The sequence below is a fragment of the Thiocapsa sp. UBA6158 genome (assembly GCF_002423035.1).
Taxonomy (GTDB): Bacteria; Pseudomonadota; Gammaproteobacteria; order Chromatiales; family Chromatiaceae; genus Thiocapsa.
On the sequence record NZ_DIUM01000135.1, the window covers coordinates 170939 to 216308 of the forward strand.

Here is a 45370-nt window from a genome sequence, read left to right on the forward strand (position 1 = left end):
GCGGTGACGCGCCGATAGCGGTTTTCGCTGGCCGCCAGGCCGACCTCGGACGCGGTTCTGATCAAGGTCCCGGCGATGACCTCGCCGATCACCTGCAACATCCGAATCTCATCGGCGTTCCAGTTGTGCTGCTGCCTGAGCGTTTCGATCCCGAGCGCACCCCAGACCCGGCCATGGCTGTACATGGGCACGCTCATGGCCGACCGTACGGATTCACGCTCGAGCTCCGCGCGTTCGGCTGCGGCCTCGTGCGGGAGCGCCGAGACATCCGGGATCGAGATCGGTGTGCGATTACGCAGCCGCTCGGCCCACCAAGGAAACCGTTCGAGCGAGATCCCCTGGAAATCCTGGATGAGTGGCGCGACACCCGCGGCGCACCATTCATGGCTCATGTCCATGCTGGCGTTGTCGATGGTGAGCCGGAACAGGTAGCAGCGATCGCCTTCGAGTACGGTGCCGATCCGCTCGAGTGCCCAGCCGACGATCGGCTCGAGCGTATCGGCGGCAGCGTCGACGAAGCGTGACGAGAGCTGGGCGACCAGCGCCTGCAGATCCAGCTGGCGTTTAAGGCCTTGCTCCGCCTGTTCACGCTCGGTGACATCGGTCACGATCCCGTGAAAATAGAGAAGTCGGCCGTCCGGGCCAAACACGCCGTGCGTCTCCTCGTCCACCCAGTGTTCTGCGCCGTCCGCCCAACAGACCCGATAGGTCTGCCGGAAGACGTCGCGCTTCTCCTGAATAAAGGTTGCGAAGGCCGCGACTAGGCGGCCGCAGTCTTGCGGATGAACGAGATCCAGGTAGGTCAAGCGTCGCGCGAGGAACTGCTCGAGGGCATAGCCCCAACGGCGAACGTTCGGCGAGGCATAGATGACCGGCCAACCTGGCTCCCGCACCCAATGAAACGCGATCGAGGAACTCGCATCGATGACCTCGGAGGCCATGCCGAGTGCCGTTTCGAGCGCGACCTTGTCGGTCACGTCCAGATTCGAGCCACGGTGTCCGAGCGGGCGTCCGCCATCGCCCGTGACCGGAACGCACAGATGCTCGATCCAGCGCAATTCACCCGTGCGGGTGTAGATGCGAAACCGCATCGGCTTGAATCGATGGGTTGCGTGCGAGCCGTGGAGATGCGTGAGGTATCCGTCACGGTCATCCGGATGGATAATCCGCGATAAGAGTTCCGGATCCTTCAAGAATGCAGCCGCCGGATAGCCGGTGATCCGCGCACAGGCCGGGGAGACATAGCGGAAGCGTCCGTCCTCGCCCATCCAGTAGGCCCAGTCCGGCGCGAAGTCGGCGACGACGTGATAGCGCTCCTCCTGGATGCGCAGGCGGCGGTTGGCGGCGATCAGGTCCTCGCGCTGCGCGACCTGCTCGGTTTGGTCCACGAGATTGCAGAGGATCTCCGCCTCGTCTCCGTCGATTTCCGGGAGACGGATCAGGCGCAAATCGGCGGTGACGATGCTGTTGCCCTGACCCCGTAGAGGAACCTCCCTGCAATCCGCGCGGCCGGCTCGACATGAATCGAGCAACGCATTTTCGAGCAGTCTTGTTTGTCCCTCGACGGCGAGATGGATGAAGAGTCGACAATCGAACGGCAGCAGCCGCTGCGCCGCCGCATTGCCCTCCTTGATATGGCCTTGTGCGTTGATGAGCAAGACCGGGAAGGGCAGCTCGCGATAGAGTCGGGTGAAGCGCGCGAGTGCACGCTCGATAATCTGCCGGCTGTCGTGCAGGGCCTGTTGCTGGATGTAGAGCTCGGCATGGTAGATATGCAGCTCTTCCAGGAGCCTCTCGAGATCGAGGTTACCCTGCTCGAAGGCATCCATGGTCTCGTCGAAGGTACGATCACGCAGGATCCGGCGCGCGCGCTCGCGCAGATCCGTCATCTCGGCGAAGCCCAATTTAGGTGTTGTCGTCACGTCGTCACGCCTAGCCGAGGCCCCGTGGCCCTCGTAACAGGATGGTGCGGCTCACCGCCCGCCCGTGGACGGTCGACCTCCGCGATCGGCCCGCCGGCCCGAGCCGGCGTGGTTTTCGCAATGATAGGCCCATCGCGACCGATTCATGAACTGCCCGGGATGTTCTGGATAGGCCGAGCCAAGACAAGAGCCGAACGACCGCCTCTGGCGGCACGGGTGGACTGAACAGATGGCCTCGAGCACGGCGGCAGTCGACCCCGAGTAGAAACCGGCGCTGTGCCTCCGTCTCGACACCCTCGGCCAGGGCATCGAACCCCGGGCTGTTGCCGAGCGTGGTGATGGCGGTGACGACGGCGGCGCTGACGGGGTCGTCCGGAAGCCCGCTGATGAAGCTCCGATCTTGAGTGTATCGAACGGCAGCCCCTCGAGATAGGCCAGCGATGAATCGCCGCTCCCGAAGTCATCCATCGCCAACGCAATCCACAGGTGTTTGAGATCGTCGAGGAGTCGCTGCGCGTCTGCGCACGGATAGGGGCGCGCGAGCCCGAGTAGGTCGGCCAATGCGGGTGCCTGCGTGTCCGGGGTCTCGGCGAGATCCACGACGCTTCGGATGAGCTCGGAGACAACGGCGAACGTGCGGGCGCGCTCGAGTGCGGCCTCGTCGACATCGCCAGCGGTGATGCGGACAAGAGGCTCGGCGAGATCGCCGTAACGCTCGCGCAAGGCGATGGCGATCGAATAGGGTTCCTTGCCGGTGGAACACCCCAAGGAGAGAACCCGGATTGGATGGCCCTTCTCGGCTTGCGCCAGGCGCGCGGGAACGAGTTGCTCCACGAGCAGATTCAGATGCCGGCCATTGTGAGAACTCGCAAGCAATCCCGCGCGGCTTTTCGAGCGCGCTTTGGGTAGACTCATGTGTTTTATTCCTCGCCCAGATCTTGGAGTCACGGCATGCACCGCACCAGCGGCATTTTGCTCCACCCGACATCGCTGCCCGGCCCTTACGGGATCGGCGATCTCGGGCACTCGGCCCGACGTTTCGTGGATTTTCTCGCGGCGGCGGGGCAGGGGCTGTGGCAGATGTTGCCGTTGGGGCCGACCGGATACGGCGAGTCGCCTTATCAGTGCACCTCCGCCTTTGCCGGTAATCCGTTATTGATCAGCCCGGAGCTCCTGCTGGAAGGGGGGTGGCTCGACCCGGAGGATCTCGATCCCCCGGATTTTTCGAGTGATCAGGTCGACTTCCATGCTGTCATCCCGTGGAAGCGAGCGCTGATCGCCCGCGCCGTGCATGCGTTTCAGGAGCACGCGAGCGAGACCGATCGCGGGGACTACCTCCTTTTCCGTCAGGCCCATGCCGACTGGTTGGACGACTTCGCCCTCTATCACGCGTTGAAGGTCCACCACGGACACCGCCCCTGGACCGAGTGGCGCGGCGATCTCGCCCGACGCGAGCCGAAAGCCCTGGCGCGATGGGGTAAGGCCCATGCGCGCGAGCTCGATGCCCAACGTCTGATCCAGTACTTCTTCTACACGCAGTGGTCCGGCCTGCGCGCCTATGCCAACAGCCGCGGTGTGCATCTCATCGGCGACATGCCGATCTTCGTCGCCCATGATTCGAGCGAGGTCTGGACGCATCGGGAGTGGTTTCAGCTCGACGAGGACGGTCATCCGACGGTCGTCGCCGGTGTGCCGCCGGATTATTTCAGTGCGACCGGCCAACGTTGGGGCAACCCGCTTTACGATTGGCCGAAGGTGGCGGCGGACGGTTACAGCTTCTGGGTACAGCGTCTGCGACGGGTCTTGGAGCTGGTCGACCTGGTGCGGATCGATCACTTTCGGGGGTTCGCCGGCTATTGGGAGATCCCGGCGACGGAGGAGACTGCCATCAACGGCCGTTGGATGCGGGGTCCCGGGATGGCGCTCTTCGACGCACTGCGGGTAACCCTCGGCGAGGGCCTACCGCTGATCGCCGAGGATCTCGGCGTCATCACCGAGGACGTGGAGACACTGCGCGACGGGCTCGATCTGCCCGGCATGGCGATCCTGCAATTCGGATTCGAGGACACCGAGGGCGGATTCGGACGCTCGTCCTTCCTGCCCCACAATCATCGTCCCGGGCTCGCGGTCTATACCGGCACCCACGACAACAACACACTGCTCGGATGGTGGGCGCTGCGCGATCCGGCAACCCGACACAACGCGATGCTCTATCTCAACAGCGACGGTAGCGAGATCCACTGGGATTTCATTCGCAGCGCGCTCGGGTCGGTCGCCGCGCTTGCGCTCTTTCCGATGCAGGATGTTCTGGGTCTGGGTGCAGAGGCGTGCATGAACCGCCCCGGGACGTCCGAAGGCAACTGGCTCTGGCGCTATCGCGACGACATGTTGACGGACGACGCAGCCGAGCGGCTGCGTGTCCTGAGCCGGATTTACGGCCGATTGCCCTACGCCGCCTAAGCTGCGCGAGGTTTAAACTGCGTCCGGAGCGAGATGCTCATTCTCGCGTGATCTCGACGTTTGGTGCACCCACAGCCCTTAGCGGGGGGCGCGGTTTAGCAGGAATGGCAGTAATAACGCGGCAACCCCGCGAGACGACAGGCCTGCTTGCATCCCCCGTTCGGAAAGAGCCCTTCCAGGTGCTTGCGCGAGCAAGGTGTCTGCGGCGAGACATGGGCGCCGACGGTCTTGATGATGACCTTCGGGGAGGGTGGCATCTCATGGGTTGCGTAATAGTCGCGAAGGAAATTGATGACCGCCCAATGACATTCGGTCAGGCTCAGACCTTCCTCTTCCGCCAAGGCCGTGGCGACCGAGGGCTCCCAATCGTCGAAATAGGCCAGATGGCCCTGCTTGTTGATCTCGAGCTGCCGTCCGGCGATCTGCATGGCTGACATCGCGTGCTCCTCCACCCGTCGGGTGGTCCGGTATTGCTTTGGTGGTTTTGCGCCTATCCGATGGCTTTCGGTCCATGTTCGGGGTCGTGCCGGACCTGTGCGTGGTCTGATGCGCGAGGTCCGACTAGACAATTGTCAATGCAATTTCGGCTAATCATGGACCGAAATCCGGCGGATGCAACCGGATCCAGATCAACGGATCGTCGGATTCCGATCTAAACCGCACCGGGCGCGGTTTAAATCGAGCGCGGACGCCCGGTCAGCGCCGCGCGAGGACGACCAGATCATCGCCGCGTTGGACACGCAGGCTCAGGATGTCTCCGGTTTGACGCAGGACCTGTGCGACGTCGCGCAGGCTCGCGACCCGTTGGCCGTTGACCTGAAGCAGGCGGTCACCCTCGCGAAGACCCACGTTCCAGGCAGGACTGCCGGACTCCACGGTCCCGACGGGAAGTGCCGGAACGCCGCCGCGACGATCGAGCTCGCCGAGCAAGGCACCCGCCAGACCGGGGGCGACACGATGCCCCTCGACGAATGCCGCGTAAGGGTCGGCGATGGTCCCTTTGAGCCGGTGCGTCTTGCCCCCGCGCGAGATCTCGAGCTCGACGCGCGAGCCGACCCGCAACAGACCGAAGCGGTTGCGCAGATCGTCGGCCCCTTTCACCGCGGCGCCGTTGATCGCGAGGATCACGTCTCCTTCCTGAAGGCCGGCGGCTGCCGCGGCCGAGTCGGGCTCCACCGCGCTGACCACGGCCCCGTCGCGTCGCGCGATGCCGAGTGCGGCGGCCAGCTCGGGCGTGAGATCCTGGATGGCGACGCCGAAGAGGCCGCGTCGAACCGATCCGTGCTCCACGAGCTGATCCATGACCGCCCGAGCCATGTTCGCCGGGATGGCAAAGCCGATCCCGATGTTGCCTCCGCCCGGTGCGAGGATTGCGGTATTGACGCCGACCAGCTCGCCGCGAAGGTTCACCAGTGGACCGCCCGAGTTGCCCGGATTGATGGAGGCGTCGGTCTGGATGAAGCTCTCGTAGCCCTCGATCCCGAGACCCGAGCGCCCGAGTCCGCTGACGATGCCCGAGGTGACTGTTTGGCTCAGGCCGAAGGGGTTGCCGATCGCGACCACGAAGTCTCCGACCTTGAGCGCATCCGAGTCCACCACCGGCAAGGCGGCCAGGTCTTCGGCCGGGATGCGCAGAACCGCGATGTCGGTCTCCGGGTCCGCCCCGACCAGCTCGGCCACCAGGGTGCGCCCGTCGTGCAGGGTCACCCGGATCTCGCTCGCCTTGGCGATGACGTGTTGATTGGTCAGGACCAGGCCACGCTCGGCATCGACGATGATCCCCGAGCCCAGGCTGTTGCCCTCGCGGTGCCGATGTTCGGGCGGCATCTCGAAGAAGCGTCGAAAGAAGGGGTCGCGCATCAGCGGATGCTCGGCCGCCTCGATGCGCGTGACGGTGGAGATGTTGACGACGGCCGGCACGACCTGCTCGAGCATGGGGGCGAGGCTCGGTAGAGGCTCACCTGCGACCTGGAGAGGCAGGGCAGCGCGGGCGCTGCCGCTCGCCAGGGCGAGCAGGATCCAGCACAGACGGATCAAGGAGGAGAGGCGCATGGGTCCGATCGTGATGTCGAGAGTATTGATCGAATGGCTTATTTGAACCGCAAAGGCGCAAAGGGCGCAAAGGCTTTCAATCCGAGGGGCGATCAGTCGTCGGACGGGAATCCTGCTCGCGCAAGGTGACGCAGATCGAAGACCCGTTGCAGCGCACACACGAGCAAGCCGGGCGATTGCCCGGCTTGTTTTACGAGCGAGGTTTCTGATCGATGCGTGGCCTCACGCGTTCGAGCCGCGTGAGTCATCCTCTTCGCATCAGGCCGCGGCTTGGGTCTTTTGGGTCTCGCCCTCGATATAACGGCCCGTTTCGCCGCGGATCTCGATCTTGCGGGGCTTCATCGCCTCCGGGATCTCGCGACGCAGGTCGACATGCAGGAGGCCGTTTTCGAGCCGCGCATCCAGGACCCGGATATAGTCGGCGAGCTGGAACTTACGCTCGAAGTTGCGGTTGGCGATCCCGCGATAGAGGAACTTGGTTTGACCCTTGTCCTCGTCGTCCGACCGTGCACCCGAGACGGTCAGGATGTTCTCCTTGACCTCAAGGGTGAGATCCTTCTCGGTGAAACCGGCGACCGCCATAGTGATGCGGTAGTCGTTCTCGCCGCTGGCCTCGATGTTGTAAGGAGGGTAGCCGCCGGGCTCGGAGCGGTAAGCCGTCTCCAACGCGGACGACATCCGATCAAAACCGATCATGGAGCGGAAGAGTGGCGAGAAGTCGATGTTTGTCATTGACATATCCTCTGTTGAGCAATATGGAAGTTGCGCGTTCTTGTGAACCGCGGTCTCTGCAGACCTCTTGCGAGCGCCTGCATTATGTAAAGTAGAATCGCGCCGGGTGGATGTCAAGGGGTGCGGCGAAAAATGTTATGTCAACTTAATTCGCGGGAGTCGCAGGCTCCGAGCGTCGGCTAAAGAGGTTTTATGGAGCAGCTTGATCGGTGTCCGTGCGGCGCACAGGCGGAGTATCCGGCCTGTTGCGGGCGCTATCTGGACGCAGACCTAAGTCCGGATACCGCCGAGGCCCTGATGCGCTCGCGCTATGTCGCCTACGTCCGGGGGCGGACGGATTATCTGTTGCGCACCTGGCATGTCTCTACACGGCCTCCGACGCTCGATCTCGAGGGCGAGCCGGCGCGCTGGCTCGGCCTGCAGGTGCGCCGCGTCGAGGCGGGAGGTCCTGAAGATATGCACGGGATCGTCGAGTTCATCGCCCGCTACAAAATCGCCGGCCGGGCACATCGTCTCCATGAAACCAGCCGGTTCGTGCGCGAGGACGGCCGGTGGTTCTATCTGGACGCGGCGGTCTGAGCCCTCGATGCCGGCGTCCGGTCACTGTTCAGGCGCCGTTCGCCGACGCCCCGAAGATATCGGATTCCGAGGTAGCGCCGATCGCCAGTCGCAGCCATCGGCGTAATTGGTTGGGATCGACGCACTCCCGGATCTCCGCATGCCGCTCGGGCTTGATGCTTAATGCCCGTTGATCCAGGATCAGGGTGAGCGCATCGCGCAAGGCCGCCAGCTCGCCCTCGCCAAGCCCCTCTGCCTTGCCGTCTTCGCGCACCTGCTCCAGATCACGATAGCCCTTGCGTTGCAGCAGGTTCCGCAATGTCACCTCATGCGCGGCGTTACGGTCGAAGAGGGCCGCGACCGGCACCGGATTGCGCAGGATGCCGGGGGCCGCGAGCACCTCGCCGGGATAGGCGAGTCGCATCGCGCTCTCGGGTGCATGGATCTCGACTCGGTGCGGGCCGACCAGCCGCACGACCCAAACCAGGCGCGTTCCGGCCGCCAGCAGGTCGGCAATCTTGGCTGTCAACTCCACCTCGTCTTGGCCGGTATCCGCATACTCGACCGCCAACGGTGGTGCTGCGCCCTTCACCCAGCCCGGTGCGTCGGTGACATTGCCCACAGCGACATCCGGCGCGCGCAGGGTGTCCGGCGTCAGCGCGAAGCCGGTGTCGACACCGGCGGATTCCACGTCGGGATCGCTGTCGAGGATGGTGGCGCCGATCAGGTTGGCGCGCGAGCCGCGTCCTCCGACCGGCAGGCACTCGACGGGGTGTCCCCCCGAGAGCTCGTAGGGGTCGCCGGGCTTGAGCTGGTCCGCCCGGAAGGGTCCGGGGAGGTTGAAACCGGCAAGCTTTCTGGTCATGGCGCGACTCCGTCGGGGAAGGGGTGCGGTCTGCGTTTTCAGGGTCGATGTTGCGCCTGGTTTCGAGAATCGCTCGGTCCGTAAACGATGGACATCGGGGCGAGACGCCCTGGCTCCAACGTGCCCGCCATCCTGCGAGATCGAACGGCCCGAACGGCGCTAAGCCCTCGTCGCCATGTTCTATACTGCCATGAGGCAGCACGATGTCCAGCCCGATGCCTTACCCGCGGGAGGTGCCGATGAACGCGTCCACAGCCGTCACGGTCGAAGGGTTCGTAGCGGAGTCGCTTGCAACCCATGGCCGAGATCCGCGGCACTTGCTGCAGCATCTGATCCGCGTCCAGCAGCGTTTTTCCTATGTGCCGGACGCGGCGGTGGAGGCCTTGTCCGCCGCACTGGATGTCACGCGCACTCAGGTGCGCGCCGCCATCGCCTTCTACGCCTTCCTGCATGAGCGCCCGCGCGGCGCCTTCGAGATCCGTTTCAGCGACAACATCACCGACCGGATGCTGGGCAGCCGGCGTTTGATCCGTCTCTTGGTCGAGCGTTTGGGGTTAACGGGGCTACCGGCGTGGGGTCGCGACCTGATCCGAGACGACGGGCGCGCGAGCGTCGGGCTCGCCTCCTGCACCGGGATGTGCGACCAAGGCCCCGCACTCCTGGTCAACGGTCAGGCCGTGACCCACCTGGATGCGCAGCGGGTCGATCGGATCGCGGATCTGGTGCAGGAGGAGATCCCGCTCGAGCGTTGGCCCGGCGAGTTCTTCCGCGTCGAAAACAACATCCGTCGGCGAGGACTTCTCCTCGGCAACCCGGCGACCGACGGCACGGCGCTGCGTCGGCTTCTCGAGGAGGGTGCGGATGCCGCGCTCGCGGAGGTGGAGCGCTCCGGATTGCGCGGACGCGGCGGCGCGGGTTTCACCACCGCACTCAAATGGCGGTTCTGTCGCGAGGCTCCGGGGACCGATCGCTATGTCGTCTGCAACGCGGACGAGGGCGAGCCCGGGACCTTCAAGGATCGCGTCCTGCTGACCGACTATGCGGACCTGGTCATCGAGGGCATGACGGTCTGCGCCGGGGTCATTGGTGCCCGTCGGGGCTTCCTCTATCTGCGCGGCGAGTATCGTTACCTCCTGCCGCATCTCGAGTCGGTGCTGCAGCGGCGTCGCGCCGAGAGCTTGCTCGGCATGAGGATTCTCGGCCGCGACGGCTTCGACTTCGATATCGAGATCCACCTGGGTGCGGGCGCCTACATCTGCGGCGAAGAATCAGCGCTGATCGAGTCNNTCGAGTCGCTGGAAGGCAAGCGCGGTGTGACGCGCAAGCGCCCGCCCTTCCCGGTGACCAGCGGCTTCGACGATCAGCCGACCGTGGTCAACAATGTCGAGACCTTCCTTGCCTCCGTGCGGGTGGTCCAATGGGGCGGCTATTGGCTCCGCGGCGAAGGCACCGATCAGTCTGCCGGCAGCAAGATCCTGTCGGTCAGCGGAGACTGCGCTCGGCCCGGTATCTACGAGTATCCGTTCGGCACGCCGGTCCATCAGGTCCTGTCGGACTGCGGGGCGCAGAATACCCAAGCGGTTCAGATCTCGGGTGCCGCGGGTGCGACCCTCTCGCCGGCGGACTTCGATCGCATCATCGCCTTCGAGGATCTGCCGACCGCAGGGTCCTTCATGATCTTCGACGACAGCCGCGACCTGCTCGACATGGTCCGCAATTTCGCCGCCTTCTTCGCGCACGAGAGCTGCGGCTTCTGCACACCCTGTCGGGTCGGCGGGGCGCTCCTGCGCAACCTCATCGAGAAGGTCGCCGCCGGTCAGGGCTCGGAGTACGACCTGAGCGAGATGCGCCACATCGGCGCCGTGATGCGCCAAGCGAGCTATTGCGGTTTGGGTCATACGGCGCCGAACCATGTGCTCAACACGCTGGATAAATTTCCGTCGATCTATCGTCGGCGCTTGGCGCGCGCGTCCCATACCCCGTCCTTCGATCTGGACGCGGCACTTTCGGAGGCTCGAACACTCACGGGTCGAGACGACGTCGGGGCCCATATCGGAGTCCATTTGCCAGACGGTTCGGAGGTGTCGGCATGAACAAGACCTTCACGCTCGACGGCCGCGAGATCCACTTCGAGACCGGCCAGACCATCATGGATGCTGCGCTTGCCGCCGGTGTCTATATCCCGCACCTCTGCCACAACCCGGAGTTCGCACCGCACGGCAGTTGCCGTGTCTGCGTGGTCGATATCGGCGGGCGCCAGGTCTCGGCCTGCACCGCCGCAGCGAGCGAAGGGCTCCAGGTCGACAGCAGCTCCGAGGCCATCCAGGCGACGCGCCGGGCCATCCTGCAGATGCTTTTCGTGGAAGGCAATCATGTCTGCCCGGCCTGCGAGAAGAGCGGGGCCTGTCAGCTCCAGGCGGTGGCCTATTACACCGGGATGCTCGCACCGCACTTCACCCACTTCTTCCCGCGCCGGCCGGTCGATGCCTCGCACCCGGATGTCGTCATCGACTTCAACCGCTGCATCCTCTGCGAGCTGTGTGTGCGCGCCAGCCGGGATCACGACGGCAAGCGGGTCTTCGCCATCAGCGGACGGGGACTCGAGAGCCATCTGGTGATCGACTCGCCGAGCGGTCTATTGGGTGATTCCAGCTTTGCCGCGGGCGACAAGGCGGCCCATGTCTGTCCGACCGGCGCCATCCTGCCGAAGGGCCGCGGCTACGAGACCCCGATCGGCGAGCGTCTCTACGACCGCGAGCCCATCAACATCATCGGCGACGTCCGTGCACACGAGGAGGAGGTGGTCTGATGGCCGAGAAGCCCCGTGTCGCGACCGCCTCGCTCTGTGGCTGCTTCGGTTGTCACATGTCCCTTTTGGACATCGACGAGCGCATCCTGCAGCTGGTCGATCTGGTGATCTTCGACCGCACCCCCCTGACCGATATCAAGACACTCGGCGACTGCGACCTGGGTCTGATCGAGGGCGGGGTCGCCAACGCCGAGAATGTCGAGGTGTTGCGCGAGTTTCGGCGTCGCTGCAAGAGCTTGGTCGCCGTCGGCGCCTGCGCGGTCAACGGGGGGATCCCGGCGATGCGCAACCAGTTCAGTCTCGCCGAGTGCCTGCACGAGTCCTATCGCGACGGCATCGGGGTGCACAATCCGGGCATCCCGAACGACCCCGAGATCCCGCTGCTCCTCGATCAGGTGCATCCGATCCACGAGGTGGTTGCGATCGACTACTTCTTGCCCGGATGCCCGCCGTCTGCCGATGCCATCTGGACCTTCCTGACCAGGTTTTTGGAGGGGAGGCCGATCGCGTTTCCCTATACGCAGATTCATTTCGATTAGCAGGGCAGGATTCAGTGTTCGGTGACCGCAATGCCGAGCCCCGAACCCGCCCGAGGTTTCCGTCATGACCACGAATCTGGAGACCGCTCGGCACCCCGAGACCCTCAAGCGGGTCTGTATCGAGCCGCTGACCCGCGTCGAGGGGCACGGAAAGGTGACCCTGTTGCTGGACGAGGACAACCACGTCAAGCAGGCGCGACTGCATATCGTCGAGTTTCGAGGCTTCGAAAAATTCATCCAGGGCCGGCCCTATTGGGAGCTGCCGGTGCTGGTACAGCGCCTCTGCGGGATCTGTCCGGTCAGCCATCATCTGGCTGCGGCCAAGGCGTGCGATCATCTCATCGGTGTGGATCGGCTGACACCGACGGCCGAGAAGGTGCGCCGGCTGATGCACCTGGGTCAGGTGCTCCAGTCCCACGCGCTGCATTTCTTCCATCTCTCCTCGCCTGATCTGCTCTTCGGCATCGACGACGCGGTGGCTCACCGCAATATCGTCGGGGTCATTCGGGATCATCCCGAGATCGCGATGCAGGGCGTGCTGCTGCGCAAATTCGGACAGGAGGTCATCCGCGTGACCTCGGGCAAGCGGGTCCACGGCACGGGCGCGTTGCCGGGCGGGGTGAACAAGAATGTGAGCCTCGAGGAGCGCGATCTGCTCCGGGCCGACATCGACCGAATCCTCGACTGGGCCGAGAAGGGGGTTCAGCTCGTCAAGCGCATCATCCTGACGCATCCCGACTTTCACTATCGCTTTGCCACCGTCGATGCCAACACACTGAGCCTGGTCGCCCCGGACGGCGGCTTCGAGCTCTATGACGGCGGGCTGCGCGCGCGCGATCCGCAGGGCGAGACCCTCTTCGATCATGTGGACGATCAGGGGTATGCCGAGCTGATCCACGAGGAGATCAAGCCCTGGAGTTACATGAAGTTTCCCTTCATCGTGGCGCTTGGGCCGGAGAAGGGCTGGTATCGGGTCGGCCCGCTCGCGCGCGTCAACAACTGCGAGCGTTTCCACACGCCGCTCGCCGAGCAGGAGCGTCAGGACTTCGCGGCCGCCGGCGAGGGTCGCCCGCTGCAGGCCGCACTCGCAACCCATTGGGCGCGGATGATCGAGCTGCTGCACTGCGCCGAGGCGATCCGCGAGCTGCTCGCGGACCCCGACCTCCAGGGCACCGACCTGCGTCGCGACGGGAGGCTGCACACCACCGGTATCGGCGTGCTGGAGGCCCCGCGCGGGACACTCTTCCACCACTACGAGATCGACCCCGACGGGCTGGTGACCCGCGCCAACCTGATCGTTTCCACGACCAACAACAATCAGGCGATGAACGAGTCCATCCGTCGTGTCGCCGCCGACGATCTGGACGGACAGGAACTCACCGAGCCCTTGCTCAACCGCATCGAGGTCGCGATCCGGGCCTATGATCCTTGTCTGTCCTGCGCGACCCACGCGCTCGGCAAGATGCCCCTGGAGCTGGAGCTGCTCGACGCCGATGGGCACCGGGTCGGGCGGTTGGTGCGGGATTCCGACGGATCGGTGGCATCCTGACCGTCATGGAACCGCAAAGGACACACAGGACGCAAAGGAAACAGCCTATTGTGTTTCCCGACGGCGGCCTCGGAGGAGCCGCGCGATAATGGTTCCCGAGCGTTTCGCCCTTTGCTCCTTTGCGTTTCGATGCTCCTTTGGATCCGATCTTCGCCGGATCCCCGCCGGGCCTTGCGAGACCCTCGCCCTCGGTGCATGCTCCGAGCCCATCAAGGCGTACACCCGGAGCATCCACGCATGAGCAAGATCCATTTCATCGGCGGCGAGAAGGGCGGCGTCGGCAAGTCAGTGCTGGCCCGCCTGCTCGCGCAACATCATATCGACAACAACCAACCCTTTACGGTCTTCGATACCGACCAATCCCACGGGGCCATGCTCCGCTTCTACGGCGACTACTCCAGATCCGTCTTGCTCGATGCCTTCGAGGATGCCGATCAGCTGATGGAGGCTGCGCTTGCGGCGCCGCAGAATGTGCTGGTGGACCTGGCCGCCCAGACCTCCGCGCCCTTGTTCCGCTGGATCGATCAGAACGACTTCCTGACGCTTGCCGCCGACGAAGGGGTCGGAGTGGTCTTCTGGCATGTCATGGACGACGGGGCCGACGGCATCGGTCTGCTCCAGCGCCTCGTCGACCGCTACGGGGATGCGGCCTCTTATGTCGTGGTGCAGAACTACGGTCGCGGAAAGGATTTCTCCGCGTTCCGCAACTCTCCGGCCCGCGTCGCCGCCGAGGCCGTCGGTGCCCGCTTCATCGAGCTCCCCGAGCTGCACGCGGCCACGATGCGCAAGGTCGACCATCTCGCGGCGAGCTTCTGGGCTGCCGGCCAGAGCCGACCGGGCGGGCTTGGTCTGATGGATCGCCAGCGGCTCAAGGTCTGGATGCGCAAGGCCAACGAGCAGATCGCCTCCTTGGGTCCGGTCCTCGCCGTGCAGCCGCCGGCCGAGTCCGTGCAGGAGTGGTTGACGGGCGCAATGGACGAGACCTCGCCCGGCTGACCGATTCTCCAAGGGTGGTCGTCAAAGCGATCATTGCCCGGAACCAGGGGGAGCTCAGCCGGCTATCGGCCATCGAAACTACCCTAAGAAGCGCCGGCAACGGTATTATGGGGGGCCAAAATTTCGGAGAGAGTCATGGCGCAGGCGACACGATACGGGCAGTTGACGTTCAGCGACTATGTGGAGCGTGCGCTCCGCGAGGGCGCCATGTGGACCCTCATGGTCGTGGCGCTCTATCTGGTGCTCGCCTTGGCCAGCTACTCACCGGATGACCCCGGCTGGTCCTATGTCGGGGACGTCTCGCAGGTCAGCAACTCGGCCGGTCGGGCCGGCGCCTGGTTTGCGGATGTCACGCTCTTTCTTTTCGGGTTCTTCGCCTATCTGCTCCCGGTGATGGTCGGCTGGAGCGCCTGGCTGGTGTTCCGCGGTCGCGGCGAGGAGCCCGCGCCGCGGACCTGGATTCTGGCGCTGCGCTGGATCGGGTTCTTCATCACCATTGTTGCCGGCTGCGGATACGCCGCGATCCATCTCGCCGAGCTCGGCGCACACCTTCCGAACGGGGCCGGCGGCGGTCTGGGCCTGCTCGTCAGCGCCAACATGCGCGCCGCGTTCAACACCACGGGGACCAATCTTTTGCTCGGTGGCGCCCTTTTGGTCGGCTTTACGCTCTTCGCGGGGATCTCCTGGCTAAAGGTGGTCGACAACACGGGCGCTGTCGTTCTGCAGGCCGCGGCCTGGGTCGCGAATCTCGTGCAGGGTGCGGCGACGGGGCTGGTGTTGCGTCGGCAGGCTGCCGCAGCGGCGGAGTCGACCGGGCTTCCCGAGGCATTGAACCTCATCGACGATCCGACGCAATCCGACGGACCATCGATGCGTTCGCGCTTACGGGACGCGACCGGCCAGGAAGCGACCGGCTCCGAAGCGCCCGGGTACGAGCCGGGGGAGCGGCTCGGTCGTCGTTTCGAGGGGGTTCCGCGGCGTGTCCGGGAGGCCATGACCGAGCCCGAGACCCTGTCGCTCGACGATCTCAAACGCGGACAGAAGCCCGTGCCGGCGGCAGCACCTCGGATCAAGACGCCGGCGCGCCCGGTGACCCGACCGGAGCCGCCGATCCCGGCCATACAGGCCCCTTCGGTCCAGGCGGCTTCCTCTACCCATGCAGCAGCCGGTCGGACCGACGAGGTCAGTCTTCCGCCGCTCGACCTGCTTGATCTCCCGCGTCCGAGCGGACGAGCCTACTCGGACGAGCAGATCGAGGATCTCTCGCGACAGGTCGAGCTCAAGCTCGCCGATTTCGGCGTCCAGGTCCAGGTCGTGGCCGTCTACCCCGGTCCGGTCGTCACGCTCTTCGAGCTGGAGCTGGCACCCGGCATCAAGGTCAGCAAGATCACCGGACTGGCGAAGGACCTGGCCCGCGCGCTGTCGACCATCAGCGTGCGCGTGGTCGAGGTCATCCCGGGCAAGTCGGTGATCGGCATCGAGATCCCCAACCAGCAGCGCGAGACGGTCTTTCTGCGCCAGACCTTCGGCTCGGCGACCTATCGGGACGCCAAGTCGCCGCTCACCTTGGGACTGGGCAGCGATATCTCCGGCCTGCCGGTGGTCGTGGATCTGGCCAAGATGCCGCACGTGCTGATCGCCGGAACGACCGGCTCCGGTAAATCCGTGGCCATCAACGCCATGATCCTGAGCCTGCTCTACAAGGCCGGCCCGCAGGACGTGCGGCTCATCATGGTCGATCCGAAGATGCTCGAGCTCTCGGTCTACGAGGGCATCCCGCATCTGCTGACCCCGGTCGTGACCGACATGAAGGAGGCGGCCAACGCGCTGCGTTGGTGTGTGGGGGAGATGGAACGTCGCTATCGCCTGATGGCGAAGCTCGGGGTGCGCAATATCGGCGGCTACAACCGCCAGATCGCCGACGCCGCTGCGCAAGGACGCACCATCCCGGATCCCACCATCGCGGCGGATTTCGCCGCCGAGCAGGGTATCGAGGTGCCGGCCCTGGAGCATCTGCCCTACATCGTCGTGGTGATCGACGAGCTGGCGGACATGATGATGGTGGTCGGCAAGAAGGTCGAAGAGCTGATCGCGCGCCTGGCTCAGAAGGCGCGGGCCTCGGGCATCCATCTCCTGCTCGCGACCCAGCGCCCGTCGGTCGATGTCCTGACCGGGCTCATCAAGGCCAACATCCCGACCCGGATTGCCTTCCAGGTCTCCTCGCGAATCGACTCGCGCACCGTGCTGGATCAGATGGGCGCCGAGCAACTGCTCGGCAACGGCGACATGCTCTATCTGCCGCCGGGCGGCAACATTCCGCAGCGCGTGCACGGCGCATTCGTGGACGATCACGAGGTGCATCGGATCGTCGAGCACCTCAAGCAGTTCGGGGAGCCTCGGTATCTGCAGGACGTGCTGCGCGAGCCGACCGAAGTGCTGCCCGGCATCGATCCGGAGCCGCGCGGCGACACCGAGGATACGGATCCCCTGTTCGACGATGCGGTTCAGATCGTTGTGGAGAGCCGGCGCGCCTCCATCTCGGGCGTACAACGGCGTCTGAAGATCGGCTACAACCGGGCGGCGCGCATGATCGAAGAGATGGAGCGGATCGGGATCGTGGGTCCGGCTGAAACCAATGGCAACCGCGAGGTCTTGGCACCCCCGCCGATCGAGGACTAAACCGCACCCGGCGCGGCATGCGATGTTTTTGGATGGGGTCGGCCCGGAGAGACTTGACGGCCGCTGGAGTCGGCGCGGTTTAATCTGAATCTTTGGTGTTTTTTCGTGTCTTCCCTGGTTCATAAAGCCGTATTCAGGATTTCAAATGACAGATTTCGTCCACTTGGTCGATCGGTTCGGGCATCACCCGAGGCGTATTGAAAATCCCGGTCAATCATCGCGCTTGCGCGTCGTCGTACTCGCCTTGTTGTTTCCGCTGATCCTTCTGTCCGGGATCCCGACCGCAAACGCCGACGAGGGCGCAAAGCGGGTCAACGACTATCTGGCCGGACTCGGCAGCCTGCGTGCGGACTTCGAGCAGTTCACCTTCAATGCCGAGCGCACACGGATGATGGAGTCGCGCGGAACCCTTTATCTGCAGCGCCCCGGCCGTTTCCGCTGGGAGTACAGCACACCGAACCGACAGGTCATCATCGCCGACGGCAATCGGGTCTATCTTCATGATCTGGAGCTCAAACAAGTCTCGCATCAGAGCCAGAACCGCGCGCTGAGCGGAACCCCGGCCCTGCTCCTGGCCGACGGAGGGCCGATCGAGAAACACTTCGAGGCGTCGCCGATCGACAGCACCGACGGCCGGACCTGGGTCGAGCTGGTCCCCAAGGCGCAGGATACCGATGTCGTTCGGATCGAGCTCGGATTCAGCAAGGAAAACCTGGAAAGTCTCATCATGGAGGACAGCTTCGGGCAGACCACCCGGCTGAACTTCACGGGGACCGAGCGCAACGCCAAACTGAGCCCGAATCTGTTCAAGATGGAGCAGGGGGCGATGGACGATTTCCTCTCCTTCGACTGAAGCGCCCCTCGGTACGACATTTGGCTGTTTGCCGTCTGGGTCGCCCTTGTGGATCTCAACGGGCGTCGGTGCAGGCGCGCTTCAGGAGATTATTTTTTGATTCGGAACCGCGTCGGCCGCGAATGTCTCGAGTACTGCCGGGCGTCGGGTTCCGGCGGAGCCTTGGTCACCGCTTCGGGCGCGGTTCAGAATGACTGATCCGCCACTCGCCGAACGGATGCGACCGACAACATTGGACGGATTCTTCGGTCAGCAGCACCTGCTTGCGCCGGGCAAGCCGTTGCGTGGGGCGATCGAGTCGGGACAACTCCACTCGATGATCTTCTGGGGGCCTCCCGGCTCGGGTAAGACCACGCTCGCGCGCCTCATCTCGCGGGTCTCGGGTGCCCATTTCCTCAGTCTCTCCGCCGTCCTCGCGGGCGTGAAGGAGATCCGCGACGCGGTCGTCACGGCGCGAACGGTGCGCGATCTGGAACAGCGCCCCACACTGCTCTTCATCGACGAGGTGCACCGATTCAACAAGGCCCAGCAGGACGCCTTCCTGCCGCATGTCGAAGACGGCACCCTGACGTTTATCGGGGCCACGACCGAGAATCCGTCCTTCGCGTTGAACAATGCGCTGCTCTCGCGTGCACGGGTCTATCTGCTTCATGCCTTGGAGACGGAGGACATCGCGCGCGTCTTGTCGCGTGCCCTCGAGGAGCCCGTGCAGGGGCTTGGCGAGCGTGGGTTGCGCCTGTCGGAGGAGGCCGCGCATCTGCTCGCAGGCAGCGCCGACGGCGATGCCCGCCGGGCGCTGAATCTTCTCGAATTGGCGGCCCGGATGACGGCGGGCGAGGAGATCACGCCGGCGACCGTCGCGGAGGTGATCGCCGGCAGCGTGCGACGCTTCGACAAGGGCGGGGACATCTTCTACGACCAGATCTCGGCGCTGCATAAGTCGGTACGTGGATCGGACCCGAACGCCGCGCTCTATTGGCTGGCGCGGATGATCGACGGCGGCTGTGATCCGCTCTATGTGGCGCGGCGCATCGTGCGGATGGCCAGCGAAGACATTGGCAACGCCGATCCGCGTGCACTGGACCTGGCGCTCAACGCCCGGGAGGCGCAAGAACGTCTCGGCTCCCCGGAGGGGGAGCTGGCACTTGCTCAGGCGGTGGTCTATCTCGCCTGCGCCGCCAAGAGCAACGCGGTTTATCTGGCCTGGAACGCGGCCCTGGCCGACGCCCGGTCGTTCGGCTCGCTGGATGTGCCGGTTCATCTGCGCAATGCCCCGACCAAGCTGCTCAAAGAGCTGGGACATGGCCGTGCCTATCGCTATGCCCACGACGAGCCCGAGGGATATGCGGCAGGGGAGTCCTATCTACCGGATGCCTTGTCGGGGCGACGCTATTACAGGCCGGTCGATCGCGGTTTGGAGATCCGCATTCGCGAGAAGCTGGAGCGTCTCGAAGCGCTCGACAAGGCGGCGGGGCGAGACTGAGCGCGTCGCCGACGGTTGGTTGTGCCTCGCATGGCTGGCACAACCGACGGCCGACGCAGCCTGGTGCGCCCGAGTCAGAGAAAATCCGGAAGGCTCTTGCGGATCGCCTCCGGGCTATGGGTCGTCAGGTTCTTGTCGACCTCCCCCGCGACCAGTTGCTTGAGCGAAGGGGACTGATGTTTGCGCAGCATCCCCAAGAAAGCCGGAGCAGCGATGACATAGAGCTTTTGAAGCTCACCTTTGTTGCGCGCGCTCTCCAGTGTCTCGCAGACCAGACCGGCGAAGCGTTCGGCATTCTCCTGCTTGTGCGCCTCCTCGCCGTTGATGCCGTGCGCTCCCGACATGGGGTCGTGACCGCGACCACCCTTGTCGGTCGTCAGATCGCCCTCGTGAAGCCGACCTTCCGGGGAGGTCAGCGTGTGGATCTCGCGCAGCGCGCCAGCTGATTTGTCAGTGGCAAAGATGCGTGCGCGGCTGTTGTCGGCGGCCAGTATCCAAGTCAACATGATGTCGTCTTACTCCCGTGCTGAGCCCGACCATGATACGGTCGGAGCCTTGGATGAGACGGGATGATCGCCTTCGCGATGCGGGGTTGTGCTGTGGCGCGCCCCGCTCTGTGTTGGTCGGCTCCCGTCTCTTTCAGTGTAACAGGCCCGTCACGAAAATCAGTGTCCCGGTCGACTCGCGCCGGCAGCGCGTTCCACGCACTCGAGGTAGCTCGCGGCGTCGAAGGGTGCTTGGTTGCGTTGCAGTGTCCAGAGCGCCTCGGCGAGGCATTCCATGATGCGGTGCTCGGTCTCGTGCGGGTCGCCGGTGGTCTGCATCAGGCGGCTATAGAGCCCCCGGATGCCCGCAGGCTGATCGACGCTCAACTGCTCGAGGATGGCGAGGTGCAGGCCCATGTGCAGGAATGGATTGGATTCGCCTTGCTCGGGGAGATAGTCACGCTCCAGGGTCTTCTCGGTCTCCGTCATGAGACGGTGATACTCGGGGTGTCGGTGCAGGACCTCGACGATCTGAGCCTCGACCGGCTCCAGGGGCTGCCCGGCTTGGGCCTTCAGCCAAGCGGTGATGAAGGTGCGACGATGGCTTTCACGGTCGTTTGCGAACATGGCGTCGAGGATCTCGATGGGGTGCAGGGGATTCGGGCTCGGTACAGCCTTTGACGGCACGTGTTTTGACGTGTCGTGTGGCGATGGTGTTCGATCCTTATGTCACGGCGGCGGCGTCTTGTCCCGATAGTCGCACAGATCTGCGATCGGACATTCGGGGCAGCGCGGTTTACGTGCAAGACAGACATAGCGTCCGTGCAGGATCAACCAGTGATGGGCATCCTTCAGAAAGACCTTGGGGACATGGCGCAGCAATGCCTGCTCGACCGCGAGCGGGGTCTTTCCGGGCGCGAGGCCGGTGCGGTTGGCGACGCGGAAGATATGGGTATCCACGGCCATCGTCGCCTCGCCGAAGGCGGTGTTGAGCACCACGTTGGCGGTCTTTCGCCCGACGCCCGGGAGTGCCTCCAAGGCCTTGCGCTCGCGCGGGATCTGACCGCCGTGCTCCCCGACCAGGATCGCACAGGTCTTGATGATGTTGGCAGCCTTGCCGTTGAAGAGTCCGATGGTTCGGATATGCGCCTTGAGGCCTTCCTCGCCTAAGGCGAGGATCGTCTCGGGCGTATCGGCGACCGCGAATAGGCGCGCCGTGGCCTTGTTGACGCCTTTGTCGGTCGCCTGTGCCGACAAGATCACCGCCAGCAGAAGCTCGAAGGGCGTGCGATACACCAGCTCGGTCGTCGGCGCCGGGTTGGCGGCGCGAAGACGCTCGAAGAGACGCCTGCGCTTTTCTTTGTTCATCGATGGATAATCCTGTGAGGCTGTATAAAATAACAGCCTATTGCGTCGAGCGATTTTCCGACATGAACACGGGCCTGACCCCTCGGCAGCGGCAGATCCTGGAGCTGATCAGGTCGCATATCCATGAAACCGGGGTACCGCCGACACGCGCGGAGATCGCCCGGACCTTCGGTTTTCGTTCCGCCAATGCGGCCGAAGATCATCTGCGCGCCTTGGCTCGGCATGGCGCGATCGAGCTGACGCGGGGCCGCTCGCGCGGAATCAGGCTGATCGACGAAGCATGCCTTGCCCGTGAGCTCGAGCTTCCGATCATCGGACGTGTCGCCGCCGGCAGTCCTATCCTGGCCGATGCACATATCGAGGACTCATGCCCGGTCAATCCGGACCTGTTTTGTCCCCGCGCGGACTATCTGTTGCGGGTTCGCGGCAGCAGTATGTGCGATGCCGGCATCCTCGACGGTGATCTTCTCGCGGTCCATGCCACCTCGCAGGCGAGCGACGGCCAGATCGTGGTGGCCCGTTTGGGCGACGAGGTGATGGTCATGCGCCTGCGTCGGCAAGGCAACGGGTCCGATCGGGTGTGTCCGACGTCCGAGAATCCGAGCTTCGAACCGATCCCGGTCGATCTGCGCACGCAAGATCTGGTCGTCGAAGGCTTGGGGGTCGGCCTGCTTCGGCGTTTCGCAAGCGGCAAGGCTCAAGGTACGACCAGCGTCACTCCGGGCATCAGTTGATCGGGGTCTTCGAGCACATGACGATTGGCCTCGAACAGTGCACGCCATCGACTGCTGTCGCCATAGCAGCGACTGCTGATCAATGCCAGCGAGTCGTTGGGACGGACTCGATAGGCACCTTGTGCGTCCAGCACGCGTGCGAGGGCGAGTTGACGTTGGTGTAGGACCTTCTCGGCGGCAGTGACCGCCTGCCCCGCGCTTGAATCCCTTTTCACGTCCGGATCCTGCAGTGTGTTGCGCAGTTCCGCATAGGCATCGCTTGCGGCCTGCCGCGCCTGCTCCTCATCGAGTGTGCCGCCGTCCTGCGGAGGGACCCGTGCCCGGAGCGCTTCGAACCGGCGCTCGAGTGCCTCGTGGGCGGTGCTGAGCGAGAGCCTGCGGGCATCGAGCTCCGAGATTTTCCCGTCGCGCTCGCTGAGTGTCCGCTCGAGGTCGAGCAGCGCCTCCTTGAGGCGCTGCACCTCGCCGTTGAGGCGCTCGATCTCCTGGCTTCCCTCCGCAAGCCGGCGTTCCGCCTCCATGCGGGCTTGATCGGCGCTCTTGCGGGCATGCGCGGATTCCTTGAGCTTTCCCTCCATACCGAGGAGACGCAGGGTCAAGGCTTCGATCTCTGTACCGGGCGCGGTCGTCGACTCTCGATCGTCCGACGGAGCCTCGGTGCCGCCGGCCGCAGCCGCAACGAGCATCATCAAGACTGCCGTTAAGGGAACTGCCCGCCGAAAACGATCCCGGGTCATCGTGATTCTCCTGGCGTCGTCTCGGCTTGCGCTGGCCTACCTGCGATTTAGCCGATGCTCGGTAGCCCCGACAACGCCATCGCGACCTCGTCCTCGGCGTAGGTCAGGTCCTTCAGCTTGCCGGCCAGATAATCGGTATAGGCCTGCATGTCGAAGTTGCCGTGTCCGCAAAGGTTGAAGAGGATGGTCTTGGCCTCGCCGGACTCGCGGCACTTCTCCGCCTCGACGATCGCGGCCTTCACGGCATGGTTGGCCTCGGGCGCCGGGATGATGCCCTCGGCCTTGGCAAACTGGATGCCGGCGGCAAAGCAGTCCAACTGATTATAGGAGGTCGGCTTGATGTAGCCGAGTTTGGTCAGATGGCTGATCTGCGGAGCCATGCCGTGATAACGGAGCCCGCCCGCATGGAAGCCGGGCGGTACGAAGTTGGAACCGAGTGTATACATCTTCACCAGCGGGGTGAGCTTGGCGGTATCGCCGTAGTCATAGGCGAAGAGACCCTTCGTCAGCGTCGGGCAGGCCGAGGGCTCGACGGCGATCAGCTCGATGTCGCGCCCGCCGCGCAGCTTCTCGCCCAGGAAGGGGAAGGCGATGCCGGCGAAGTTGCTGCCGCCGCCGGTGCAGCCGACGATCACGTCGGGGTCGTCGCCGGCCATCTCCAGCTGCTGCATGGCCTCCAGGCCGACGATGGTCTGGTGCAGCAGCACGTGGTTGAGCACAGAGCCCAGCGCGTACTTGGTGTCTTCGCGCATCGCGGCCACTTCCACGGCCTCGCTGATGGCGATGCCCAGCGAGCCGGGGTGGTCGGGCCGTTGCGCGAGGATGGCGCGGCCGGCGGCCGTCTCCGGCGAGGGCGAGGGGATGCAGCGCGCGCCGTAGGTCTCCATCAGCGCGCGGCGGTAGGGCTTCTGGTCGTNNCGGCCTCGCTGATGGCGATGCCGAGACTGCCGGTGCTGTCGGGATGCTCCGCGAGGATGGCACGCCCGGACGCGGTCGTGTCGCTCGGGCTGGCGATGCACTGTGCCCCGAAGGTCTCCATGAAGGCGCGTCGATACGGCTTGTGGTGGAAGCTCACCTTGACCATGTAGACGACGATCTCGAGGCCGAACATGGACCCGGCCAAGGCGAGCGACGAGCCCCATTGACCGGCACCGGTCTCGGTGGCGATCCGCTTCACGCCTTCCTGCTTGTTGTAGAAGGCCTGCGGNNCTGCCGGCCGGGCTCACGCCCTCGTACTTGTAGTAGATCTTCGCCGGCGTCTTGAGCGCTTTCTCCAGTCGACGTGCCCGGTAGAGTGGCGCGGGGCGCCACTGCCGATAGACCTCGCGTACCGGCTCGGGGATCTCGATCTCGCGCTCGCTGCTCATCTCCTGCTCGATCACGGCACGCGGGAAGATCACCGCCAGATCGTCCGCCGTAATGGGCTGTTGGGTGCCCGGATGCAGGACCGGATCGAGAGGCGTCGGAAGATCGGCGTTGATGTTGTACCAAGTGCGCGGGAGATGCTGCTCGTCGAGCAGATATTTCACTGAGTCGCTCATGCTGTGCTCGGACCTCGGTAGTGGATATGGCGACCGGCCATCTTCGCCACCGGTCTTTGTCGTCCATCGGCAAGTGTGCCAGTTTTATGACCGATCTTGAATCCCATCCGGGCACAGGCCGTCGAGATTCAGCGCTTGGCGACGGCTCGTCCGACGCCGTATGGCGCGCCTCGACAACGGGCGAGGGCTTTGACCTAAACCGCACCTGACGCGGTATGGGATTTTTTGGATTGGATCAGCCTCGGCAGATTCGGCGAGAGTCGGAGTCTGCTCGGTTTAAGGTATTGAATAATGAAAATTCTAAACCACGTCTCCATCAGCGATAAGAGGCGCCCTCATGGTCGGGCCCCTCGCTGTAGAAAAGCTCCGTTTCCGGCTCCTGCATGAGCCAGGGACTCCACGCCCGTCAGCTGGGAAAATCCCGGACCGCGTTGCCTATCGCTTGCGGTTGACGAATGTCTTGAGGCGCTGGCGATTCTTGATCTGGCTGGGTGTGAGCGTGTTGCGGCGACCCGCGAAGGGGTTGGTGCCGCTCTTGAACTCGATCCGCAACGGGGTGCCGAGGAGCTTGAGTTCGCGCCTGAAGCGATTGATCAGATAGCGTCTGTAGGTGTCCGGGACGGATTCAGTCTGGTTGCCGTGGATGATGATGATGGGCGGGTTGCGTCCGCCTTGGTGGGCATAGCGCAGCTTGATGCGCCGTCCGTGCACCAGGGGCGGTTGATGCTCCTGGACGGCGTCCTCGAGCAGTCGCGTCAGCTCGGGTGTCGAGAGGCTGCGTGTAGCATTGGCATAGGCCTTCTCGACCTCGTCGAGCAGGAGGCCCACACCGCTGCCGTGCAGTGCGGAGACCAGGTACATCTTGGCGAAGTCGAGGAAGGCGAGCTTGCGCGCGAACTGGGTCTTGATCTGCTCGCGTTGGTCCTGATCCAGTCCGTCCCACTTGTTGATCGCGACCACCAGTGCCCGCCCGCGCTCGATGATGTGTCCCGCGAGCGTGGCGTCCTGCTCGCCGACGCCCTCGTGTGCATCGAGCACCAGGATGACGACATTGGCCGCGTCGATCGCCTGGAGTGTCTTGATGACGCTGAACTTCTCGATGACGTCCTCGATCCGGGCGCGTCGGCGCATGCCTGCGGTGTCGATCAGGGTGTAGTGCCGACCCTGTTGCTCGAAGGGGACGAAGATGCTGTCGCGGGTGGTACCCGGACTGTCGAAGGTGACCAGCCGGTCGTCGCCGAGGATGCGGTTGATGAGCGTCGATTTGCCCGCGTTCGGGCGCCCGACAATGGCGACCCGGATGCCGTCCTCGGTCTGCGCGGCGTCGATCCCCTCGTCGTCGGTTCTCGGGAAGCCGGCGAAGACCGCGTCGATGAGGTTCTGCACGCCGCGTCCATGGGTGGCCGAGACCGCCATCGGCTCGCCGAGACCGAGCCGATGGAAGTCGGCGGTGGCCAGCACCGGGTCCATGGTGTCGCTCTTGTTGACCACCAGGCTCACCGGCTTGCCCATGCGGCGCAGCCGTGCGGCGATCTCGATGTCGCCCGGGGTGCAGCCGTCGCGCGCGTCGACGAGGAAGAGCAAATGATCGGCCTCGTCGATCGCGAGCTGGACCTGGCGCTCCATCAGCGCCTCGACCCCGTCGACGGCCTGGCTGATGCCGCCGGTGTCGACGATGACGTAGCGGCTCGGTCCCACGACACCGATCCCGTACTGCCGATCGCGGGTCAGGCCGGGAAAGTCTGCGACCAGTGCATCCCGGGTGTGCGTCAGGCGATTGAAAAGCGTCGACTTGCCCACGTTGGGCCGGCCGAGCAGGGTAATGACGGGCAGCATGCCGTTCAGGGGCTGGACTCCGGTGGTGCGGATCCCGGCGAATCGGCCGGTGCGGTGTCGACATCGCGCGAGGCGGTACCTGCGTCGGCAGGCGCGCTGCCGCGCAGGCCCAACGTGGCTGCGGGCGCACCGCCGATGCTCAATGCGGCCAGGGTACCGTCGTCGGCAAAGACGTAGAGACGGTTGCCGACGACCAAGGGCCGTGCCGTAATCGCCCCTTTCCCGGTGATGCGGGTGCGCCCGACCAGACGGCCGTCGGAGCGTGTGAGCAGGTGGACATAGCCGTCGAGATCGCCGACCGCAATCAGGTTGCCCACCAGCGCGGGGGCGGTCACCTGACGGTAGCGCAGACTCTCTTGACGCCAGCGCCCGGCGCCGTCGTTCGGGTCCGCGCCCCAGATCTGGTCGCTCGAATCGGTGATGAAGAGGTCGGACGCATCGGCGACGAGTCCGGCATGTGCGGAGAGCTCGCGTCGCCAGATGACGGTGCCGGTGGTGATGTCGACGGCAGCCAGATCGCCGTTGTAGGAGCCGACGAAGGCAATGGTTCCGATCACGACCGGGTCAGCATCGATATCGGCGATGCGCGAGAGCTCGGAGCGCCCGCTCGGGCGGGTAATGACGATCTCCCAGAGCGGGGTGCCGTCGGCCGGATCCAGGTTCACGAGCTTGCCGCCGGACAGGCCGACCAAGACCCCGGCGGGCGTCAGGACCGGACTGCTGCTGCCGCGCAAGGTGAGCACGGGCGCCGGATAAGTCACACGCCATTGCTGGGCGCCGGTGTTGGCGTCGATCCCGTAGACGCTGTCGTCCAGCGTGTGGACGATGACTTGGGCCGTGTCGGTCAGGCGCGGGACCGAGAGAACCTCGCTGCCGAGCTGGGTGCGCCAAAGCTCCTTGCCGTCGCTGACGGAGAAGGCGATGAGCTCGCCCCGACTGGTGCCGATGACCAAACGCTCGCCCTTCACATCGGGTCCGCCGCTGAAATGCAGATCCGTGTCGCGCTCCCAGAGGACGCGTCCGCTGTCCGCGGCGACGGCGGCCAGCCGACCACGTGGATCGGCGACATAGAGACGGTCCGCGGCAAGCACCGGAACCAAATAGAGTCGTCGCTCCGCCGTGCCGCGCGTCACTCGCGCCGACCAGAGGGTCGTTAAGCCGACCGTCTGCACGATCTCGGTGAGCTTGGTCGGCGGCGTAGGATCCTTGTCGGCGCCGATCCAGGGGATCATCCCGCAACCGCTCAACAGGCCGGCGAGAAGCAGTACCCCGAGTCGGGCGGCGCCCGCTTTCGATTGCGTGACCATAGACGGCTCTCCGAGCGCTATCCGGCGGCGGGTAGGTTGTCGAGCTTGAGACGGATCAACTCCGAGAATCCGGTCCCTTCGGCGATTGCCTGCTCGTAGGCCGCGCGTGCCGCGACCGTATCCCCGCGTGCCGCGGCGATGTCGCCCCGCACCGCGGCGAAGTCGCCGGCAAACTCGGGACCGGTGTCGTGATCCGCAACGGTCTTGGCCGCCTCGTCCAAGCGGCCCTCCGCAACCTGGATCCGCGCCAGGCGAAGCGCTGCGATGCGGGCCAGTGCGGGGTCCGGAGCAGCGCCGATCACCCCGGTCAAGGCGGTCATGGCCGCCTCGGCTTGGCCGGACTCGTAGAGCGCCTTCGCCTCGACCAGCGCGCCGAGCGCCGCATAGGGCGTCGAGGCGAACTCGTCGTCGAGCATGCGGGCCTGGGTCACGACCGCCTCGGTTTGACCGGTCGCGGCGTTCGCGAGCACCTGATCGAAGACCGCCGAGCCCTGGCCGGCGACGCTGTCGCGATAATCCCCCCAATAGCGCCAGCCGACGATGGCGCCCAGGCCGATGGCGATGCCCACGACGATCGCCACACCGTTCTCTTTCCACCAAGTCTTGATGGCTTCGACTTTTTCGTCGTCGGTCTCGTAACTCACTTCGCTCTCCGTTGTGGCGTGGATTCCCGTGCAGCCTGGCCGGCGTCGTCGCCAGCGGCCATCAATCCGGGTTCTCGATCTCGCGGGTCAGGAAATCGACCAAATCGTCGAACCCAAGCTCCTGCTGACCGCTGTCGTCCCGCAAGGGTTTGACGCCGACGATGCCCTGCGCCAGTTCCGCCTCGCCGAGGACGAGTGCGAAGGTGGCGCCGCTCTTGTCGGCCTTCTTGAACTGGCTCTTGAAACTGCCGCCGCCGCAGTGAGACATGAGTCGCAGACGTGGCAGGGCATCGCGCAAACGCTCGGCCAAGATCGGGGCCTCGAGCTGGGCCTGATCGCCGACCGCGACCAGGTAGGCGTGCACCGCAGGCTCGCCGGCGTGACCTGCGAGCGCGAGCAGCTCCACCAAGCGCTCGAGGCCCAAGGCGAAGCCGACGGCCGGTGTTGCGCGGCCACCGAGCTGCTCGACCAGTCCGTCGTAGCGGCCGCCGGCACAGACGGTGCCTTGGGCGCCCAGATCCTCGGTGATCCACTCGAACACGGTCCGGTTGTAATAGTCCAGGCCCCGCACCAGCCGCGGATTGATCTGGTAGGGGATACCTGCCTGGTCGAGACCGTAGCGGATGCCGTGAAAGTGCGCCAGGCTCTCCTCGCCGAGGTGGTCCATCAGCGTCGGCGCATCGGCGACGACCTTCTGTGTCTCCGGGTGTTTGGAGTCCAGGACGCGCAGTGGGTTGGTGTGCAGGCGCCGCAGACTCTCGGCATCCAGATGCTCGCGCCGTGCCTGCAGATAGGTCACCAGCTGCTCGCGATACAGCCGGCGCTCCTCGGGGTCGCCGAGACTGTTGATCTCCAGACGCAAGCCCTTCAGTCCGAGCGCACGCCACAGCCGTGCGGTCAACAGGATCAGCTCGAGATCGATATCCGGTCCCGTGAGCCCGAAGACCTCGGCGCCGATCTGATTGAACTGCCGGTAACGGCCGCGTTGCGGACGCTCGTGGCGGAACATCGGGCCGCGATACCACAGGCGTTGGGGCTGCACGAGCAGCCCGTGCTCGATCGCGGCGCGCACGCAGCTCGCGGTTCCCTCCGGGCGCAGACTCAGGCTGTCGCCGTTGCGATCCTCGAAGCTGTACATCTCCTTCTCGACGATGTCGGTGACCTCGCCGATGGAGCGCTTGAACAGATCCGTGACCTCGATGATCGGCGTGCGGATCTCGGCATAGCCGTAGCCGGCAAGGATGGTGCGCGCGGTGTCCTCGACGCGGTGCCAGGTGGCGACGGCCTCGGGCAGGATGTCGTGCATCCCGCGAATGGCCTGGATGTATCTACTCATGTTCGGCGGCTCGATGTGTGCGGGCGACGCTCGGATGGGTTCGGCTCGAGCGCACCCTCACTCGGGCGATGCGGGATCGAACGAGAAGCGCGCCACGTTGCCGCGCGAACGCCCTTCCAGATCGAAGGGCTTGCCGTCGACCGTCATGCTGCTGTTGTTGACGCGCCCGACGGTGATCCGGAAAGGGGCTTGCCCCGTGACCTCTTGCCGATCCCCGGCCTTCATCTCGCCGGCGACGAGGCGCTGTCCGGCGGCGTCGCGGACCTCGAGCCAAGAGGGACCCGTAAACTCGAGGACGATGCCCTTTGTCGCCGTCGTGGGCTCGGGGGCGGGCGTCGGGGTGTCGACATCAGTCGTTGTGGCCGTTTGAAGCGGCCCGCTGCTGGTCTCGGCGACCGTGTCGGCTGTCGGCTCGGTCGCCGGCTCGGGCGACAACCCGGGCGCCGAATCGGTCATGGATGCAGGCGAGTCGGGGTTGACCTCGGACCGCTCCGCGATCGGCGGCTCGGGTGTCCCCGGTGTTGCGAGGCCATCCGTCGGGGTCGGTTCGCTCGTCGCTTCGGGTGTCTCCTCGGCGATCTCGGGAGCCGGCGTATCGACGCCTTCGCTCCCGCCACTGCCCTCGGCATCCATGAGCAGCGGATCCGGGTCTGTCGTGTCGAGGCCCAGCCCCGGGGCGAGCTCGGGGCGATCGTGCCACCAGAGCGCAATCATTGCGACGACCGCGCCGGCCAAGGCGAGGCTGACGAGGCGCACCAGGATGCGGGTGCCGCCCGACTCGCGATCGGATCCCGGGGTCGGGCGGGCGGGCTCGAAGCTCTCCGGTGTCCCGGCGTGGGCCTGATAGGCGGCAATCAACGGCGTCGGGTCAAGGCCGAGCATACGCGCATAGTTGCGCAGATAGCCGGTGATGAAGACCGGGTCGGGCAAGAGGTCGAAGCGATCCTGTTCGAGCGCCTCGATGACCTCGGGCTTGAGGTGCAGCTGCGAGGCGATCCGCTCGATCGCCAGGCCACGCGATTGGCGCTGCACCCGCAGGCGTCGCCCGGGGCTATCGCCGAACTCGACCACGTTCTGGTCGTTCGGGTCGGTCGATTGTGTCTGGTTTGTCACTCTTGAGGTCCCTACAGCTCGCGGGTCTCGGACGCATCCGGAAAGTTTGCGCGCAGCGCCTTCTCGTACTCGGCTGCGCGGGCTCGGTTACCCAGTGCACGCTCGGTCGTGACCGCGGTCGCGAGTGCCTCCCGGGCCGTCGCCGGGGTGCGCAAGGTCGTCGGCTCGAAGTAGCGATCCAGATAGAGCTTTGCCCCCTGCATGTTGCCGCGTTTGAGCTCGATCTCGGCGAGCTTCACCAGCGCCGGGCCGAAGCCGGGGTTGGCGGTGACGGCAGCGCGATAGTAGCCTTCCGCCTTGGCCGCGTCACCGGCGCTGCCCGCACAGGTGCCCGCGTTGGTCATCGCGACCCAAGGCGTCGAGTAGAGTGGGTTGTCCAGCGCCTTCTTGAAGTGGACGTCCGCCTCGGTGTAACGCTTTTGTCGACACTGATAGGCACCGAACGCATAGAGGACATCCGAGTTGTTCGGCGCGAGCTTGACGGCGCGCTCGTAGTGCGTCGCTGCAAGGTCGGGCTTGCCCATCTCTTCGTACATGAAGGCGAGCCACACGTGGGCCTTGGGATAATTCTTGTCGGCCTCGATTGCCTGTTGAGCGCGCCGGAAGGCAATCTCGGTCTGGCCTCGGTTGTAGTACTCCTCGGCCATCTCGACGTAGAGCGACGCGGGGCTGTCCTGCGGATCGAGCCCGAGCGGATCGGAGTCTTGCTGTGTGGCTTTGCTCGCGCAGCCGACCAAGCCGAGACAGAGTGCGGTCGGCACGAGAAGCCCGGGCATCAGGAGACGGCCGGCGAGATGGTTCCTCATGGCCTCGTCGCCCGCCCGGTGCGGATTCTGCCGTCCGGCTTGATCTGCTCCGGAATCGCGACCGCGATGCGCCCGAGCCGACGGGTGCGATCCTCGACACGCCCGACGAGCTGTCCGCAGGCGGCGGCGATCTCGTCGCCGCGAGTCTTGCGGGTCATGGTGAAGATGCCGGCACCGGCGAGGCGTGCGCGGAAGGCCTCGATGCGCTCGGGCGGCGAGGTGCCGTACTGATTTCCGGGGAAGGGGTTGAACGGGATCAGGTTGACCTTCGACGGAATTCCCTCGAGCAGGCGGATCATCTGCTTGGCATGTGCGAGGCTGTCGTTGATGCCGTCGAGCATCACGTATTCCCAGGTGATGCGGCGGCGTTTGTCGTTGCCCACGTAAGCCTTGCAGGCCGGCAGCAGCTCGGCGAGCGGATATTTGCGGTTGATCGGCACCAGCTCGTCGCGCAGGGCATCGTCGGGCGCATGCAGCGAGACGGCGAGCGAGACGTCGCTCACCTCGCGCAGCCGGTAGATGTTCGGGACGATACCCGAGGTGCTGAGTGTCAGGCGCGTCTTGGCGATCATGTAGGCGAAGTCGTCCTGCATGATGTCCATGGCCTTGACGACGGCATCGAAATTGGCCAGCGGCTCTCCCATGCCCATCATGACCACGTTGGACGGAGCGGTGCCCATCTGCCGTGTCGCATGCCAGATCTGACCGGCGATCTCCCCGACCGTCAGATTGCGGTTGAAGCCCTGAGTGGCGGTTGCGCAGAAGGAGCAGTTGAGCGCGCACCCCACTTGCGAGGAGACACAGATGGTCGTGCGGCGCCCCTCCGGGATAAAGACGGTCTCGATGCGCTGGCCGTCTTCGAGCTCCATGATCCACTTGATGGTTCCGTCGGCCGAGGGCCGATCGTGGATGATGCGCGGCAGGCGGATCTCGACGGTCTCGCGCAGCGCATCGCGCAACGCCCTGGACAGATCCGTCATGGCGTCATAGTCGACAACGCCGTGCTTGTGGATCCATTTGAAGAGGCTGCGTCCGTGAAACGCCTTGAAGCCGAGCCCGAGCACCAGTCTCTCGCAGTCGGCAAGATCCAGGTCGAGTAGATTGGGCTTGAGCTCGGCGTTGGTCACGGGGATCCTCAGCGGGTGCGCGGGCAGACGCCTTCCGGGAAGAAGAAGGCGATCTCCACGGCCGCGGTATCCGCGGCATCCGAGCCGTGCGCCGCGTTCTCGGTGAATGAATCGGCGAAGTCCGCACGGATGGTGCCCGGTGCCGCATTGGCCGGATTGGTGGCGCCCATGATGTCGCGATTCTTCGCGACCGCGTCTTCGCCTTCGAGAACCTGGACCATCACCGGACCGGAGGTCATGAACTCGACCAGCTCGTCGAAGAAGGGCTTGCCTTGGTGGATGCCGTAGAAGGCCGATGCCTGCTCCTTGCTCATATGGAGCATCCGCGCGGCGACGATGTGCAGCCCGGCTGCTTCGAAACGCCCCAGGATGGCGCCGATGGCGTTTTTCGCCACCGCGTTGGGCTTGATGATGGATAGCGTCTGCTCGATGGCCATGGTGGTTCCAAATAGAGGATGCGTGAAGAGGTTGGGTCGGACCGCCGGAATCGCGAGCTGGGGTCCTCGGGGCAATCTGCCCGTCGGCTCGCCATGCGGCCCGCCCCCGTCGGAGACTTGAGTGGATTGCAAAGTCTACCGATCGCGAACGCCGCGAGCAACGCCGGGTAAGCCGTGCCTAAGCCCTGTTCGTCGTAAGCGGTGTCGCAAGGCGTTGTCGATCGGCGATGCGGATTTGGATCGGCCGTGCGGCTGGGCGGATAATCGGCCGACATCCTTCCGCACGCAAACGGTTTTCCAGATGAGTCATTACGATGTCTTCAACGGCGATGCCGACGGTCTTTGTGCCCTGCAGCAACTGCGTTTGGCCGAGCCGATCGAGAGCATCCTGGTCACCGGTGTGAAACGCGACATTGCTCTGCTCGAGCGGGTCAATGCGGTCGAGGGAGACCAGGTCACCGCGCTCGATATCTCGTTCGACAAGAATCGCGGTGCGGTGGAGCGTTTGCTCGGACAGGGCGCGCGCATCCGCTATTTCGATCATCACTTCGCCGGCGAGATCCCCGTACATCCGGCGCTCGATGTCCACATCGAGGCGCTGCCCGACAAAGGGACCAGTCTACTGGTCGATGATTATCTTCAGGGCTCGCAACGCGCATGGGCAGTGGTCGGGACCTTCGGGGACAACTTCGACGCGTCCGCGCGTCGAGCTGCCGAGCCGTTGGGTCTGAGCGAAGGTGAGCTCGGACTGCTGCGCGATCTCGGCATCTTTCTCAATTACAACGGTTACGGCGAGACGGTCGACGACCTCTTGTTTGCCCCGGATGTGCTTTTCCGCAGCCTGCAACCCTACGCCGATCCCTTGACCTTTATCGTCGAGGATCCGGCGTTTGCTGCCCTGCGCGATGGCTATGTCGACGACATGGCCCGCGCACGCGCCATCGCGCCCGCGTTCGAGAGCGAGCGGCACCGCCTCTTCATCCTGCCGGCCGAGCCTTGGGCCCGCCGTGCCAGCGGCGTCTTCGCCAACGAGCTGGCCCAGCAGGCGCCCGAGCAGGCACACGCCATGCTGACCGGGTTGCCCGAGGGCGGATTTCTCGTCAGCGTCCGCGCGCCCATTGCGCGTCCGGACGGGGCGGATGTGCTCTGTCGCAGTTTTCCGAGCGGCGGGGGGCGCAAAGCGGCGGCGGGAATCAATTTGCTGCCGGAGGTTGAGTACGACACCTTCCTGGAACGTTTCCGCGCTGCGTTCGGTTAACGAAAAGTCGCAGCGCCTCCGAAGAGGCGCTGCGGCATCGGATCGGGCCTCGGTTCCGTGGAATCGATCGCGTCGACGCGCAGGATCGCCGGCGCGACCTCGTCGCTGCTCAATGCCTTGACCACGACGATCGGGTCTTTGAAGGCACGCTGGAGCTTGACGCGCTGCCATTCCTGTGTGCTGTCGTCGCCGAGACGCACCTCGATCCGACCGCGCGACTTCGTGCCGCCGAGGTAGAGGGTCAGGGTTCGTGCGGTCGTATCGGCCGGTACGCGCAGCTCGTAGCCCTTGTTCAGAGCAGTGCGGGGATCAGGCGATGCCGTGGCGTGCACGGCACCGGGCGCGCCGAGACTCAGCGTCGCATGATCCGCCGGTCGGTCGTGGCGCTGACCGGGCTTTCGGTGCGGAAGCCCTCGATGACCATGTCCGAGATCAGGCGCCCGGTCATGACGGGCTCGGTCATCTCCTCGAGCATGGTATAGCCGTCTCCGCCGGCCGCGAGGAAGTCCGAGGTCACGATCCGATAGCGACGGGTCGGATCGATAGGGGCGTCGCCGACCGTGGCACTCGAAAGCCGTCCGTCCACAATCCTGTAACGTACCCCGGAGACCTGGAGGAAACCGCCGGGGTTGTCCGACGGATCCAAGGCCGCGCTGCGTTCGAGCGCGGCGAGCAGTCGGGCGCCGGTCATGTCGCCCATGACCAGCTCGTTGCGGAAGGGAAAGGCCTGGTAGACCGATTTAAGGGTCACTGGACCCTCGGGGATGCTGGACCGAAAGGCGCCGCCGTTGAGGAGTGCAACATCGGTCAGCGTGATCTCCCGAGCCAGATCGGCCACGAAATTACCGAAGGGTGCCTCTTCGCGACGGATCAGCTCGCGCCGGGCGCTGAGTTCCTGCGTGCTGAAACCGACCTCCGTGTCGAGCTCCCGCTCGGCGTCCAACGTGATTCGACCAACCTCTTCGGCGATCTCCGGATCCTCGGGGCTGGCGGCATCGATGGGGATCAAGGCGTAGTCGGTGTGCGCCAAATGCCCGTCGCGGCACCGGAAATCCATGCGTCCCAGCCAGCCGCCGCGCTCTCCGGCCTGGACGATGGGCACGTTCTCGACAAAAACCGGCTGTTCGTAGAGGTTGTGGTTGTGGCCGCCGACGATGAGGTCGATACCGGGCACGGATTCGGCCAGCCGGCGATCCTCTGCAATCCCCAGGTGCGAGAGCACCACCACCAGGTCGGCCTTGTCGCGAAGCGCCGGAACCAGGCGTCGGGCGACAGCGATCGGCTCCTCCACGCTGATGCCCTCGATGTTGCGCGGATGGGTCGCGGTGGTCAGCTCCGGTGTCGTGAGTCCCAGGACCGCGACCTTGGGCGCATCCGGCCGCTCGATCACGACCGCAGAGCGCACGGGCAAGGGCTGCGGGTCGGAGGCCACATTGGCGCTCAGGAAAGGGAATGCGGCCGCCTCGGTCAAGCGGCGAAAAACCTCTTGGCCGTAGTCCAGCTCGTGATTCCCCATGACCGCGGCGTCCACACCCATGCGCCCGAGAAGCACCACGTCGGGCACGCCCAGGAAGAGGCTGGAGGTCAGTGTCCCTTGCAGGAGGTCGCCCGCGAACAACAGGACGACCGGGCGGCTTGGATCCCCCGCCCGAATCCCCGCCACGGTCGCGGCGAGGCGTGCGATACCGCCGCGCTCGGTCCCGTCGCGCGGGTCTTCGTAGGATTCGAGTTGCCCGTGGATGTCGTTGAAGTGCAGGAGGGTGAGCGCTTGGCCCGGCTCGCAGGCAGCCCGGGCTAGGGCCGGCACCAAAAGAGCGACGAGCATGAGGTAAGGCCAAAGGAAAACGGCCCATCGAGACTGCGTCGGGCGCTCCGCCGAACAAACGGCGATATCAAAACCCCGGGTCATCTCGTCGGCGAAGGCGGTCGGGTGCGGGCTCATGGCTGGCCAGTCGACATACGGTGGGGACGGGAGCGGATCGCTTCGCTCCGAGTCAGCAGCCGAAAAGGTTACATTCTCTCGGGTAACGCATCCAGTCCGGTCGATGCCGGAGCCGAAAGCTGATTTCGAAGAAGCGCGAGCCATCCAACAGGATTTCCTTCAATTGCGCCGGCGTCGTTCCCGTACCGGGCCTCGTCAACGCAATCGGTAGGCGATCGGCACGACGATCTCGAGCCTGGACCGGTTCATGCTTGCCGGGATCGGTGGCATCGGGGATGCCCGTCTCAGCAGCTCCGATGCGGCACGGTCGAGCGCGGTATGACCGGAGCTCGTCTCGATGCGATGCGAGATGACCTTCCCGCTGCGCTCGATCACGAAGCGGACCCTGACGATGCCCTCCTGACGCATCTTCCGGGCTTGCGACGGGTAGCGTTTGTGTCGTTCCAGCCAGGCCGCGAGCTCGGCGTAGTAACGGTCTTTGGACTTGCCCCCGTCGGCCTTTCCGGCCGTTCCGCCGCCGCCCGCTCCAGCCGCGGACGGGGCACCTGCGCCGCCCGCGCCTTGTTTGCTGCTGGTTTTGCCGGCGGAGTTCGCCTCGACGGATGCGCTCTTGCCTGCGGTCGGTCGGGGTTTCGTCGTCTGCGGTCCCGTCTCGGGTTTGGGCTTGGGCGCGGCTCGCGCGGTCCGTGGCGGCGGGGTCTCGCGACTGCGGACGGTCTGGGTCTTCGGCTTCGGGCTCACGGGCTCCTCGGCAGTGATCGGCGGAGGCGGCTCCGGCTCGGCGGCCCGGATGGTCTCGGTGGCCCCGGCGAGCACGGGGGCGAGGGCGGTGGCGCTGACGGCCTGGAGCGCGGTCGCATCCAAGGTCGCGGTCGCTAGGGTGTCCGCGTCGATCGATTGGACCCTGTCCGCTGCTCCGTCGCCGCCGGCAGGCCCGGCCCCTCCGAGCGAGATGCGGATGCCGGGATCGTCCAGCTCGATCGGGGCCGGCGGCTCGAGCAGCTTTGCGAGGGCGAGATGGGCGGCGAGGGCAAAGAGGAGCGCGAGCACCCACTGATAGCGTCGCGGCTTCATCCTTCACCCCGCGCCAAGGTCAAGAGGTCGACGTCTTCGGCACCGGCGGCGCGCAACTGCTCGAGCAGATCGACCAGACGCAGCGCTTCGAGGGTCGCGTCCGCCTTGATCTGCAGATGCGCAGGGCCGTCCGCGATGATTTCGGTCACCCGCTCGGCGAGGACGGCGTCGTCGAGCGGCTCGCCGTTCAGGCTGATCTGTCCCGTTCGGTCGATCAGCAGGGCCAGCGGCGTTGCTCGTGTGCCCTGCGGGCTGTCCGAGCGCGGGGGATCCACGGCAATCGACTCCGTCGGGGCGAGTCGGCCCGCCAACATGAAGAAGATCAGCAGCAGAAAGACGACATTGATCAGCGGGATCAGATTGGCCTCGCTGTCGGCCGCTGGTTTGGAGCGTTTCAATCGCATCGGGATTCAGAGGCGCAAGAGTGTCAGGTGGGTTGCCCCGGCGTCGCGCAGGAGGTCCAAGACGTCGACCAGACGCTGGAGGCTGACGCCGGGCGCGGGCTGGACCAGGATGCGCTGCGCCGGGTCTTCCCCGATGCGTGCCGCGACCCGTCCGGCAAGCTCGGCGGGGGCGATCGCCTCGGCGTTGAGGTCCAGTCCTTCGGGCTGCACGCGCACCAGCCAAGACCCGACCACCGGCGTCCCGGCAGTCGCCGAGGCGGGCGCCCCCAACTCGATGGCCTGCCATTTGACGAGGCTGGAGGCGAGCATAAAGAAAACCAGCAGGATGAAGACCACGTCGATCAACGGAGTCAGGCTGATCAGCCGACGGTGCGGTGCGGGCGAGTCAAAGCGCATCGGGGATCCGCGGCGTGGCAAGGGGTCGTGGTGGTGCAGCGACCGCTTCTTCGAGCCGAAGCCCTCCGGTGAAGACGCGGGTGACCTGATCCTCCAAACGACGGGTCACGCCTTCGAGGAGACGCTCGAGCCAATTCAGCGCGACGACGGTCGGGATGGCGACCGACAGCCCCGCGGCGGTGGTCAGCAGAGCGACCCAGATTCCGCCGGACAGCACCGACGGATCGACCTGATTTCCGGCCGCCTCGAGGGCACGAAAGGCGTCGATCATTCCGATCACGGTACCCAGCAGACCGAGCAGCGGACTCAAGCTCGCGATCACCTCGAGCCCGCGAAGATGGCTACGCAAGGACGTCAGCAGATGTGCGGCCCGACGCTCGACCTCTTCGCGCAGCGCCGCCGGATCATTCGCTTGGAGACTCCCCAGCATGGCGGTCCGAACCACCTCGGCGAGTGGGCCGCGGGCCTGCGCGAGCCGCTCGGCCGCCTCGCGACGCCGACCGGCCTGCCAGTCGTTCAGTGCGGGCTCGATGTGCTCGGCACCGCCGTTTCGCAAGCGGGCAAACTGCCAGAGCTTGATCAGGACGATGGTCAGGGCGAGGACCGACATCGCTGCCAGGATCAGCATCACAGGTCCACCGGCGTCGAGCAGGGCGCGCAGCGGCTCCGGGATGGCGGTTGCGATCGGGGACGGCATGATCATGCCGAGCCAGGATTGCGTTGCCGTCACGGGATCCGGCATGGCGGCCGCCGCAGCGGTCATCGGACCGAGTGCGGCGGCTGTCGCGGTTTCAGACATCAGGTGTTTCCTCGGGTCCGGCCTCGGCGCAGTGCGGCGTCATCGGTCATTTCACCAGCTGCGTTTCGGCGCGCGTCGAGAGTGTCAGGCGCTCGATGCAATCGCTCTGGGGTCCTTCGGCGTCGCGACATTCAAGGACCTCGTTGATCAGGATCCGGCGGATATCGGCGCAGTCGAGATCAGGAATATCGAAGAGCTTCACGGTCGTCTTCGCCGCCCGTAGAGGTGCGGTGTCGACCGCCAGGCGTCGGGCAATCACGCCTGCTTGGTCGAACAGGATCAGGTCCAGCTGCAGGGCCTCGATCGCCGGTCCGGTGCTGTTGTCGAAAACCAGATAGGCGCGACAGGCCTTCGTCTCGGGCTGGGGCTCGAGCTTGTTGAGCTCGAGCTTGATCTCTTGCGCGGCGGCAATGCCTGCAAGCGCGCCGAGAGCCAGGAGCAGGAGTGCCTGCGTCAGGTTGCGGTGATTCATTCAACGGATCCTTGAAGCTGTCGAATCGAGCATCTTCGCCGGCCCCGGGGCATGGGTCAATCGGGGCCGAATCAGAAGTCGACATTCAGCGACATCCAGAGCGGGCACGGCTCCCGGATGTTGTTGTAGACGTTGCTGTCGGCGATGACATCCGGGTTGTTGCGCAGCGGATAGGGCCGGTAGTCGTTGAAATTGCGGTTCTCCAGATTGTCGATGACGGCGTTGATGCTGACCTTGTCGGTGACGCTATAGGAGCCGCCGAGATTGCAGACGTTGTAGCCTCACGCGATTTGGTCGCTGGCGACGAATTCGAGACCCTGGACCCGCGCCTCGCCGATGTTGGCAAACTCGTCGGTCACAGCGGATGCGGCCGTCGGAGGCTCGATCTTCTCGCTGCTCTCGGTATAGAGAGGCGTCATCTGTGCGAAGACACCGACGGGGCTGTTGAAGATGCCCGAGAGTTCGTCGTTGGTGCTGGTTTCCGGGTCGAGATTCGGATTTCCGTAGAGCGAATCCTGGCCTTGGTTTCCGTCACCGACGACCCCGTCGTAAAGCTGTTCGAGAAAGGGTGCCTTGTAACCCTGCCCGACACCGCCCTTGAGCGTGCATTCGCTCGTGGGATTCCAAACCGCATGGAGGCGAGGAGTCAGGCGACCGCCGAAGGCGTCATGGTCGTCATAGCGTAATCCAGCGGTCAAGGCGACCGTATCGGTGATGCTCCATTCGTCCTCGATCGAGACACCTTATTGACTGTTTCTGAATGTGGTATCGGGAATTCCGTCGGTGCGCTCAGTCGACGACGCTCACGCGATCGCCGATCTTCATGTGCTCGAACAGGAAGCGCGCATCCTTCTCGCCGACACGCACGCAGCCGGCTGAATCCGGATAACCCGGAAGCCAGCCCTCATGCAGAAAATAGTGGCCGTAGAACTGGATGGAGTAGGGCATCCAGGCCTGCCAGCCGAGCTGATTGGTGTAGCGCGAGGAGACCTTGTCCTTCTGCTTGCTCAGCACCGAGAAGGTGCCGCGCGGCGTGCTGTGACCCTCGCGTCCGGAAGAGATGGGGCCGGTTCGGACGACTTGATCGCCCTCCGTGTAGACGAACGACTGGCTGCCGATCCGGATCGTCAAGGCGCGCTTGGCCTGTTCAGCGGTCGCTTCGGCAACAGGCTCGGCGCTCGCCTCGCCGTCGGCGCTCTCGGACACCTTGCTCGGCTGGCGCTCGGGCGCCGGTCTGGTCGGGGATTGAGCGCAGCCGACGATGAAGGCGGCCGCCGTGAGCAGAGGCAAGATCCGGTGCAAAAAAACCATGATATGCGCGGGCTCCCGTTGACGGACAACTGTCCCGTAAGAACCTGATATGAGGTTCCGATGGTCTCGACACTACCGCCGGGGGGGCAGATGGGGCCACACCCTCGGATTCAAGAAGCCGATGCAGCGACTGCACTGAAGCCGGATTGCACGGGCCTCGAGGTCCGTGCCGAACCGGTCCTCGAGGTCCCTTCCACGGTCTCAGGCCACCGCCGTCGCGGCGGCTTCTCTTGCCCGGTCGTCGATCGCGAGGCTACGCCCGGCCAGCCAGACCAGGAGGACGACGGGGACGCCGATCAAGGTCGTGAAGAGGAAGAAACCTGGATAGCCGATCCCGTCGACGATCGAGCCGGAATAACCGCCCAGGACCTTGGGCAGCAGCGTCATGAGCGAGCTGAAGATGGCGTACTGTACGGCGGTGAAGGAGACACTGGTCAGGCTCGATAGGAAGGCGACGAAGGCCGCGCTGGCGAGTCCGGCCGCCAGGTTGTCCGCTGCGACCGCGATGTAGAGCCAGGTCAGGTCAGGTCCGGCGAGCGCCAAGACGACGAAGACGAGATTGGTGGCCGCAGACAGGATGGCGCCGAGCATCAGGATCCGCATGACCCCGTAGCGGGTCGCCATGAGCCCGCCGAGGAGCCCGCCGAGGATGCTGACGATGACCCCGAAGGTCTTGACCGCGGTCGCGATCTGCGGCTTGGAGAAACCGATGTCCTGATAGAAGACATTGGAAATGACGCCGAGCACGATGTCCGAGATCCGATAGAGCCCGATCAGGGCCAGCAGGAGAAGGGCTGTTTTGAGACCGTAGCGGCGGAAGAAATCCAGAGCCGGCTCGATCCAGGTCTCGCGCGCCATCACGGCGTTCACGGCCCCGGCGGCGACCGACAGCCACCCGACAGCAATCGCCGCGGACACGGCAACGGCAAAATGCAGGGTCTCCAGGAGGAAGCCGGTGATCGGCCCGCCGCCCGCCCACGCCTTCAGCCCGGCGAAGGCCCCGCCCGAGACGAAGAACCCGCCGGCAAAGGCAGCCGCGGCCACCAGGAAGACCCCGACCAGCCGCAGATAGTCGGATGCCCCGTAGACATGCGCCTCGGGACGCCGAGTCTCGGGCTCGGCGATCAGCAGCGTCGTCACCACCCCGATCAGCATGGTCGAGGCCATGACGAGGTAGGTGAGCTGCCAGGCCCGAAAGCTATAGTCGCCCGCCTCCGAGCCGAAGAGCGCAGCCAGATAGAGCGCACCGGCACCGGCGACGACCATGCCGATCCGATAGCCGGCGATATAGGTCGAGGACATGAGTCCCTGCAGGCGCGGCGCGGCGGATTCGATCCGGTAGGCGTCGATGACGATATCTTGGGTTGCCGCGGAGAAGCCGAGCAGCACGGCCGCGATCGCCATGCGCGTCACATGGCCGGTGCCGGTCGCCGGATCCACCAGCGCCATGCCGACGATGGCGGCGATGATCGCGAGTTGCGAGACCAGCAACCAGGCGCGTCGCCGTCCGAATCGACGGGTCAGGACAGGCAGCGGTAGCTTGTCGATCAAGGGCGCCCAGACGAACTTGAACGAATAGCCGAGGGCCGCCCAACTGAAAAAGGTGACCGCTTGGCGCTCGATGCCGGCCTCGCGCAGCCACAACGAGAGCGAGGAGAAGATCAGCAAGAGCGGGATCCCGGCCGAGAAGCCGAGAAAGAGCATGGAGAGCACTCTCGGATTGGAGAGCTCGCGCGCCGTCGTCTTCCATCCCCCCGTGTTGTTCGTATCGACTGGCGTCATGAGGCTCTCGATATCGCCGTGCCGGCCGAAGCCGGTGCAGCGGCGACTGCAAATGGGCAAAAACGCCGGGGAGGATACCGTTCGGCGCGTTCTTCACTCAAGGTCGAACGAACAGTCTTCGCCTGACGCCGGGGCGCGGACGTACTACCATGGGCTCCGTACGGGAACCCGCATCGCGGGCGTGGTCAGCCGGCAGGCGGGTCTCGCGCGTACAATTCAAGCTGCGACCCGAGTGAAGGACAACCATTAGGAGACTCAAACGTGTCGAATGCAAACCAACCCAGTCTGACCCAACCGGATGCCGGCCAGCGCAGCGGCCTTGTTCGTCTCATGCTGGAGCAATGGCCCTATGTTCTTCTCTTCGTCGCCGTCATTGCGGGCGTCGCCTTTACCGACATGCGTTTGGAGTTCGCGCTGCTCTACTGGCAGATCTTGATCCCGCTCTTCGGCCTTGTTGCGCTTGCGATCGGCTGGAGCAGCGTGGGCGACGACGGCAGGACGCGCGCAGGTTTTGTGATCAAGACCGTCCTGCACTGGGGGGCCCTGTTTGTCCTGGTTTGGATCCTCTACCTGCCGCAGCTCAAGGATGTCCTGAACGCCGAGCTCACCGGATTGCAGATCATCTTCCTGCTCGGACTGACGGCGTTTCTGTCGGGAGTTCACGGTAACCCGCGGATGTCGGTCGTCGGTGTCTTTCTGATCGTCAGCGGTATCGTGGTTGCATTTCTCGATGACGCCGCGCTGATGATGTCGGTGCTGGCCGTCGCCGTTTTGGTGGGATTGATCGTTTGGCAGACACTCACCGGGGGCAAGTCACCCGACTGAAACACTGTCCTGCCGCTTGGGCCGGATCCTTTGAAGGGAGGCCACTGCAGCCGTCGGCCGCAGTGGCCTACGCGGGACCCGTGCGCTTGGAGCTGTGCGTCCTCGACGGTCACCGCCTTGGCCTCCCTGCTCACGAGCCCGAACGTTCGATGGGCGGGATCGCATTCCTGAAACCGGACAGCGCTTGGCCACTATAACAAACGGAAATCCATAAAAATAAAAACCGCCCGTTGGCGGGCGGTTTTTTGCTCGGCAGCTACGGGAGTCGCCGGGCGAGGTGAGCGACGGACGCCGAGACGCGATGCCTGAGTCCGCCGACGATGACCTAGGTCGTCATCTGATGACCCGTTTCGCTCATTCAGCCTGCACAGCGGCCAACGCCGTCATATTGAGCAGTCCCCGCACCGAGGTGCTCGGCGTCACGATATGGGCGGCGCGGTCGGCACCGAGCAGCATCGGGCCGAAGGCGCCGCCTTCGTTGATGGTCCGCAGCAGGTTGAAGGCGATGTTGGCCGCGTCCTGGTTGGGCATGATCAGGAGATTCGCGCGACCGCTCAGCTTCGAGTCGGGGAAGCGCGCCTCGCGCACGGCGGCGTCCAGGGCCAGGTTGGCGTGCATCTCGCCCTCCACTTCGAGGTTCGGGGCGCGGGTGCGCAGGAGTCGCATTGCCTCCTGCATCTTGCGTGCGGCCGGCGACTCGTGGCTGCCGAAGTTGGAGTGCGAGAGCAGCGCGATCTTGGGCCGCAACCCGAAGCGCTGGACCTGCGCGGCGCACAGGAAGGTGATCTCGGCGAGATCCTCCGCGCTCGGGTCCGACTGCACATAGGTATCGGCGATGAAGAGCGGCCCGGCCGGCAGCACGATGGCGTTCATGGCGGTGAGATGACGCACGCCCGGCGCGGTGCCGATCACCTCTTCGACATGCTTCAGGTGTCGTGCATAGCGGCCGACCACGCCGCAGATCATGGCATCGGCGTCCCCGCATCTGACCATGGTGGCGGCCAGTACGGTGGGGTCGTTGCGGATGTATTCGCGTGCCTCGTCGGGCGCATAGCCGCGTCGCTGGACGCGCTCGTAGAAGGTCCGCCAGTGCGTGTCGAAGTTGCTGTTCTCGCAGGGCACGATCAGATCGAAATCACGATCCGCACGCATGGTCAGGCCGAGCTCTTTGAGGCGGTGTCCGATGACCTCGGGGCGGCCGATCAGCATCGGGCGTGCAATCCCTTCGAGGATGGCCTGCTGAGCCACCTGCAGAACGCGCTCGTCCTCGCCCTCGGCATAGATCACGCGTTTCGGTGCGGCGCGCGCCTGATCGAAGACGGGCTTCATGGTCATCCCGGTGCGATAGGCCCTCAGATGCATGGCGGTTCGATAAGCGTCCAGGTCGGCGATGGGCCGGGTAGCGACACCGCTCTCCATCGCCGCACGCGCGACCGCCGGGGCCAGATTCTCCATGAGACGCCGATCGAAGGGCTTGGGAATCAGATACTCGGGTCCGAAGGTCAGCTCGCCTCCGCCATAGGCGGCTCGTACGATATCCGACGGCTCGGCCATGGCCAGATCGGCGATCGCCTTCACACAGGCGATCTTCATCGCCTCATTGATCTCGGTGGCGCCGCAATCGAGCGCGCCCCGGAAGATGAAAGGGAAGCAGAGGACGTTGTTGACCTGATTCGGAAAATCCGATCGCCCGGTGGCGATGATGGCGTCCGGTCGAGCGGCGCGGGCCAGGTCGGGCATGATCTCGGGGACCGGGTTGGCCAGCGCCATGATGATCGGCGCATCGGCCATTTTGATCAGCCAGTCGGGCTTGAGGATGCCGGCGGCGGAGAGTCCCAGGAAGATGTCGGCGCCCTCGATGGCCTCCTGCAGGGTGCGCTGCTCGGTCTCGATCGCATAACGCCCCTTGTAGGGGTCCATCTCCTCGGTGCGGCCGTTATAGACCACGCCGGCGATGTCCGTAAGGGTCACGTTCTCCTTCGGCAGTCCCATGCTGACCAGCAGGTCGACACAGGCGAGAGCGGCAGCTCCTGCGCCGGCCGTGACCAGACGGGCCTTGCCGATGTCCTTTCCCACCACACGCAGACCATTGACGATGGCCGCGGAGACCACGATGGCGGTGCCGTGCTGGTCGTCGTG

At 65.1% G+C, this 45370-nt stretch carries 42 protein-coding genes and 3 pseudogenes (1 of these 45 only partly in view); 13 read left to right on the forward strand and 32 right to left on the reverse strand.

The window, feature by feature from the left end; translation table 11 throughout:
* The 3 genes and pseudogenes from B4N44_RS18700 to B4N44_RS18710 all read right to left on the reverse strand — a co-directional run.
* Nucleotides 1–1922: the 5' end (the start) of an EAL domain-containing protein gene (locus B4N44_RS18700; RefSeq protein WP_296704226.1), read on the reverse strand. The gene continues 2056 nt to the left of window position 1, outside the view; the window shows 1922 of its 3978 coding nt (coding positions 1–1922); it begins with the start codon at nt 1920–1922; the stop codon falls past the left edge of the window.
* 10 nt (nt 1923–1932) lie between these two features.
* Nucleotides 1933–2364, reverse strand: coding sequence for an EAL domain-containing protein (locus B4N44_RS18705; RefSeq protein WP_349681104.1), 432 nt, complete (start codon nt 2362–2364; stop codon nt 1933–1935).
* 176 nt (nt 2365–2540) lie between these two features.
* Nucleotides 2541–2837 (reverse strand): annotated as a pseudogene (locus tag B4N44_RS18710) (CheR family methyltransferase); the annotation flags it as partial.
* A 36-nt stretch (nt 2838–2873) separates the two neighbouring features.
* Between B4N44_RS18710 and malQ the strand changes: the two are divergent.
* Nucleotides 2874–4382 (forward strand): 4-alpha-glucanotransferase, encoded by a 1509-nt coding sequence (malQ, locus tag B4N44_RS18715; protein WP_296704229.1) that lies wholly within the window; start codon nt 2874–2876, stop codon nt 4380–4382.
* 95 nt (nt 4383–4477) lie between these two features.
* On the opposite strand, the gene B4N44_RS18720 is transcribed toward malQ, so the two are convergent.
* The 3 genes from B4N44_RS18720 to B4N44_RS18730 all read right to left on the reverse strand — a co-directional run bounded on the left by B4N44_RS18720 (nt 4478) and on the right by B4N44_RS18730 (nt 7166).
* Complete coding sequence (locus B4N44_RS18720; protein WP_296704231.1) at nt 4478–4819, reverse strand: TusE/DsrC/DsvC family sulfur relay protein; 342 nt, start codon at nt 4817–4819, stop codon at nt 4478–4480.
* 259 nt (nt 4820–5078) lie between these two features.
* Nucleotides 5079–6434, reverse strand: a complete 1356-nt coding sequence (locus tag B4N44_RS18725) for a DegQ family serine endoprotease (RefSeq protein ID WP_296704234.1) — start codon at nt 6432–6434, stop codon at nt 5079–5081.
* 258 nt (nt 6435–6692) lie between these two features.
* Nucleotides 6693–7166: an Hsp20 family protein gene (locus B4N44_RS18730; RefSeq protein ID WP_296704236.1), complete on the reverse strand. Its 474-nt coding sequence runs from the start codon at nt 7164–7166 to the stop codon at nt 6693–6695.
* Nucleotides 7167–7358: 192 nt separating this feature from the next.
* Between B4N44_RS18730 and B4N44_RS18735 the strand changes: the two genes are divergently transcribed.
* Nucleotides 7359–7745 (forward strand): YchJ family protein, encoded by a 387-nt coding sequence (locus B4N44_RS18735; protein WP_296704239.1) that lies wholly within the window; start codon nt 7359–7361, stop codon nt 7743–7745.
* Nucleotides 7746–7773: 28 nt separating this feature from the next.
* Here the strand turns inward: B4N44_RS18735 and B4N44_RS18740 are convergent, their stop codons facing one another.
* Complete coding sequence (locus B4N44_RS18740; protein ID WP_296704242.1) at nt 7774–8589, reverse strand: Uma2 family endonuclease; 816 nt, start codon at nt 8587–8589, stop codon at nt 7774–7776.
* Nucleotides 8590–8828: 239 nt separating this feature from the next.
* Here B4N44_RS18740 and B4N44_RS18745 point away from each other — a divergent pair, with 239 nt between their 5' ends.
* The 8 genes from B4N44_RS18745 (at nt 8829) to B4N44_RS18780 (ending at nt 19497) form a co-directional block, all read left to right on the forward strand.
* Nucleotides 8829–10682 (forward strand): NADH-ubiquinone oxidoreductase-F iron-sulfur binding region domain-containing protein, encoded by a 1854-nt coding sequence (locus tag B4N44_RS18745; protein ID WP_296704244.1) that lies wholly within the window; start codon nt 8829–8831, stop codon nt 10680–10682.
* Complete coding sequence (locus B4N44_RS18750; protein ID WP_296704247.1) at nt 10679–11398, forward strand: 2Fe-2S iron-sulfur cluster-binding protein; 720 nt, start codon at nt 10679–10681, stop codon at nt 11396–11398. The genes B4N44_RS18745 and B4N44_RS18750 overlap by 4 nt, the downstream gene beginning before the upstream one ends.
* A complete protein-coding gene (locus tag B4N44_RS18755) occupies nt 11398–11937 on the forward strand; it encodes an NADP oxidoreductase (protein ID WP_296704249.1) in 540 nt (179 codons plus the stop codon). The genes B4N44_RS18750 and B4N44_RS18755 overlap by 1 nt, the downstream gene beginning before the upstream one ends.
* Nucleotides 11938–12001: 64 nt before the next feature.
* The gene (locus B4N44_RS18760) at nt 12002–13486 is read left to right on the forward strand and encodes a Ni/Fe hydrogenase subunit alpha (protein WP_296704252.1); all 1485 of its coding nucleotides are present in this window, start codon (nt 12002–12004) and stop codon (nt 13484–13486) included.
* A 237-nt stretch (nt 13487–13723) separates the two neighbouring features.
* On the forward strand, nt 13724–14482 hold the full coding sequence (locus B4N44_RS18765; RefSeq protein WP_296704254.1) for a mobilization protein: 759 nt from the start codon (nt 13724–13726) through the stop codon (nt 14480–14482).
* 135 nt (nt 14483–14617) lie between these two features.
* The gene (locus B4N44_RS18770) at nt 14618–17161 is read left to right on the forward strand and encodes a DNA translocase FtsK (protein WP_296704257.1); all 2544 of its coding nucleotides are present in this window, start codon (nt 14618–14620) and stop codon (nt 17159–17161) included.
* Between the two features lie 145 nt (nt 17162–17306).
* Nucleotides 17307–18014: a LolA family protein gene (locus B4N44_RS18775; RefSeq protein WP_296704259.1), complete on the forward strand. Its 708-nt coding sequence runs from the start codon at nt 17307–17309 to the stop codon at nt 18012–18014.
* A gap of 190 nt (nt 18015–18204) precedes the next feature.
* Complete coding sequence (locus tag B4N44_RS18780; RefSeq protein WP_296704262.1) at nt 18205–19497, forward strand: replication-associated recombination protein A; 1293 nt, start codon at nt 18205–18207, stop codon at nt 19495–19497.
* Between the two features lie 74 nt (nt 19498–19571).
* Here the strand turns inward: B4N44_RS18780 and B4N44_RS18785 are convergent, their stop codons facing one another.
* The 3 genes from B4N44_RS18785 to nth all read right to left on the reverse strand — a co-directional run bounded on the left by B4N44_RS18785 (nt 19572) and on the right by nth (nt 21350).
* Nucleotides 19572–20003, reverse strand: a complete 432-nt coding sequence (locus tag B4N44_RS18785; RefSeq protein ID WP_296704264.1) for a host attachment protein — start codon at nt 20001–20003, stop codon at nt 19572–19574.
* Nucleotides 20004–20162: 159 nt separating this feature from the next.
* Nucleotides 20163–20609: a DUF1841 family protein gene (locus tag B4N44_RS18790; RefSeq protein WP_296704266.1), complete on the reverse strand. Its 447-nt coding sequence runs from the start codon at nt 20607–20609 to the stop codon at nt 20163–20165.
* 102 nt (nt 20610–20711) lie between these two features.
* Nucleotides 20712–21350, reverse strand: coding sequence for an endonuclease III (gene nth, locus B4N44_RS18795; RefSeq protein WP_296704268.1), 639 nt, complete (start codon nt 21348–21350; stop codon nt 20712–20714).
* Between the two features lie 62 nt (nt 21351–21412).
* Here nth and lexA point away from each other — a divergent pair, with 62 nt between their 5' ends.
* The gene (lexA, locus tag B4N44_RS18800) at nt 21413–22084 is read left to right on the forward strand and encodes a transcriptional repressor LexA (RefSeq protein WP_296704270.1); all 672 of its coding nucleotides are present in this window, start codon (nt 21413–21415) and stop codon (nt 22082–22084) included.
* Here lexA and B4N44_RS18805 read toward each other — a convergent pair.
* The 11 genes and pseudogenes from B4N44_RS18805 to ndk all read right to left on the reverse strand — a co-directional run bounded on the left by B4N44_RS18805 (nt 22048) and on the right by ndk (nt 32968).
* On the reverse strand, nt 22048–22821 hold the full coding sequence (locus B4N44_RS18805) for a LysM peptidoglycan-binding domain-containing protein (RefSeq protein ID WP_296704272.1): 774 nt from the start codon (nt 22819–22821) through the stop codon (nt 22048–22050). The genes lexA and B4N44_RS18805 overlap by 37 nt on opposite strands.
* 47 nt (nt 22822–22868) lie before the next feature.
* Nucleotides 22869–23735, reverse strand: a pseudogene (locus B4N44_RS18810) (TrpB-like pyridoxal phosphate-dependent enzyme); the annotation flags it as partial.
* A 35-nt stretch (nt 23736–23770) separates the two neighbouring features.
* A pseudogene (locus tag B4N44_RS18815) lies at nt 23771–24362 on the reverse strand (pyridoxal-phosphate dependent enzyme); the annotation flags it as partial.
* Between the two features lie 435 nt (nt 24363–24797).
* A complete protein-coding gene (gene der / locus B4N44_RS18820) occupies nt 24798–26198 on the reverse strand; it encodes a ribosome biogenesis GTPase Der (RefSeq protein WP_296704275.1) in 1401 nt (466 codons plus the stop codon).
* A gap of 5 nt (nt 26199–26203) precedes the next feature.
* Nucleotides 26204–27505 (reverse strand): outer membrane protein assembly factor BamB, encoded by a 1302-nt coding sequence (gene bamB / locus B4N44_RS18825; protein ID WP_296704279.1) that lies wholly within the window; start codon nt 27503–27505, stop codon nt 26204–26206.
* Between the two features lie 17 nt (nt 27506–27522).
* A complete protein-coding gene (locus tag B4N44_RS18830; RefSeq protein WP_296704281.1) occupies nt 27523–28149 on the reverse strand; it encodes a YfgM family protein in 627 nt (208 codons plus the stop codon).
* Nucleotides 28150–28210: 61 nt separating this feature from the next.
* On the reverse strand, nt 28211–29485 hold the full coding sequence (hisS, locus tag B4N44_RS18835) for a histidine--tRNA ligase (RefSeq protein WP_296704284.1): 1275 nt from the start codon (nt 29483–29485) through the stop codon (nt 28211–28213).
* A 57-nt stretch (nt 29486–29542) separates the two neighbouring features.
* Nucleotides 29543–30598, reverse strand: coding sequence for a RodZ domain-containing protein (locus tag B4N44_RS18840; protein WP_296704286.1), 1056 nt, complete (start codon nt 30596–30598; stop codon nt 29543–29545).
* Between the two features lie 11 nt (nt 30599–30609).
* A complete protein-coding gene (gene pilW / locus B4N44_RS18845; protein WP_296704288.1) occupies nt 30610–31404 on the reverse strand; it encodes a type IV pilus biogenesis/stability protein PilW in 795 nt (264 codons plus the stop codon).
* Nucleotides 31401–32531: a 23S rRNA (adenine(2503)-C(2))-methyltransferase RlmN gene (rlmN, locus tag B4N44_RS18850; RefSeq protein WP_296704290.1), complete on the reverse strand. Its 1131-nt coding sequence runs from the start codon at nt 32529–32531 to the stop codon at nt 31401–31403. The genes pilW and rlmN overlap by 4 nt, the downstream gene beginning before the upstream one ends.
* 8 nt (nt 32532–32539) lie before the next feature.
* Complete coding sequence (gene ndk, locus B4N44_RS18855; protein ID WP_296704294.1) at nt 32540–32968, reverse strand: nucleoside-diphosphate kinase; 429 nt, start codon at nt 32966–32968, stop codon at nt 32540–32542.
* A gap of 301 nt (nt 32969–33269) precedes the next feature.
* On the opposite strand from ndk, the gene B4N44_RS18860 reads away from it, so the two are divergent.
* Nucleotides 33270–34226, forward strand: coding sequence for an acetyltransferase (locus tag B4N44_RS18860; protein WP_296704295.1), 957 nt, complete (start codon nt 33270–33272; stop codon nt 34224–34226).
* On the opposite strand, the gene B4N44_RS18865 is transcribed toward B4N44_RS18860, so the two are convergent.
* From B4N44_RS18865 to B4N44_RS18910, 10 genes are all read right to left on the reverse strand, one after another.
* Nucleotides 34223–34558 (reverse strand): hypothetical protein, encoded by a 336-nt coding sequence (locus B4N44_RS18865; RefSeq protein WP_296704298.1) that lies wholly within the window; start codon nt 34556–34558, stop codon nt 34223–34225. The genes B4N44_RS18860 and B4N44_RS18865 overlap by 4 nt on opposite strands.
* Nucleotides 34559–34578: 20 nt before the next feature.
* A complete protein-coding gene (locus tag B4N44_RS18870) occupies nt 34579–36168 on the reverse strand; it encodes a bifunctional metallophosphatase/5'-nucleotidase (protein WP_296704301.1) in 1590 nt (529 codons plus the stop codon).
* Between the two features lie 195 nt (nt 36169–36363).
* Entirely contained in the window at nt 36364–37242 is an 879-nt protein-coding gene (locus tag B4N44_RS18875) for an energy transducer TonB (protein WP_296704306.1), read from the reverse strand.
* Nucleotides 37239–37640: an ExbD/TolR family protein gene (locus tag B4N44_RS18880; RefSeq protein ID WP_296704309.1), complete on the reverse strand. Its 402-nt coding sequence runs from the start codon at nt 37638–37640 to the stop codon at nt 37239–37241. Before B4N44_RS18880 ends, B4N44_RS18875 begins: the two co-directional genes overlap by 4 nt.
* A 12-nt stretch (nt 37641–37652) precedes the next feature.
* Nucleotides 37653–38042 (reverse strand): ExbD/TolR family protein, encoded by a 390-nt coding sequence (locus tag B4N44_RS18885; RefSeq protein WP_296704312.1) that lies wholly within the window; start codon nt 38040–38042, stop codon nt 37653–37655.
* The gene (locus B4N44_RS18890) at nt 38032–38841 is read right to left on the reverse strand and encodes a MotA/TolQ/ExbB proton channel family protein (protein ID WP_296704314.1); all 810 of its coding nucleotides are present in this window, start codon (nt 38839–38841) and stop codon (nt 38032–38034) included. Before B4N44_RS18890 ends, B4N44_RS18885 begins: the two co-directional genes overlap by 11 nt.
* A gap of 46 nt (nt 38842–38887) precedes the next feature.
* Nucleotides 38888–39313, reverse strand: a complete 426-nt coding sequence (locus tag B4N44_RS18895) for a Tat pathway signal sequence domain protein (RefSeq protein WP_296704316.1) — start codon at nt 39311–39313, stop codon at nt 38888–38890.
* A gap of 281 nt (nt 39314–39594) precedes the next feature.
* Nucleotides 39595–40047 carry a TonB-dependent receptor domain-containing protein gene (locus tag B4N44_RS18900; RefSeq protein ID WP_296704383.1) on the reverse strand — a complete coding sequence of 151 codons (453 nt, stop codon included), beginning with the start codon at nt 40045–40047 and terminating at the stop codon, nt 39595–39597.
* Between the two features lie 55 nt (nt 40048–40102).
* A complete protein-coding gene (locus B4N44_RS18905; RefSeq protein WP_296704318.1) occupies nt 40103–40624 on the reverse strand; it encodes a L,D-transpeptidase in 522 nt (173 codons plus the stop codon).
* 201 nt (nt 40625–40825) lie between these two features.
* On the reverse strand, nt 40826–42406 hold the full coding sequence (locus B4N44_RS18910) for an AmpG family muropeptide MFS transporter (protein WP_296704322.1): 1581 nt from the start codon (nt 42404–42406) through the stop codon (nt 40826–40828).
* A 261-nt stretch (nt 42407–42667) separates the two neighbouring features.
* Here B4N44_RS18910 and B4N44_RS18915 point away from each other — a divergent pair, with 261 nt between their 5' ends.
* Nucleotides 42668–43231, forward strand: coding sequence for a hypothetical protein (locus tag B4N44_RS18915; RefSeq protein WP_296704324.1), 564 nt, complete (start codon nt 42668–42670; stop codon nt 43229–43231).
* Nucleotides 43232–43585: 354 nt separating this feature from the next.
* Here the strand turns inward: B4N44_RS18915 and B4N44_RS18920 are convergent.
* A partial coding sequence (locus B4N44_RS18920) for a phosphate acyltransferase (RefSeq protein ID WP_296704327.1) occupies nt 43586–45370 on the reverse strand: 1785 nt, incomplete at its 5' end.

Excerpts from the sequence above, each read along its gene's own strand:
- malQ (WP_296704229.1), top strand. The coding sequence starts at position 2,874 with ATGCACCGCACCAGCGGCATTTTGCTCCACCCGACATCGCTGCCCGGC.
- B4N44_RS18720 (WP_296704231.1), bottom strand. The coding sequence starts at position 4,819 with ATGTCAGCCATGCAGATCGCCGGACGGCAGCTCGAGATCAACAAGCAG.
- B4N44_RS18725 (WP_296704234.1), bottom strand. The coding sequence starts at position 6,434 with ATGCGCCTCTCCTCCTTGATCCGTCTGTGCTGGATCCTGCTCGCCCTG.
- B4N44_RS18730 (WP_296704236.1), bottom strand. The coding sequence starts at position 7,166 with ATGACAAACATCGACTTCTCGCCACTCTTCCGCTCCATGATCGGTTTT.
- B4N44_RS18735 (WP_296704239.1), top strand. The coding sequence starts at position 7,359 with ATGGAGCAGCTTGATCGGTGTCCGTGCGGCGCACAGGCGGAGTATCCG.
- B4N44_RS18740 (WP_296704242.1), bottom strand. The coding sequence starts at position 8,589 with ATGACCAGAAAGCTTGCCGGTTTCAACCTCCCCGGACCCTTCCGGGCG.
- B4N44_RS18750 (WP_296704247.1), top strand. The coding sequence starts at position 10,679 with ATGAACAAGACCTTCACGCTCGACGGCCGCGAGATCCACTTCGAGACC.
- B4N44_RS18755 (WP_296704249.1), top strand. The coding sequence starts at position 11,398 with ATGGCCGAGAAGCCCCGTGTCGCGACCGCCTCGCTCTGTGGCTGCTTC.
- B4N44_RS18760 (WP_296704252.1), top strand. The coding sequence starts at position 12,002 with ATGACCACGAATCTGGAGACCGCTCGGCACCCCGAGACCCTCAAGCGG.
- B4N44_RS18765 (WP_296704254.1), top strand. The coding sequence starts at position 13,724 with ATGAGCAAGATCCATTTCATCGGCGGCGAGAAGGGCGGCGTCGGCAAG.
- B4N44_RS18770 (WP_296704257.1), top strand. The coding sequence starts at position 14,618 with ATGGCGCAGGCGACACGATACGGGCAGTTGACGTTCAGCGACTATGTG.
- B4N44_RS18775 (WP_296704259.1), top strand. The coding sequence starts at position 17,307 with ATGACAGATTTCGTCCACTTGGTCGATCGGTTCGGGCATCACCCGAGG.
- B4N44_RS18780 (WP_296704262.1), top strand. The coding sequence starts at position 18,205 with ATGACTGATCCGCCACTCGCCGAACGGATGCGACCGACAACATTGGAC.
- B4N44_RS18785 (WP_296704264.1), bottom strand. The coding sequence starts at position 20,003 with ATGTTGACTTGGATACTGGCCGCCGACAACAGCCGCGCACGCATCTTT.
- B4N44_RS18790 (WP_296704266.1), bottom strand. The coding sequence starts at position 20,609 with ATGTTCGCAAACGACCGTGAAAGCCATCGTCGCACCTTCATCACCGCT.
- nth (WP_296704268.1), bottom strand. The coding sequence starts at position 21,350 with ATGAACAAAGAAAAGCGCAGGCGTCTCTTCGAGCGTCTTCGCGCCGCC.
- lexA (WP_296704270.1), top strand. The coding sequence starts at position 21,413 with ATGAACACGGGCCTGACCCCTCGGCAGCGGCAGATCCTGGAGCTGATC.
- B4N44_RS18805 (WP_296704272.1), bottom strand. The coding sequence starts at position 22,821 with ATGACCCGGGATCGTTTTCGGCGGGCAGTTCCCTTAACGGCAGTCTTG.
- der (WP_296704275.1), bottom strand. The coding sequence starts at position 26,198 with ATGCTGCCCGTCATTACCCTGCTCGGCCGGCCCAACGTGGGCAAGTCG.
- bamB (WP_296704279.1), bottom strand. The coding sequence starts at position 27,505 with ATGGTCACGCAATCGAAAGCGGGCGCCGCCCGACTCGGGGTACTGCTT.
- hisS (WP_296704284.1), bottom strand. The coding sequence starts at position 29,485 with ATGAGTAGATACATCCAGGCCATTCGCGGGATGCACGACATCCTGCCC.
- pilW (WP_296704288.1), bottom strand. The coding sequence starts at position 31,404 with ATGAGGAACCATCTCGCCGGCCGTCTCCTGATGCCCGGGCTTCTCGTG.
- ndk (WP_296704294.1), bottom strand. The coding sequence starts at position 32,968 with ATGGCCATCGAGCAGACGCTATCCATCATCAAGCCCAACGCGGTGGCG.
- B4N44_RS18860 (WP_296704295.1), top strand. The coding sequence starts at position 33,270 with ATGAGTCATTACGATGTCTTCAACGGCGATGCCGACGGTCTTTGTGCC.
- B4N44_RS18870 (WP_296704301.1), bottom strand. The coding sequence starts at position 36,168 with ATGAGCCCGCACCCGACCGCCTTCGCCGACGAGATGACCCGGGGTTTT.
- B4N44_RS18875 (WP_296704306.1), bottom strand. The coding sequence starts at position 37,242 with ATGAAGCCGCGACGCTATCAGTGGGTGCTCGCGCTCCTCTTTGCCCTC.
- B4N44_RS18885 (WP_296704312.1), bottom strand. The coding sequence starts at position 38,042 with ATGCGCTTTGACTCGCCCGCACCGCACCGTCGGCTGATCAGCCTGACT.
- B4N44_RS18890 (WP_296704314.1), bottom strand. The coding sequence starts at position 38,841 with ATGTCTGAAACCGCGACAGCCGCCGCACTCGGTCCGATGACCGCTGCG.
- B4N44_RS18895 (WP_296704316.1), bottom strand. The coding sequence starts at position 39,313 with ATGAATCACCGCAACCTGACGCAGGCACTCCTGCTCCTGGCTCTCGGC.
- B4N44_RS18905 (WP_296704318.1), bottom strand. The coding sequence starts at position 40,624 with ATGGTTTTTTTGCACCGGATCTTGCCTCTGCTCACGGCGGCCGCCTTC.
- B4N44_RS18910 (WP_296704322.1), bottom strand. The coding sequence starts at position 42,406 with ATGACGCCAGTCGATACGAACAACACGGGGGGATGGAAGACGACGGCG.